44 protein-coding genes, 4 tRNA genes and 1 pseudogene (1 of these 49 running past the window's edge) are annotated in these 57,671 nt (G+C 48.7%); 32 read left to right on the forward strand and 17 right to left on the reverse strand.

All coding sequences use genetic code 11. The features are described 5' to 3' along the window. The first annotated feature begins 125 nt into the window (after positions 1-125). The 4 genes from C2M17_RS00005 (at position 126) to C2M17_RS00020 (ending at position 3,186) form a co-directional block, all read left to right on the forward strand. Complete coding sequence (locus C2M17_RS00005; RefSeq protein WP_105198851.1) at positions 126-782, forward strand: DUF4145 domain-containing protein; 657 nt, start codon at positions 126-128, stop codon at positions 780-782. Positions 783-844: 62 nt separating this feature from the next. After that, complete coding sequence (locus C2M17_RS00010; RefSeq protein WP_105198852.1) at positions 845-1,195, forward strand: hypothetical protein; 351 nt, start codon at positions 845-847, stop codon at positions 1,193-1,195. 249 nt (positions 1,196-1,444) lie between these two features. Further along, positions 1,445-2,425, forward strand: coding sequence for a hypothetical protein (locus C2M17_RS00015; protein WP_105198853.1), 981 nt, complete (start codon positions 1,445-1,447; stop codon positions 2,423-2,425). Between the two features lie 140 nt (positions 2,426-2,565). Continuing rightward, the gene (locus tag C2M17_RS00020) at positions 2,566-3,186 is read left to right on the forward strand and encodes a TetR family transcriptional regulator (protein ID WP_105198854.1); all 621 of its coding nucleotides are present in this window, start codon (positions 2,566-2,568) and stop codon (positions 3,184-3,186) included. A 187-nt stretch (positions 3,187-3,373) separates the two neighbouring features. Here the strand turns inward: C2M17_RS00020 and C2M17_RS00025 are convergent, their stop codons facing one another. The 4 genes from C2M17_RS00025 to C2M17_RS00040 all read right to left on the reverse strand — a co-directional run bounded on the left by C2M17_RS00025 (position 3,374) and on the right by C2M17_RS00040 (position 9,387). After that, entirely contained in the window at positions 3,374-6,466 is a 3,093-nt protein-coding gene (locus C2M17_RS00025; protein WP_105198855.1) for an efflux RND transporter permease subunit, read from the reverse strand. 2 nt (positions 6,467-6,468) lie between these two features. Then, entirely contained in the window at positions 6,469-7,608 is a 1,140-nt protein-coding gene (locus C2M17_RS00030) for an efflux RND transporter periplasmic adaptor subunit (RefSeq protein ID WP_105198856.1), read from the reverse strand. A gap of 212 nt (positions 7,609-7,820) precedes the next feature. Then, positions 7,821-8,885 (reverse strand): DUF3083 family protein, encoded by a 1,065-nt coding sequence (locus tag C2M17_RS00035; RefSeq protein WP_105198857.1) that lies wholly within the window; start codon positions 8,883-8,885, stop codon positions 7,821-7,823. Between the two features lie 82 nt (positions 8,886-8,967). After that, positions 8,968-9,387 carry a CBS domain-containing protein gene (locus C2M17_RS00040; RefSeq protein ID WP_105199091.1) on the reverse strand — a complete coding sequence of 140 codons (420 nt, stop codon included), beginning with the start codon at positions 9,385-9,387 and terminating at the stop codon, positions 8,968-8,970. 157 nt (positions 9,388-9,544) lie between these two features. On the opposite strand from C2M17_RS00040, the gene C2M17_RS00045 reads away from it, so the two are divergent. The 3 genes from C2M17_RS00045 to C2M17_RS00055 all read left to right on the forward strand — a co-directional run bounded on the left by C2M17_RS00045 (position 9,545) and on the right by C2M17_RS00055 (position 12,172). After that, positions 9,545-9,937: a VOC family protein gene (locus tag C2M17_RS00045; RefSeq protein ID WP_105198858.1), complete on the forward strand. Its 393-nt coding sequence runs from the start codon at positions 9,545-9,547 to the stop codon at positions 9,935-9,937. 85 nt (positions 9,938-10,022) lie between these two features. Continuing rightward, the gene (gene glnS, locus C2M17_RS00050; RefSeq protein WP_105198859.1) at positions 10,023-11,690 is read left to right on the forward strand and encodes a glutamine--tRNA ligase; all 1,668 of its coding nucleotides are present in this window, start codon (positions 10,023-10,025) and stop codon (positions 11,688-11,690) included. A gap of 116 nt (positions 11,691-11,806) precedes the next feature. Continuing rightward, a complete protein-coding gene (locus C2M17_RS00055; protein WP_105198860.1) occupies positions 11,807-12,172 on the forward strand; it encodes a VOC family protein in 366 nt (121 codons plus the stop codon). Between the two features lie 338 nt (positions 12,173-12,510). On the opposite strand, the gene C2M17_RS00060 is transcribed toward C2M17_RS00055, so the two are convergent. From C2M17_RS00060 to C2M17_RS00075, 4 genes are all read right to left on the reverse strand, one after another. Continuing rightward, a tRNA-Val gene (locus C2M17_RS00060) sits at positions 12,511-12,587 on the reverse strand. A 28-nt stretch (positions 12,588-12,615) separates the two neighbouring features. Beyond that, positions 12,616-12,692, reverse strand: a tRNA-Val gene (locus C2M17_RS00065). A 119-nt stretch (positions 12,693-12,811) separates the two neighbouring features. Then, a complete protein-coding gene (locus C2M17_RS00070; protein WP_105198861.1) occupies positions 12,812-13,840 on the reverse strand; it encodes a DUF3080 family protein in 1,029 nt (342 codons plus the stop codon). Further along, positions 13,815-15,167 (reverse strand): MATE family efflux transporter, encoded by a 1,353-nt coding sequence (locus C2M17_RS00075; RefSeq protein ID WP_105198862.1) that lies wholly within the window; start codon positions 15,165-15,167, stop codon positions 13,815-13,817. Before C2M17_RS00075 ends, C2M17_RS00070 begins: the two co-directional genes overlap by 26 nt. A gap of 70 nt (positions 15,168-15,237) precedes the next feature. Here C2M17_RS00075 and C2M17_RS00080 point away from each other — a divergent pair, with 70 nt between their 5' ends. Continuing rightward, the gene (locus C2M17_RS00080; RefSeq protein ID WP_105198863.1) at positions 15,238-15,861 is read left to right on the forward strand and encodes a riboflavin synthase subunit alpha; all 624 of its coding nucleotides are present in this window, start codon (positions 15,238-15,240) and stop codon (positions 15,859-15,861) included. Here the strand turns inward: C2M17_RS00080 and C2M17_RS00085 are convergent. The 3 genes from C2M17_RS00085 to C2M17_RS00095 all read right to left on the reverse strand — a co-directional run bounded on the left by C2M17_RS00085 (position 15,858) and on the right by C2M17_RS00095 (position 17,604). Then, positions 15,858-16,061 (reverse strand): CPXCG motif-containing cysteine-rich protein, encoded by a 204-nt coding sequence (locus C2M17_RS00085; RefSeq protein ID WP_105198864.1) that lies wholly within the window; start codon positions 16,059-16,061, stop codon positions 15,858-15,860. The two genes, C2M17_RS00080 and C2M17_RS00085, sit on opposite strands and share 4 nt — an antisense overlap. A gap of 77 nt (positions 16,062-16,138) precedes the next feature. Beyond that, the gene (locus C2M17_RS00090; RefSeq protein ID WP_105198865.1) at positions 16,139-17,020 is read right to left on the reverse strand and encodes a fructosamine kinase family protein; all 882 of its coding nucleotides are present in this window, start codon (positions 17,018-17,020) and stop codon (positions 16,139-16,141) included. Between the two features lie 221 nt (positions 17,021-17,241). After that, positions 17,242-17,604 carry a DUF3718 domain-containing protein gene (locus C2M17_RS00095; RefSeq protein WP_105198866.1) on the reverse strand — a complete coding sequence of 121 codons (363 nt, stop codon included), beginning with the start codon at positions 17,602-17,604 and terminating at the stop codon, positions 17,242-17,244. 400 nt (positions 17,605-18,004) lie between these two features. Here C2M17_RS00095 and C2M17_RS00100 point away from each other — a divergent pair, with 400 nt between their 5' ends. Next, entirely contained in the window at positions 18,005-19,390 is a 1,386-nt protein-coding gene (locus tag C2M17_RS00100; protein ID WP_105198867.1) for an amidohydrolase, read from the forward strand. Positions 19,391-19,400: 10 nt separating this feature from the next. Continuing rightward, positions 19,401-20,618, forward strand: coding sequence for an amidohydrolase family protein (locus C2M17_RS00105; RefSeq protein WP_105198868.1), 1,218 nt, complete (start codon positions 19,401-19,403; stop codon positions 20,616-20,618). A 55-nt stretch (positions 20,619-20,673) separates the two neighbouring features. On the opposite strand, the gene C2M17_RS00110 is transcribed toward C2M17_RS00105, so the two are convergent. The 5 genes from C2M17_RS00110 to C2M17_RS00130 are packed head-to-tail and all read right to left on the reverse strand — an operon-like array spanning position 20,674 to position 22,701. Then, entirely contained in the window at positions 20,674-21,003 is a 330-nt protein-coding gene (locus C2M17_RS00110; RefSeq protein WP_105189849.1) for a TusE/DsrC/DsvC family sulfur relay protein, read from the reverse strand. Between the two features lie 2 nt (positions 21,004-21,005). After that, positions 21,006-21,275 carry a DsrH/TusB family sulfur relay protein gene (locus C2M17_RS00115; RefSeq protein WP_105198869.1) on the reverse strand — a complete coding sequence of 90 codons (270 nt, stop codon included), beginning with the start codon at positions 21,273-21,275 and terminating at the stop codon, positions 21,006-21,008. Continuing rightward, positions 21,272-21,628: a sulfurtransferase complex subunit TusC gene (gene tusC / locus C2M17_RS00120; RefSeq protein ID WP_105198870.1), complete on the reverse strand. Its 357-nt coding sequence runs from the start codon at positions 21,626-21,628 to the stop codon at positions 21,272-21,274. The genes C2M17_RS00115 and tusC overlap by 4 nt, the downstream gene beginning before the upstream one ends. Then, positions 21,625-21,978: a sulfurtransferase complex subunit TusD gene (gene tusD / locus C2M17_RS00125; protein ID WP_105198871.1), complete on the reverse strand. Its 354-nt coding sequence runs from the start codon at positions 21,976-21,978 to the stop codon at positions 21,625-21,627. Before tusD ends, tusC begins: the two co-directional genes overlap by 4 nt. A gap of 57 nt (positions 21,979-22,035) precedes the next feature. Then, positions 22,036-22,701 carry a Bax inhibitor-1/YccA family protein gene (locus C2M17_RS00130; protein ID WP_105198872.1) on the reverse strand — a complete coding sequence of 222 codons (666 nt, stop codon included), beginning with the start codon at positions 22,699-22,701 and terminating at the stop codon, positions 22,036-22,038. Between the two features lie 223 nt (positions 22,702-22,924). Here C2M17_RS00130 and C2M17_RS00135 point away from each other — a divergent pair. From C2M17_RS00135 to C2M17_RS00235, 21 genes and pseudogenes are all read left to right on the forward strand, one after another. Then, positions 22,925-23,015, forward strand: a tRNA-Ser gene (locus C2M17_RS00135). Positions 23,016-23,057: 42 nt separating this feature from the next. After that, positions 23,058-23,148: transfer RNA gene (locus tag C2M17_RS00140), tRNA-Ser, on the forward strand. A 471-nt stretch (positions 23,149-23,619) separates the two neighbouring features. After that, the gene (locus C2M17_RS00145; protein WP_105198873.1) at positions 23,620-25,938 is read left to right on the forward strand and encodes a hypothetical protein; all 2,319 of its coding nucleotides are present in this window, start codon (positions 23,620-23,622) and stop codon (positions 25,936-25,938) included. Between the two features lie 299 nt (positions 25,939-26,237). Beyond that, the gene (locus tag C2M17_RS00150) at positions 26,238-26,624 is read left to right on the forward strand and encodes a hypothetical protein (RefSeq protein ID WP_105198874.1); all 387 of its coding nucleotides are present in this window, start codon (positions 26,238-26,240) and stop codon (positions 26,622-26,624) included. A gap of 142 nt (positions 26,625-26,766) precedes the next feature. Continuing rightward, complete coding sequence (locus tag C2M17_RS00155) at positions 26,767-27,228, forward strand: GAF domain-containing protein (RefSeq protein WP_105198875.1); 462 nt, start codon at positions 26,767-26,769, stop codon at positions 27,226-27,228. Beyond that, positions 27,225-27,503, forward strand: a complete 279-nt coding sequence (locus tag C2M17_RS00160; protein ID WP_105198876.1) for a hypothetical protein — start codon at positions 27,225-27,227, stop codon at positions 27,501-27,503. Before C2M17_RS00155 ends, C2M17_RS00160 begins: the two co-directional genes overlap by 4 nt. A 14-nt stretch (positions 27,504-27,517) precedes the next feature. Beyond that, complete coding sequence (gene proQ, locus C2M17_RS00165) at positions 27,518-28,162, forward strand: RNA chaperone ProQ (RefSeq protein ID WP_105198877.1); 645 nt, start codon at positions 27,518-27,520, stop codon at positions 28,160-28,162. A 14-nt stretch (positions 28,163-28,176) separates the two neighbouring features. Then, on the forward strand, positions 28,177-30,207 hold the full coding sequence (prc, locus tag C2M17_RS00170; RefSeq protein ID WP_105198878.1) for a carboxy terminal-processing peptidase: 2,031 nt from the start codon (positions 28,177-28,179) through the stop codon (positions 30,205-30,207). A 145-nt stretch (positions 30,208-30,352) separates the two neighbouring features. Then, positions 30,353-31,828: a Na+/H+ antiporter NhaC gene (gene nhaC / locus C2M17_RS00175; RefSeq protein WP_267894394.1), complete on the forward strand. Its 1,476-nt coding sequence runs from the start codon at positions 30,353-30,355 to the stop codon at positions 31,826-31,828. 72 nt (positions 31,829-31,900) lie between these two features. Further along, positions 31,901-34,518 (forward strand): annotated as a pseudogene (gene pepN / locus C2M17_RS00180) (aminopeptidase N). Between the two features lie 452 nt (positions 34,519-34,970). Continuing rightward, entirely contained in the window at positions 34,971-37,058 is a 2,088-nt protein-coding gene (locus C2M17_RS00185; protein WP_105198879.1) for a DUF1302 domain-containing protein, read from the forward strand. A 12-nt stretch (positions 37,059-37,070) separates the two neighbouring features. Then, positions 37,071-38,438 (forward strand): DUF1329 domain-containing protein, encoded by a 1,368-nt coding sequence (locus C2M17_RS00190; protein WP_105198880.1) that lies wholly within the window; start codon positions 37,071-37,073, stop codon positions 38,436-38,438. Positions 38,439-38,513: 75 nt separating this feature from the next. After that, positions 38,514-39,512 (forward strand): YCF48-related protein, encoded by a 999-nt coding sequence (locus C2M17_RS00195; protein ID WP_105198881.1) that lies wholly within the window; start codon positions 38,514-38,516, stop codon positions 39,510-39,512. Positions 39,513-39,514: 2 nt separating this feature from the next. Then, complete coding sequence (locus C2M17_RS00200; protein WP_105198882.1) at positions 39,515-41,833, forward strand: efflux RND transporter permease subunit; 2,319 nt, start codon at positions 39,515-39,517, stop codon at positions 41,831-41,833. Between the two features lie 198 nt (positions 41,834-42,031). Further along, on the forward strand, positions 42,032-46,870 hold the full coding sequence (locus C2M17_RS00205) for an NAD-glutamate dehydrogenase (RefSeq protein WP_105198883.1): 4,839 nt from the start codon (positions 42,032-42,034) through the stop codon (positions 46,868-46,870). 76 nt (positions 46,871-46,946) lie between these two features. Next, positions 46,947-47,957: a quinone-dependent dihydroorotate dehydrogenase gene (gene pyrD, locus C2M17_RS00210; protein ID WP_105198884.1), complete on the forward strand. Its 1,011-nt coding sequence runs from the start codon at positions 46,947-46,949 to the stop codon at positions 47,955-47,957. Positions 47,958-48,092: 135 nt separating this feature from the next. After that, the gene (locus C2M17_RS00215) at positions 48,093-48,620 is read left to right on the forward strand and encodes a cell division protein ZapC domain-containing protein (RefSeq protein ID WP_105198885.1); all 528 of its coding nucleotides are present in this window, start codon (positions 48,093-48,095) and stop codon (positions 48,618-48,620) included. Between the two features lie 53 nt (positions 48,621-48,673). Further along, positions 48,674-50,794 (forward strand): bifunctional 23S rRNA (guanine(2069)-N(7))-methyltransferase RlmK/23S rRNA (guanine(2445)-N(2))-methyltransferase RlmL, encoded by a 2,121-nt coding sequence (rlmKL, locus tag C2M17_RS00220; RefSeq protein WP_105198886.1) that lies wholly within the window; start codon positions 48,674-48,676, stop codon positions 50,792-50,794. Next, positions 50,787-51,035: a glutaredoxin family protein gene (locus C2M17_RS00225; protein WP_105198887.1), complete on the forward strand. Its 249-nt coding sequence runs from the start codon at positions 50,787-50,789 to the stop codon at positions 51,033-51,035. The genes rlmKL and C2M17_RS00225 overlap by 8 nt, the downstream gene beginning before the upstream one ends. Next, positions 51,022-52,932, forward strand: coding sequence for an ATP-binding cassette ATPase Uup (gene uup, locus C2M17_RS00230; RefSeq protein WP_105198888.1), 1,911 nt, complete (start codon positions 51,022-51,024; stop codon positions 52,930-52,932). The genes C2M17_RS00225 and uup overlap by 14 nt, the downstream gene beginning before the upstream one ends. A gap of 11 nt (positions 52,933-52,943) precedes the next feature. Further along, positions 52,944-54,689, forward strand: a complete 1,746-nt coding sequence (locus C2M17_RS00235; RefSeq protein ID WP_105198889.1) for a DUF3466 family protein — start codon at positions 52,944-52,946, stop codon at positions 54,687-54,689. Positions 54,690-54,775: 86 nt separating this feature from the next. On the opposite strand, the gene C2M17_RS00240 is transcribed toward C2M17_RS00235, so the two are convergent. Further along, positions 54,776-57,148 (reverse strand): TonB-dependent receptor, encoded by a 2,373-nt coding sequence (locus C2M17_RS00240; protein WP_105198890.1) that lies wholly within the window; start codon positions 57,146-57,148, stop codon positions 54,776-54,778. Positions 57,149-57,298: 150 nt separating this feature from the next. On the opposite strand from C2M17_RS00240, the gene C2M17_RS00245 reads away from it, so the two are divergent. Next, a protein-coding gene (locus C2M17_RS00245; RefSeq protein WP_105198891.1) for a YaeQ family protein crosses the window boundary here: on the forward strand, positions 57,299-57,671 show its 5' portion. The gene runs 152 nt beyond the window's last position; 373 of the gene's 525 nt are visible here — the first part of the coding sequence; the start codon lies at positions 57,299-57,301; its stop codon lies beyond the right edge, outside the window.

A 57,671-nucleotide genomic window follows, 5' to 3' on the forward strand; every position in this document is an offset into this window, starting at 1 on the left:
GTTAACTAGTCTGTTAAAAATATATCATTCAGAAAAGTGAGCGGTAGCGTAGTAGAAAAACGCGCGATTCGCTCGCTATAAACATGTTATGCCCCTTTTAGGCCAATTCCGTAAAAAGGTACTTTGTGAATAAAAAACTACAGCAAAGATTCTCTGAGCTAGAAACTCAGTTAGATGAAATTGAAAAAACCAAGAGATCTGTTAATGGCGCATACGGGGCTACTGAAACTATTGATTATGAGCTTTTTACTGGGTGGAAAGTAAAGGTCAAAAACTTATTGGTCACAGCCTGTGGCGAGAGCTCTCAGCACTTTATTGCTTTCGAGAAAGGCGAAAATCGTAGCGGCATGGAGTCAAATTACTCGATTAAGAAACGACTTGGTGCGATATTCTTGGCTGCCAAAGAAGATTTTGATGGTGGATATTTAGCCACTCTCAAGTATTTAGTTCAAGCAGAGGTTTTCGATAGTGAATTAGAGCAAGCAAAGGAGTTGCTTTCTAGTGGTTATAAGTTGGCCTCTGCTGTTATTTGTGGGGTTGTTCTAGAAACGGCTTTACGGGATCTATGCGACAGCAACTCAATTCCATGTGGCAAGCTAGACACAATGAATGCGCAACTAGCAAAAGCCGGTGCCTATAACAAGCTTCAACAAAAACGTATAACGGCGATTGCAGATATACGGAACAGCGCTGCTCACGGTAAGCCAGAGGAGTTCACCGATCTGGATGTAGAAAATATGATCCGTGATGTAGAGAGTTTTTTGCTTAGCTATTTGGCATAACAAAGCATTGCAGCGGACAAGCCGCTGAATGCGGCGTTATGTGCCAAAGGAGATTTACTGCAATGAAATGCAAATTACTTTTAGTGTTTTTTATGTTTCTCGGACTCCAAAGTTCTGTTTTCGCATCCGACGCGTCAGAACAATTAACTACTTCAGAATTAGAAAGTAAAGTAAGTAAACTTCAATCTAAAGTCTGGGAACTGGAGACAGCTCAAAACAAAGCAAAATCAGACATCTCAAAAATTCAAGAGACCTTAAGACATAGTGGTTTAGCTATAGTTTTGTTCGCTTTTTTCTGTGCATGGTGGGCAAAAACATCAGGGCGTAGCGCACTATTGTGGTTCATTTTGGGTATGTTGTTCCACGTTTTAACCGCAATTGCGCTTTTAATAAAAACTGAGCGAAGCACATAACAAACCACTCAAGGCACTCGCGCTGCTCGCAGGGACGCTAACACATGGGCAGCGCCACTTCGTGCCTAATTTTAGCCCGTGTGTTATCGCCCCGTCTTGGGCGTTATCAACGCTTGCACTTCGCTCATAGCCATCACTTAATACAAGCTTCTCTTACCGACCCACACCAGGGTGGCAATGATAGGTTGCCAAATCATCCTTTTTAACTAGGCTTTAACCTTAACGCCAAATTGAACCAAGGGGGTTTATGTGCCTGGGTTAAATATATTTAAGTCACTTTTTAGCTTTGCTCTGGTCTGTATGTTATCGGCTTGTGGAGCACCTCAAAGCGAAGTGGCGAGCAATGAGCAAGAAAAGATGACGCCACAGGCGTTGCCACAGGCTGTGCCAAGGGCTGAGTTAACACCGGTCAATAAGGTAGATGTCACCACCACAGAGTACGCCATTTTGGCGCCGGATTATTTACCCACCGGCTGGACAACCTTTGCGTTTACCAATCGCGGTGGCCAGGAGCACTTTGTGGCCATGTATCGTCTGGTGGAGGGGAAGACCATAGAGGATCAGCTCCGAGACGTAGCACCTGCGTTTGACCCCATTATGCAGGGGCTGCGCAGCGGCGAAATGACCAAAGCAGATATAGGTCCATTCTTAGAGCAAAACGTCCCGGATTGGGGCCTGCAAATGACCTGGGTAGGGGGCGCCGGGCTCTTGTCCAATGGCCACAGCGTCGAGGCGACCTTTAATATCGATAAGCCCGGCATCTATTTGCTCGAATGCTATGTGAAAGCCCCTGATGGCCAATGGCACACGATGATGGGGATGTTGCATCAGATACAGGTCCATCCCGGTCCCGCCGAGCAGGAGCTACCCGATGCCACTCATAATCTGACAGTCGCCAACACCGGCATTAGCGGACCAGAGGTGGTGAAAGCGGGTAAACACACCTTTCGTATCGATATAGGTGAAAACCCGCCGGGCTTTTTACCCTATGACCTACATCTGGCGAAGCTCGAAGAGGGTACGGATTTACAGCAGGTGTATTTTTGGATGGACTGGACTAATGTCGGTGGCTTACGCGCGCCGGCACCTGTGACCTTTTTAGGCGGCATTGAACAGATGCGTGCCGGTAACCATGGCTATGTCAGCGTCGATTTGGCACCGGGTAATTATCTGTGGGTGTCTGAGGTCAATGCGGCAAACATAAATATGCCTTTTGTGGTGATCGAGTAATAAGTTAAGTTACCTTAGCAGTTGGGGGCAAATAGCCCCTTTTTTTATATGGAAATTATGCCCTAAATCCACACTAGCTGGTCAAACTTGGTAACTAATATGTTAATATAATCAGCAACTAAAACTAATAGGCAAGCATAATGGCAAGGCGAAGTAAGGCCGATGCAGAGCAGACTCGGGCGGCCATCCTCGATGCTGCAGAACAACTATTCTTTGATCATGGCGTGTCCTGTACCACCTTGGCGCATATTGCCGCCGCGGCGGGGGTAACCCGAGGTGCCATTTACTGGCATTTTGCCAATAAGAACGATCTATTTAACGCCATGCTTGAGCGTATTCGCTTGCCCTTTAGAATGATGCTGAGTGAACTGCAGCAGGCCAATGAACAAAGCACCTTGGCACAGGTGAAAGATGTGATTTGCCGCTCTATGCTCTTGGTTGAGCAGGAGCCACAATATTATCGCGTGCTCACCGTGGTGTTCCATCGCTGTGAATATGTGGAAGAGCTTAATCCCGTGGTGGCGCAGCAAAAAGAATTAAATCAGGAAGTAATAGCGACTTTAACTTTGGCCTTTAATCGTGCCCTGGATAATGGCGAATTGAACCCTTGTATTCGCCCCGAAGATGCGGCGATATCTCTCAATGCCTTGTTTGTGGGTCTGCTCAGTCAGTATCTACAGCACCCGGGCTGTATGAACCTGACCAAGCAGGTTGAGCCCTTACTCGATACCTTATTTGTAGGCCTAAAAAAGCCGGGCTAAATTAGCCCGGCTTGCAGTGCCTGCATATACCAATTCACTTAAATAGCTAATCATTCTAGCGGGCTAAATATCATGCTTACGGCGTTGGAATTTTTCTATGTAGGATATCTACATAAGAAAAACTCCGCCTTGTTATCACATCATTTATCCAGCGCTATCTCTGATCACATACTTAACAGAATTGGTATTATTTATTGCGTACAAAGATTTTTTGTACCACCAAATAGAACACTGGGACGAGGAAGATTGCCAGGAAGGTCGCCGTTGCCATACCACCTAGTACGCCGATACCTATGGCGTTACGACTCGCCGAGCCCGCACCTGTACTGATCGCCAGTGGCAATACGCCCAGTGAGAAGGCCAGTGAGGTCATGATGATAGGGCGTAAACGCAGGCGGATAGCCTCAAGCGTTGCCTTAATAACATCCAGACCTTGTTGTTGCAGGTCTTTAGCAAACTCCACAATCAGGATGGCGTTTTTCGAGGCCAGACCCATGGTGGTCAACAGACCCACCTGGAAGTAGACGTCATTTTCCAGACCGAAGATAAAGGCCGCACCCAGGGCACCGACGATACCCAATGGCACCACCATGATCACCGAGAATGGAATCGACCAGCTCTCATACAGCGCCGCTAAGCACAGGAATACCACCAGGATCGACAGGGCGTACAAGAAGGGCGCCTGTGAGCCAGACATCTTTTCTTGATACGAGGTGCTGGTCCATTCAAAGTCGATGCCTTCCGGTAGTTGGTCTACCAATTCGGCTACTACGGCCATCGCCGTACCCGAGCTGTATCCTGGTGCCGGTTGACCTAAGATCTCCATCGCCGAGATACCGTTATAACGCTCCAAACGTTGTGGGCCATACACCCAGCGGCTGCTGGCAAAGCTGTCGAATGACACCATCTCGCCTTGATTGTTACGCACATACCAGTGGCTTAAGTCTTCCGGAGTCATACGGAACTCGGCGTCTGCCTGCACGTACACCTTCTTAACGCGGCCACGGTCAACGAAGTCATTCACATAAGTTGAACCCCAGCCGATAGACAAGGCGTTGTTGATCTCGCTAATTGGCACACCCAAAGCTTGAGCCTTAAGCTGGTCTATATCTACTTGCAGCTGCGCCGCATCTTCCATGCCGTTTGGACGAACTGCCATCAGCTCTGGACGTTGTGCGGCCATGCCGAGGAACTGGTTACGTGCCTGCAGCAGGGCTTCGTGGCCCAGACCACCGCGGTCTTGCAAGAACATGTTAAAGCCGGTGGCCTGACCTAATTCCACAATAGGTGGCAGGTTAAAGGCAAAGATCTGCGCTTCTTTAATGGTTGAGAACTTGCCCATGGCGCGGCCAATAATCGCTTGCACGCTTTGGCTTTCGTCACGCTCACTCCAGTCCTTCAAACGGGTGAAGGCAAGACCGACGTTTTGACCCTGACCGGCAAAACTAAAGCCGCTTACGGTGAATACAGACTGCACCGCTTCTTCGCTGCCATAGTGATCCGATACTTGCGTCATAATTGCTTCGGTACGTTCCTGGCTGGCACCACTGGGTAATTGCACCATGGTCAGGAAGATACCCTGATCTTCTTCTGGTAGGAAAGACGACGGCAGGCGGGCAAACATCAGCGCCATTACCGCCACGATCACACCGTATAAAGCCATAGAGCGAACAGGGCGCTTCAATAGACCGCCCACGGCCTTACCGTATTTGTCATTACCACGGTCAAAGGTGCGGTTAAACCAGCCGAAGAAGCCGCCTTTGTTATGATGATCGCCATGGATTGGCTTCAAAATAGTGGCACACAGGGCCGGCGTAAAGACGATAGCAACGAGCACCGACAGCGCCATGGCCGATACGATAGTGATAGAGAACTGCTTATAGATGGCACCGGTGGCTCCGCCGAAAAACGCCATGGGTACGAATACCGCCGACAATACCAGGCCGATACCTACCAGGGCGCCGGTGATCTGACTCATGGACTTACGCGTGGCTTCAACTGGTCCCAGGCCGTCTTCACTCATGACCCGCTCAACGTTTTCTACCACAACTATGGCATCATCCACCAAGAGGCCGATGGCCAGTACCATACCGAACATGGTCAAGGTGTTGATAGAGAAACCCATGGCCGACATGATGCCGAAGGTGCCCAGTAATACGACGGGAATGGCCAGAGTCGGGATCAGCGTGGCGCGGAAGTTCTGCATAAACAGATACATAACCACGAATACCAAGATCACGGCTTCAAACAGGGTTTGTACTACGGCGCTGATAGACACTTCAACAAAGGGCGTGGTGTCGTATGGGATGGTGATTTTAACACCAGCCGGGAAATAGGCTTCAAGCTCGGCTAAACGTGCTTTTACCGCATTGGCCGTATCCAGGGCGTTGGCACCTGTAGCCAGCTCAATGGCAAAACCGGTTGCTGGCATGCCGTTATAACGACCCATAACCGCATAGTTTTCACCGCCAAGTTCAATACGGGCAACATCGCTAAGTAATACGCGTGAGCCGTCGGCATTTACGCGCAGCAGAATTTGTCCGAACTCTTCCGGGCTGCTCAATCGGCTTTGTGCAGTAATTGCAGCGTTATATTGCTGACCTGGTAAAGCCGGTGCACCGCCTAGCTGACCTGCGGTCACCTGGTTGTTTTGCACACGAATGGCGCTGGTCACATCTGTTGGTGTTAGCTGAAACTCATTGAGTTTGTCTGCATCCAACCAGATACGCATGGCGTATTGGCTACCGAAGACCGTGAGGTTACCTACACCTGGCGTACGGCTGATCGGATCCTTTACGTTTGACACCACGTAATCGGAAAGGTCTTCACGGGTCATGGAACCGTCTTCGGAAATAAAGCCGACAACCATTAAGAAGCTGCCGCTCGATTTGGCAACTGCTACACCTTGTTGCTGCACTTCTTGTGGCAACAGTGGAATAGCGCGCTGTAGCTTGTTCTGCACCTGAACCTGGGCAATATCCGGATCTGTGCCGGTTTCAAAGGTCAGGGTCAGGGTTACATTACCCAAAGAGTCACTCTGTGCCGACATATACATCAGGTTGTCGATGCCGTTCATGGCCTGCTCAATAACCTGAGTGATGGCGTCTTCGGCGGTTTTCGCCGTCGCACCCGGGTAGCTGGCGGTAATAGTTACCGCAGGTGGTGCTACCTGAGGGTACTGCTCAACCGGCAATTGTTTAACAGACAACAAACCGGCCAGCATGATGACTATTGCTATCACCCATGCAAAGATTGGTCGGCTAATAAAGAAATTCGCCATACTTATGCCTCCGATGGGTTGTTGGTAACTTTAACCAGCGCCCCAGGACGGATTTTTTGTAAACCCGAGGTCACCACCATATCGCCTGCTTTAAGGCCCTTGTTTACCAGCCAGCTTTGATCAACCTGCTGAGCTAGTTCGACCACGCGCACCTCAATGGTGTTTTCGCTGTTCACTACCATCACGGTGGCTTCACCTTTAGGCGTGCGCACCACTGACTTTTGTGGCACTAAAAGGCCGTTGTTGGTGTTACCTAACTCAAGCTGGGCACGTACAAACATACCGGGTAGGAGTTCACCATCTGGATTTGGGAATACCGCACGCATGGTAACCATAGACGTCGACGGGTCAACGCTGACCTCGGAGAACTGCAACTCACCAGAGTGGCCATACCAAAGTTGCTCATCAAGCTTTAGCTGGACCGCCGGGGCAACACCTGTATTACTGGCATTAGTGGTAATGGCCTGGCGCAATGACGCCAGTTTGGATGCCGCCTTGGTCATGTCCACATAGATAGGGTCTAACTGGCGAATGGTTGCCAGCTCATTACCTTGGTTCGCGGTAAGCAGGGCTCCTTCGGTCACCAAAGAACGACCGATTTGACCGCTGATCGGTGCACGAATACTGGTGTAATCCAGATTGATTTGGGCGCTCAGTACCGCAGCTTTGGCGGCGGCTAAATCGGCCTGGGCACCAAGGCGCTGGGCATCAGCATCATCGAAGTCCTGTTGGCTGACCGAGTTGGTGCCGAGCAGGCTTTTAATACGCTTAGCGCGGGCAGTGGTGTTTTTTACCGCGGCTTCGGCTTTGGCCAAGCTCGCTTTAGCACTGGCAAGAGCGGCTTCAAAAGGAGCAGGGTCGATGCGATAAAGCAGATCGCCTTTTTCAACCATTTGCCCTTCTTCAAAGAGGCGGGACTGCAAAATACCACTAACCTGAGGGCGAATTTCCGCCTGGCGGAAGTCCACGGTGCGGCCCACCAACTCGGTGTGTTGCATCACAGTTTGTGGCTGCAACTGATATGCTTCAATTTCCACCGCGCTCGGTGCGCTTTGGGTCTGAGCTTGCGCGCCCGACTGTTCACAGCCGCTAAGGCCAAGTGTCGCGACTATGGTTAAGGCGACCAGGGTTTTTGCTTTCATATCCAACCTTCTAAGAACAACAAATCGAGAAATAGAGTGCAAATATACATACATGAACGTATGTAAGCAAGGTAAACTATTCCGTTTACACGTAACTCGTTGTAACCAATGGTAATAAACTTGATTTAATCAGGGAGTTTATAGTTCGGTTTGTTGTTGAAGTGGCCGTCATTCAGGGCGGAATGACGGCGCAGAAGAGGGCATTTTTTGCCTTATAGGGCGTAACTTAGGTGTTGATAGAAGCGAGTATTGATGTCTTGACGTTCGGGGTTAACGTGCAGCTCTGTACACAGGGATTTGATTACACTTTCTACCTGATTCATAAAACGGCCATAACCCATATCATGCTTGTCTTCGGTGCCGGCAACGATCACAAAGTCGATACTTTGTACCAGCTGGTTGCCATTATAGAGTACATAGTTTTGGGTATTATCCTGGCACGGCAAAAAGCTTAACTTTTCCAGCTCTTCATTATGGGCGCTGGTGTCGATATCGCGGTGACGGATAAGGGGCGTACGGCCATTGGCCACCATGGCACGACGTGGCAGTCGCTTGGCTTCGCAAGCGGTGACGAAAGCGTCGGCGATACGGGCGTAAAACTGGGCAAAGTCGGTGGTGTCGTTATCCAGTAGCTGGGTTTTGACTTGGCGAGTTAGGGGTAAGGTAAAGCGTGCATAGGTGAGATCTCTGTGCTCTGGCAGCGGACAGCCGCGTGCTTCATAACGCGAGTCCAACGCTCTGAGCTTGTAGCCGTAACTTTCTTTAAAGCCTTTGGCGCGGGCAAAAATATCATAGGTAAGGTGCTGATGATCGCGAACCTTGAAGGGTTGTGCCTGGTTTGGTAACTGCTCTTGCAATGTTGTCAGCACCTTGGCTACTCGGGAGTGGAAATCGGCGCTGTGGGCTCGAATATCCTCGCCTGTGGCTAAGAATAATAAGCGTACCTTGCGGGCTTTTTGTGTGTCATCGCCGTGCAGGGTGTGGGCTTCGTGATAGCGCGGGTTGTAGAAAAACAATTGCTGGCGTTTGGTCTCTAAGCAATAGGCTTCCTCGTGGAAGCGCACGATAGGCAGCTTGTCGTTCACTAAAACGTGCACATTGTATAGCTCGGCGTCATCGCACAGCGCAAAGAGCTGCCGTACTATGCGTTGATGGGCGCTGGCATAATCGCTAAAACAGGCATAAAAATCCTCGTCGGGCTTAAACTCGGCGAGGATATATTGGTTAGCTCGGGCGTTGGTTGGGATATAGACCCGGTGCTGATTTTGTGAAGCCATGATTGTTCCTTAGTCCTTGGTGTTTTCATTGGCTTCATTCTAGTGCTGATAAATGTCAACGATGTTGCGCTAGATTAAACTTTTATGACTTTTCCATCAGGCTAATACTGAGCCTGACGAAATCCGATGAAGTCAGTACACCCACTAACTTTTTCGCCTCTAAAACCGGCATGCAGCCATGGCGGTTATTCAAGAAAAACTTGGCAATATCAATTAGCTGATCGCTGGAATCGACGGTATCAAAGCGAGTCAGCATGATCTCACTAACAGGCGTTTGCTTTTCTTTGCGCTCCAGGGCATCGGCGCCAAATACCGAGATAATCTTCATTACCTGGGCGATGATCACTTTCTGCGTCAGCATGCCCACCAGGTGTTGCTTGTCATCTGTGACCGGGATGTGGCGAATATTGTATTGGCGCATTAGTTGATGAACATCATACAGGGCAGCATCAGCAGCTATGGTGATGGGAGAGGCGGTCATTAAATCCCTGGCGCACTGCATAGGGGCGCCCGGCTCAGATATGGTTGAATTAGACTCGGTTGAATTAGACTCGGTCGAATTAGACATACAGGTTCCTTATCTCTTTCGGATTATGTGTTTTTCACGCTACCTTTAACTATAGAAACAAGTTTAGATCTCAATCAAATAAAGGTGGTTTATGGAATTACTGGGGTTAGATCATGTAGTCATTCGTACTGCAAAGGTAGAGCAGTTACTGGCTTTTTACCAAGAGGTACTCGGCGCCATGCTTGAACGGGTACTTGAGGATGAGGGCCTGTATCAATTGCGTGCTGGTGCGGCGCTTATCGACATACTGAGTACCGAGGGCAGCCTTGATAGCGGGGCGGCGGTGGATGTACGCAGCTCACCCATAGCCCATATTTGTTTGCAGGTGAAGGCGCCGAGCGAGCAGGCGCTCATCCGTACGCTAAAACGCAAAGGGGTGATGGAGACATTAATATTTGCCACACGCTATGGCGCCACGGGTTTTGGTCGTTCTTTATACATTCATGACCCAGATGGTAACACCCTTGAATTAAAACTGGTTTGACCCTACTAAAAGCTGTATGTTAACGGCAGATTTTGTCATAATAACTTGGTTAAAAGCCACGTAGAATTCAGAGGAAAGTATCCCAATGGCGGAGATTGAAAATCGCCCAACGAACTTTATTCGTAATATTATTGATGCAGACTTGGCGTCGGGTAAACACCAAAAAACTCATACACGTTTCCCGCCTGAGCCAAATGGTTTCCTGCATATCGGCCACGCAAAATCAATTTGTTTGAACTTTGGTATCGCGCAAGATTACCAAGGTTTGTGTAATCTTCGCTTTGACGATACCAATCCGGAAAAAGAAGACATTAACTATGTTAACTCCATCAAAGAAGATGTGAGTTGGCTTGGTTTTCAGTGGGATGGCGAGATTGAATATTCATCAAACTACTTCGATAAGCTTTATGAGTATGCAGTTGAGCTGATCAACAAAGGCTTGGCGTATGTGTGCTTCTTAAGCCCAGAGCAAGCCCGTGAATACCGTGGCACCCTTACTGAACCGGGTAAAAACAGCCCATACCGCGATACCCCAGCCGCTGAAAACCTGGCGTTATTCGAGAAGATGAAAAACGGCGAGTTTAAAGAAGGTGAATGTGTACTGCGTGCCAAGATAGATATGGCCAGCTCATTTATGGTGTTGCGTGACCCTATTATCTACCGTATTCGTTTTGCTCATCACCATCAAACCGGTGACAAGTGGTGCATTTACCCTATGTACGACTTTACTCACTGTATCAGCGATGCATTAGAGGGCATTACTCACTCATTATGTACGCTGGAGTTCCAGGACAACCGTCGTCTGTATGACTGGGTGCTTGATAACATCAGCATTGATTGTCATCCACAGCAAATCGAGTTCTCACGCCTGAACCTGGAATACACCATGATGAGTAAGCGTAAGCTTAACCAATTGGTGGTTGATGGTCATGTTGATGGCTGGGACGACCCGCGTATGCCGACCATTGCTGGCTTGCGCCGTCGTGGTTATACACCAGCGTCTATTCGCGAATTCTGTAAGCGTATCGGTGTGACTAAGCAGGATAACCTGGTTGAAATGGGTATGCTTGAAGCCTGTATCCGTGATGACCTGAACGACAACGCCGCCCGTGCTATGGCGGTACTTGATCCTGTACGTATCGTTATCGAAAACTACCCGGAAGATCAGGTAGAAATGCTTGATGCACCTAATCATCCAAGCAAGGAAGAAATGGGCTCACGTCAATTGCCATTTACGCGTGAAGTATTTATCGAGCGCGACGATTTCCGTGTTGAAGCGAACAAGAAGTTCAAGCGTTTGGTACTGGGCAAAGAAGTGCGTTTACGTAATGCTTATGTGATCAAGGCCGAGCGCATCGAAGAAGATGCTGATGGCAATATCACCACCATTTACTGTACCTATGACGCAGATACTTTAGGTAAAAACCCTGAAGATGGCCGTAAAGTGAAGGGCGTTATCCATTGGGTGAGCGCAACTCATTGCATCGAAGCCGAAGTACGTCTGTATGACCGTTTGTTTAATGTGCCTAATCCAGGCTCTGCAGATGATATCGCCAGCGTGCTCAACCCTGAGTCACTGAAGATTGTCAGCAATGCCAAACTTGAGCCAAGCCTGGCGGATGCCCAGCCACTAGTAGGTTATCAGTTTGAGCGTACCGGCTACTTCTGTCGCGACAATCACTTTGAGCATTTGGTATTTAACCAAACAGTAGGTTTACGCGATTCTTGGGCCAAGATTGAGCACCAAGACTAAGCTTTCGACCTAAGCTCTCAGCGAAACGCTAAGCAAATTGAAAAACGGATACTTTTTATAAGTATCCGTTTTTTTATGCTAGCGTAAAAGGACAGACACAGAATTATGAGATCAGTATGTCCACTACAAGTCACGAAAAGTTTAATTACATTGAGTATCCGGCGCGGGATTTACGCGCGACTAAGGATTTCTTCACCCAAGTTTTTAACTGGCAATTTACCGACTATGGCCCCGAATACAGTGCCTTTAGTGGTGCCGGGCTCGACGGCGGTTTCTATGCCAGCGACCAATGTGCCAGCACGCAAAACGGCTCGGCATTGATGGTGTTTTATTCCAGCGCCCTTGAGCAAACTCAGCAAAAAATAGAAAACGCCGGCGGGGTGATATGCAAACCCATATTTTCCTTCCCAGGCGGCCGACGCTTTCATTTTATTGAGCCCAGCGGCAACGAATTTGCGGTCTGGTCTGAGCCGGAGCAGTAGCTGGTCGTTGTAGGTCGGGCTTTCAGCCGAAAAGAGAGCATAATTCTCGCAGTGTGGTCGTAAGATACAGTTGTATTTCGGGGTTTTATCCAGACAAAGAGATGGCAGCTTTTGAATGAGTGGCACGACAAAGTAGGTTCGAACTACTTGGCCTTTGGACCGGGTCATAGAGAGCAGGTAGTGCTCTAAGCAACTGAGCTAGGGTTTTTATTGAATACGAGAAATATTGTAGAGAATTGGTACGACCGAGTGGATTCGAACCACCGACCTTTGGACCGGGTCATAGAGAGTAGGTAGTGCTCGAAGCAAGTATAGATTACGGCAGTTTGCTAAGGATTTGGTACGACCGAGTGGATTCGAACCACCGACCCCTACCATGTCAAGGTAGTGCTCTAACCAACTGAGCTACGGTCGTACAGAATACGAGAAGTATTTTAGAGAATTGGTACGACCGAGTGGATTCGAACCACCGACCCCCACCATGTCAAGGTGGTGCTCTAACCAACTGAGCTACGGTCGTACAATTTAGTTTTTTTGTGCCATGAAGCTAACCCTTGGCAACGCCGTGTAATATATAGTGTGTGCAGGGGCTTAGCAAGTGCAATTGGCTAATTTCCTGATTGTTTGCTTTTTTTTTATTCATACCGGACTAATATCGCACTGGGCGTAAAACCCTTGCCACCAGCGCACATGATTACGGCTAGATGTCTTAAGTTGAGCCAATAGGTTTGCTTGCTCCTGCGTGCCAACAATTGCGCGCTTGGCCTCTATATCTTTATTGTTCCCGGTAAATTGCCACACCTGCGTCAACAATGGCGTAAATTCTTCCAAAGCACCACTGAGTTGCCCCTGATACCCCTGCAATTCCTTAATAAAAAACAGGTTGAAGATATTGTGTAATATGGTGGCCGCGTCGCTGCGGCGCTTAGGTGGGCATATCTCGGAGGTTAAAGAAACTTGCTCGAGTTGGGAGGTCAACTCATTGTTTAGGGCAATTTGTTTGCGTGCCGAGGTTAATAACTTGCGTACATAATCGTTACCATTGAGCTTGGCCAGCGCCGGGGTGAGCGTATTTACATCTATGGCATGCCAATTTTCTTCGGCTATCGCATTGGCCATATCGGCCAGTACGGTTAAGGCTTCGGCGCTTTGTGACCGTCCTGCCTGCTCGTTAAAATCAAGCTCAGCGGCGGCGAGGGTAAAGAGTCGGTTGAGCTCCGGCTCCCGGCTTAGCATTAGATTAAATGCCAGCTTGGCGTGGGCCATTTTAAAGCGTTTTTCCGCTTGTAGGGCGCTGCGCAGTTCAGCCGATAAGCCAGTACTTTGACTATGTTCGAGACAAGGGTCGACCAACTGGATAAAACGGATATGATATTTAAAGCGCTCGGAGGCACTGGCCACCTTACCAAGTTGGTTGTTATGTGCGGCAATATGGCTGGCCAGACGGCAATGGTTAATGTCTGCCAGCGCCAACAGGCTTATGCTTTGGCTTGGGGGAAGAGGCTCGCTGTCAAAGCGCTGCCAAGTTGATAGGCGAACCTGGCTCTGTTGCTCTATGGCTAGATACTTGCCAAGACGATATTGATATTCGTTATAGCGGGCGCTGGGAGGATCGCTGCATCCCCCCAGTAGTATCAGTGTGCTAAAAATTAAAAGGAGCTTGTGCAAGACGCCTCCGCAGCACGTAAATTAACAGTACTGCAGCACAGGATAGCCCAACTATGATGCCGAGCCAAAAACCTTGGGCACCCATGGCCGGGACTATCAGATCCGTACGGCCCAACACATAACCCAAAGCAAAACCCACCAACCAATAAGAGAAAAAGGTGATATAGGAGATAGGCGCTGTGTGCTTAATACCGCGTAGCATACCACTGGTTACCACCTGCAGCGCATCCGGCAACTGATAAAAACAAGCGAGAACCATAATCGCCGTGGCCAGCGCCAGTACTTCGGGGTTATCGCTATATAAGGCGCTAATATCGGCGCGCAGCACATAGGTAATTAGCGCAACGAATGCGGCAATAGCAACGGCGAGAATAAAGCTGGTGCTCATACAGCGACGCAGTGCCTGGAAGTCTTCCTGGCCATAAAGATTACCAAAACGTATGGCTACCGCCATAGACAGGCTATAGGGCAGCATAAACAACAAGGTGGTCACCGAGGCAGCTACCTGATGTCCGGCGACGACCACGGCACCCAAGGAGGCGATAAATAACGGAATACAGGCAAATAAGGTGACTTCAAAGAAAATCGCCAAGGAGATGGGCACACCTAGCTTAAATTGTTGCCACATGGCTTTTACACTTGGGCGGGCAAAGGCATTGATAAGAAATCGGCCATTAATACGTTTGCTCATCATGCTATAGATAAGTAAAGAGACACCCATGGCGGTCAATACAATTGCCGTGGCCACGCCGCAGCCGGCGCCGCCAAGTGCAGGCGCGCCAAACTTACCGTAAATAAAAATATAGTTGGCGGGGATATTGACCAACAAACCGATAATGGAAATATAAAAGGCTGGGGTAGTGTAAGCCTTGCCCTCGGCAACATTGCGAAACAGGGAATAGACGATAAAACCGGGCAGGCCAAATTGCACATAGGTAATGTAATCACCGGCCAGGGATTTAATCTCGCCGCTGGTGTCGAGCAGGGCAATAAGTTGATCCGCAGATTGCCCCAGTATAAGGCCGACTAGACACAGGATCAGGGCAAGATAACAAGCCTGTTGGAAGTGACCGGCAATGGCCTTTTCATCCTTGGCGCCAAAGCTGTGCGCCACCAGTGAGGTCAGCGCAATTAAAATTCCAAGCAGGGCGAATACCACAGGGTTCCACAAGCCGGTAGCGATAGACAAGGCCGCTAAGTCGGTAGCGCTGACCTGACCGGCCATAATGGTGTCGACCACAGACATCAACACCAGGGTCACCTGGGCAAAAAATACCGGTGCGGCAAGGCGCAGCAGGCGACTTGCTTCCCATGTACAAAACTTCATAAGTGAAAAAACATCAGATAAAATAAAGCGCTATTCTATCCTGTTGGTTTCAACTTAAAAAGGAAATACGATGTTTACCGGTATAGTGCAATGCCAAGCTCAAGTGCAAAGTAAAACCCTGACTAATGGCGTGCAGCGCTTAGTGTTGGCGGTGCCGTCTAAATACCTGCAAAACCTCGAACTCGGTGCCAGTATTGCCGTCAATGGCTGTTGTTTGACCGTGGTTGAATACCATGCCGATGCAGGTGCCCTTGGCAGCGTACAATTTGATGTTATCGATGAAACCCTGGCGCTGACCAATCTAGGTCTACTTGAATGTGGCGACAACGTAAACTTTGAGCGCTCCATGACTTTTGGCAGCGAGCTCGGTGGGCATATAGTTTCCGGGCATATTCATTGTGTTGGCAGTCTTATAGAGCGTATCGATACCCAGGATAACTGTCGCATGCACATAGCCATGGATGCCAAGTGGCGGGAATATGTCTTGTATAAGGGTTTTATCAGTGTGAATGGCGCCAGCCTAACTGTGGGGGAGTTATCAGAGCAGGGGTTCTGGTTACACCTAATTCCGGAAACCTTGGCTATCACCAATCTCGGTCAGATGGTGGCGGGGACCGAGATTAATATCGAGGTCGATCAACAAACCTACACCATAGTGCAAACGGTGCAGCGTTATTTAAAGCAACAGCACTAAAAGATTTGCTCGTCGTCTGCATCTATCCTTAACTCTACCCTGTTAAGGGCTTGGTCTATATGCATATTGACATGAATAGGATTACAGCAGGCGGCGCAATCTTCATAGTAATCCTGATCACCTGAGCTGGTGTCGACATCGACAAATGTATGGTGGCCGCAATGAGGGCAGCGCACCCTTTGTAGGCTGTAGTCTTTCATAACCACCTCGTATGACAGTCCAATGACATCACTTAAAGTATAGTTATGTTTTCCCTGCGCCTTGGAAAATTTAGACCTTAATTACCTTCGCTGATCACCTTATCTATGGTTTCTTTGGCCTGAGTCAAATAATGGCCGGCGAAGATGTTGGCATGGTTTAACACATGATAAAGGTTATAGATGCGCTCTCTTTGTTCATAGCCTTCGCTTAAGGGGTAAACGCTTTGGTAGGCATCATAGAAGGTATCGGGGAAGGCGCCGAAAAAGCGGCTCATGGCGATATCCACTTCCCGATCACCATAGTAACAAGCCGGGTCATATACGCAGGGAACGCCGCCATGAAAGCCAACATTACCGCGCCAAAAATCGCCGTGCAGGAGCGAAGGCTTGATATGGTGATGGTGTAGAGTATCTTTGACCTGGCAGACAAACTCATCAATATCGCAAAAATAAAATCCTTTTTCTGCCAATAACTGTAATTGCCAGCCTATGCGGTCTTCACTGAAAAACACATCCCATTTTTTATGCCAGCAATTAGGCTGGGCAGTGACGCCGATAAAGTTATCTCTTTCGTTGCCGAACATGCCTTGTTCATGCTTTTCGTGCAACTGCGCCAGATATTCCCCCATATGCCGCCAGCCAAGCTCTTTGGCATGATCTGTATTGGGCTCCAGATCTAACCATTCAAGTACATTAAAGCAATACTCCAAGGTGGTGCCGGTAAGCAGACAATCGGGCACCATAAACATGGACTCTTTGGTCAACAGTTCGAGATCGGCGGCTTCACACTCGAGGCGCTCGAGAGAGGCCAAAGGCGCGACCTTGACAAAAAACTGGTGCTGGCCATCGGAAATTTTAAACAAGTGATCGGCGGAAGAATTTGTGAGCTGTTGCTTGTGCACCAAGGTAAAAGGGCTGTTGAGTGTGTCGCTAAGTAACTGAGTCAAGGTATTCCACATAACCGCAAACCGCTAAATTTCAGGGGTACACCAAGTATGGCAAAGTTCTGATTCACTGCAATAATATTCATTGTCGAGTTCATTTTGCGAAGGTTAATAAGCGGTAATTTTAGCGAAATAACAAGGGAGTAAGTCTCAGTGCAAAAAACGCCCTGATTAAGTTTTCGCTTTTGAAAAAGAAGAAGCCCGCAATTGCGGGCCTCTGTAAATGCTGTGGCTATTTATTTCGAGCCAGAAACCACCAAGATGGTGTCGCCATGTACTTTGGCTATGTCGCGAATAGATGTCTCGGTCAGTGGAGTGAGACGTAGTTTTTTCAGACTACGTTCAAAACCATAAAGGCTTGCAAATTCACGGACGCTAAGGTCGTTGCATGACAAACGTTTAGTCAATCTATGACGTGGGATGTTGTGCTTATCCATCGCTTGGGCCATTTTGAAAGGATTATCCTTAGTGATTGCCATACACAGTTGCGTACCGACGGTGTTATCAGCCGCAACAAATTGTTCATTGGCCATAGCGTGTGATGAAAGCGCTCCTAAGAGTAGGACGCCAGCAGAGCCTAACAGAGTTGTGCGTTTCATGGATTTTCTCCTTATTAGTGCATTGATTGCTGTTTAAGTATGAACCGCGTTTGTTGTTATGGAATGAACAGGATAAGTCAGAATGTAAGCATCTATGTCAATTGTGAATACCTTAACCTAACTACCTATTTTTACAGATTTTCCCTATCTCATCTGTTTACATAAAAAGCAAAAAAAAATGCTTTTTTTTTGTACAGGTCGTCCTTGTACCTGTTAATTCAGGGGCTCTTGCCTATTCTTGTAACATTTGCCCACAAAATGGAACCAAGCTAAAGCTAAGATGGCCCAAGGGGCTGGCCGCTCCGGCGTTTATCTTGATTTACCGCTTATTAACCTATTTTCTTCGCAATTCGTAGCACTATTCGCTACAGTGGTGCGAAAAATAGGAGTAATAACAACAATGCTAACAAAAACACCAAGCCTCAGCGTGTTAGCCTTAGCTATCACGCTCGCCGGGTGCCAACAAAGTGAAGGCCCGCAAGGCGATAAGGTAACCATTAATAAAAACCCTTACCCCAGTACCTATCAGCCGCTACCTCGTCAATCGACGCTGATCACCAATGCCACCGTATTGACCGGTGACGGCCAGCGTATCGACGGCGGTGATGTTTATGTGGTCGACGGTAAAATCCAACAAATTGGTACCGACTTACAGGTTCAGGCCGACGTAACCCTAGACGCCCAAGGCAAATGGTTAACGCCTGGCCTTATCGATGTGCACTCACACTTAGGGGCCTATCCAAACCCGGCAGTGGCATCGCACCAGGATGGCAACGAAATGACCAGCCCGGTTACCGCAGAAGTATGGGTTGAACATTCGGTATGGCCACAAGATCCTGGCTTTAACCGTGCTCGTGAAGGTGGTATTACCACGCTACAAATTCTGCCGGGCTCAGCCAACCTGATTGGTGGCCGCGGCGTAACCTTGAAAAACGTCCCTGCCCACACTATGCAGGCGATGAAGTTTCCAGAGGCACCTTATGGTTTAAAAATGGCCTGTGGTGAAAACCCTAAGCGTGTTTACGGCAGTAAAGGTGTATTGCCATCGACTCGTATGGGTAATATGGCCGGTTATCGTAATGCCTGGATTGATGCCACAGAATACAAGCGTGCCTGGGAAAAGTACGATGCCGATTATGACGCCGGCAAGAATGTACAGGCGCCCGAGCGCGACCTGACCATGGACACCCTGCGCGGTGTACTCGATGGAGACATTTTGATCCATAACCACTGCTATAAAGCAGAAGAAATGGCCATGATGATCGACCTTTCGAAAGAGTTTGATTACCACGCCGGTACCTTCCACCACGGTATTGAAGCCTACAAGATTGCCGATTTACTTGCCGAAAACAGCAGCTGTGCAGCACTGTGGCCGGATTGGTGGGGCTTTAAAATGGAAGCCTATGACATGGTTCAGGAAAATGTTGCCATCGTTGATGCGGTGAAGAACTCCTGTGCCATAGTTCACTCCGACTCAGACACCACCATTCAGCGCCTAAACCAGGAAGCGGGTAAGGTGATGTACCGCGCCAATGAAAATGGTTTCAATATCGATGAAGCCCACGCCATCAAGTGGCTGACGTCAAATGCAGCCAAGGCCCTGGGTATCGATGATAAAACAGGTACTCTTGCCGCCGGTAAACAAGCCGACCTGGTTTTGTGGGACAACAATCCGTTTAGCGTTTATGCCAAAGCCGAGCAGGTATTTATTGATGGCGCCAAGGTGTATGACCGCCATGACGAGAAATACCAAGCCCAAAGTGATTTTATGTTAGGCCAACGCTAAGGAGAACAAGATGAAACTGTTTACAATGACATCGGTTGCCGCAGCCTTAGCGATGAGTGTATCCGCAGGCGCGCAAACATTGGCTATTACCAATGCTACCATTCATACCGCTACCGAGCAGGGCGTATTAAAAGACGCGTCTGTGCTAATTAAAGACGGTAAAATTGTTGCTGTTAATCCGGCGCAAATTGACGCCGAGGAAGTGATTGACGCACAAGGTAAAATTTTAACACCGGGCTTTATCGGCTCACTAAATCACCTGGGTTTGGTGGAAGTGGGTGCGGTGGATGGTTCACGTGATGGCAGCGATAAAAAAGCCTCAATCACCTTTGACCCAAGCCTTGCCTTTAATCCCCGTTCATCGCTGATCCCTTACGCACGTAAAGGTGGTATTACCCGCGACGTGATCGTGCCAGGCGGCAGCGAAGACATTTTCAATGGTCTTGCTTCTGTGGTATCGCTCAGTGGTGAATTCGACAGTGTGAGCCAAAAGCATGTGGCCTTGGCCATTGAGCTTGGACAAAAGAGCAAGGGCTCACGCGCCTTGTCGATGCAGACCCTGATCGAGAAACTCGATGGTCATAAGCAACGTGAAAAGAAAGACAGCGATGCGCACAACCGTGAAATTCAGGTTTTAGACGCCGTCTTTGCTAAAGACATGCCGCTGCTTATCGGCGTATCACGCGCCGCAGAAATGCTTGAGTTACTAAAGCTTAAAGCCAAGTACGACATCAATATGGTGTTTGCCGGTGCTCATGATGCGGTATTGATTGCCGAGCAGCTTGCCGCCAGCAATACGCCTGTGATCATCAGCGCCATGGACAACCTGCCAGGCAACTTTGATTCCATGCATGCGGATTTGGCTAATGCCGGTAAGCTTGAAAAAGCAGGCGTTAAGGTGATCCTGACTATCGCTGGTGACAGTGCTCATAACCTGTATCAGCTGCGTTTCGATGCCGGCAATGCGGTATCTTACGGCATGAGCCAGCAGGGCGCGTTAGCGGCCATCAGCAGCAATGTGGCCGAGGCATTCAATATTGATGCCGGTGCTATCAGCGCAGGTAAAGCGGCAGATCTGGTACTTTGGAGTGCCGATCCGTTTGAGCTGAATGCCAAGATTGAAGGTATCTGGATTGACGGTGAGAAGGTGTCGACCGAGGCCCGTCAAGACAAGCTACGAGAGCGTTATACCACGCCTTCGGACATGCCGCGTGGTTACACTAAGTAATAGCTAAAGCATAAAGAAAAGGAGCCATTGGCTCCTTTTTTACTTTAACGTGGCATTAAATGCAGCGGGCGGGTTTCGGCAGACCGGCAATTTTCGTGGCTTGTTTCGCCGGGCCCTTGGGGAACAGTTTATACAGGTATTTGCTGTTGCCCTTATCCTCGCCAAGCTTTTTGGCCATGGCCTTTACCAGCATACGTATCGCCGGGCTGGTGTCGAATTCTTCGTAAAACTCACGGACAAAGAACACCACTTCCCAATGGGCGTCACTGAGCTCGATGTTTTCCGTTGCGGCAATAATAGGGGCCAGTTCACGGCTCCACAGGCTGCTATCAAGCAAATAACCCTCTTTGTCGGTCTCAAGTTGTTGGCCGTTAAATTCAATCATGGTTACTCACTAATACATCTTTGAAATTGAAGGGTTAATGCGACCCATTCCAGGTCATCAATCAGCTGCACCTTGCTACAACGTGACTGCGTACCACGGGCATCCACATCCGTTTTCAGGGCATAAACGGGCACCTCAAACATGCTAAAGGCCGCCGGGTTGTAGCAGGCATCGCCACGCAGCAAGAGCGCATCGTTTTTGCTGAGCTTGCTTGCTAATAAAGGCAATGAGGCAAGGGGGCGGCTGAGGATAAATAAATTGTTGTGACTCATAGTACTACCACCTGAGTTGCCTTTGCTAACAGGGCTTGTTTATCCTGCGCTAGAGCGTTTTTTACATCCAGGATGAGTGCACTCTCATCCATACCTCGGTCGCTCAAAGACTCGCTGCACACATAAATGCTGTCGATATCGTAAAGCTCAAGCATCTTCAGGGCCTTGGTGAAGTCCTTCTGACCAAGTAGTTTGGGCTGCTGCTCGGCCAATAGCCCGAACACCGCATCGCCTTCAATCAGCCAGGACACTTGCTGGTCGATGGCGGCAAAGATAAGCAGCAAATCAAGCGCTTCTTTAAGGCTTTGCTGTTGATAGGGGGCCTGTTGGCTAATAACCACTATATGCTTCATTTAAATTGCACCCATCTGTCTGCCTGCGCCGCCTCCATGGCGAACTCCGCTAAACCGGAGACACTAAAGTGTTTGCATTGGTCCAAGTCGATGCCGCGCTTAGTGGCTGCGGTAACGCACAGATGTAATTCAATGCCTTGCTTGTGCAGGTCTTGCCATACCTTGGCCGGGTCAAATTCATCGCTGGCTAAATCAAAGCAAGGGGAGGCGTGATAGACCCCATCCTGATACAGGAAAATACAGCGAATTGTGTGCCCCTGCGCCAGCGCTGAAGTGGCAAAGCGTTGCAGGGCATTGAGCGTGTCGGTATCGCTCGGCGCACTGTGTAGTGAAAGTACGAAACTGGCCAAATTCAATCCAAAAAAAAAGCCCCAATGAATGGGGCTTATTCTAACAAATTCTATTTATTAGTCATCTGTTGCGCCAAGTAGGTGCAGAAGTGACGTAAACAGGTTGTATACGTTAAGGTATAGAGCAACCGTGGCGCGGATATAGTTAGTTTCGCCACCATTGATAATACGGCTGGTATCGAACAGGATCAGACCCGACATAATAAATACCACCGCCGCGTTGATCGCCATAAAGGCAATTGAGCTGCCGATAAAAATATTAACGATACTGGCAACGATCACCACCAATAGACCTACGGTTAAAAAACCGCCCATAAATGAGAAGTCTTTTTTGGTAGTAAGTGCATAAGCAGAAAGACCAAAGAAGATAAGCGCCGTTGAACCCAGGGCTTGCATGATCAAGAATGGGCCACTTGGCATTGCCGCGTAGTGGTTAAGCAGGGGACCCAGGCCAAAGCCCATAATGCCGGTAAAGGCAAATACCCACATGACACCAGAGGCTGTTTCGGCTTTCTTGTTAACTACAAAAAGCAGACCCAAACCTACCAAAGAGCAGATGATCCCCGTAAAGAACGGAGGGTTAAGCGCCATAGAAATACCCGCAGTCACAGCACTGAATGCCAACGTCATCGCGAGTAAAAAGTAAGTGTTCTTTAAAACCTTATTCGTCTCAATGGTCGACATCATCGGCTTAGCCGTGCTGTACGAGTTATTAAACGCCATTGTTAAACTCCTTCAAATTAATCAATCCTCGGATGTTACTTACATCCAAGTTCAAGATTATCAAGTCTTATAAATATGGGCAAACCTTTCACTTTCAATGGCGGATAAATAATCTCACTTGCTGCAATGTTGCGCAAAACAGTCAAAAATTAAGCGGTTAAACAAAAAAATGAAAATAACACTTCACAAACGCAATTCATTTCTCTAATATTCGCCCCGCTGCGGAGAGATGGCTGAGCGGTTGAAAGCACCGGTCTTGAAAACCGGCATAGGTTAATAGCCTATCTAGGGTTCAAATCCCTATCTCTCCGCCACTAAATTTAACTTGGATGATACCTCGTCCGGGTACCGCGTTTGGAGAGATGGCTGAGTGGTTGAAAGCACCGGTCTTGAAAACCGGCATAGGTTAATAGCCTATCTAGGGTTCAAATCCCTATCTCTCCGCCATATAAGAAAGGGCTGCTTTATCTAAGCAGCCCTTTTTTGTGCTTGTGTATAAGTCATTAGCCGCTCGCCAGCTTCATATTCGTTTCAGATTTCATCTAAAAAGTGTTTAAACTCTCGCTATTATTCCGGCCGGCGTCGGCAGTATCGGGAAATAAAAATATTCCTTCTTATCAGCAAGGCTTTCAATGTTATATGGCCATAAGCGTCAGGCTCGCCTGTATCTAGCATGACGGATAACTTTCTGGTGTTGAAACCTGCCTCTTCAAAATGAATCACTAGCTAAAACCCGTCCTACCTAGGTGATACGTTTTGCAATTATTACGCCCCATTACGGGCTGCTCAATATTTAACCAATCCTAACTATAATCTAGACGGCAGTAATGGGCTCGGTAGCATGAAGTTTAGCTCTATCGATCAGCTAAACCCTATAAACATTTCTTATGTGCATAGTTAGAAATGAGGGTAAATGTTATGAAATATTTACTAACCAAGGTTTGTTCAGGAGTCATAATCGGTCTGAGTTTAATCCCATTGGATAATCTGATGGCTGCAACTGGAATAATAACAGGAGGGGAGGGTTCTCGTTGGGTTGTGTCCGACAGGGTTATGACCAGCAACGGTAGTCCGATTGGTGGTTTCTGTATAGAGGATGGGTCTTCTGGTTCGGGGGCCAGTGTGTATGATGCGTCCATTTCAGAACAAGGAGATGCCTTTGACTATGCTTCGATGTTATGGGTCGACGGTACGCAAGTTGGTGGACATTTAACTGTTGACGGACAAATGGCAACGTTTTCACCCGTAGATATATCAGGATTAACGATTCAGGTGAGTTATTACATTATGCCTGGCAGTGCAACATTACGTAATTATGTCACTTTCACTAATCCAACCCAAACAGACAGTAGTGTTGATGTTGATTTTGAAACTAATTTTGGCTCAGATCAATTCACTGAAATTTTGGGCACGAGTAGCGGAGACGGGGTTTTCGATACCCTTGATCGCTGGGTTGTAACTGATGATGCCACGGACCCAGATTCTGACGACCCCGTGAACACCACGGTATTTTTTGGCCCCGATGACCCTGAGGTAGTTCCACACTTTGTATCTGATACAGTCTTTAGCTGCGGCGGTACAGAAGGCTTGCGGGCTAGCTATCACTTAACCGTTGAGGCGGGTGCGACAAAAGCCTTGATGTTCTTCCATCAAATGAGTACATCATCAGTTGACGCGCTGTCGGCTGCCACTTTGTTTGATACTACCCCTAAAGAAGGAGATGATTTAGCCGCAGGCTTAACGCAAGCACAGCTTGATCAAGTTGTTAACTGGCGATCATCGGTCTTGTCAATATCTAAGGAAATTATCAGCGGTCCCGATGAATCAGACAATCTAGACAATTCGACTGCAGCGGATGGCCAGATAGATCTGGTTGTGCAAGCAGGTCAAACCCAAAGTAGCGAATATGGCTTTGGTATTTCATATAACAACCCGGACAGCGTACCCGTTATTGTTAAAGATACAGTGCCTGCCCAGTGGGATGTTGAGTTAACCGATGATGACCTGGGTAAGGCCTTTATTCAATCTGCCAATAAGAAGGATGATGGCAAAAGTGCCAGTCAAATTGAATGGCTGCCAGAACCAAGTGGTGGTTTTATTTCTGCACTCGCCCAGACTCGCGGGGCTAAGAAAAATGGCAAGTACGCACCCGCCAGTTGTGGTTCGCTTATGTTGAACGCTGGAGCTCAGGTCTATAAGCTGGACTTATCCACCGGCCTGCCCCTGGAAGACGAATCAGGTGATGTATATCCTCCTATTATTGAGTCTAATACGCTGTGCTTGGCAGCCGTTATGGATGTAAATGGCGACGGTGTCATTAGGCGTGATGGTACGGGTGATGAAGATGACGATGGTCTTAGCGATTACGTTGAAGCCTGTGAGTATTATACCAACCCATGTTCTAATGACTCAGATGGCGATGGGCTAACCGATGGTGAAGAGAGTCAACTAGGAACAGATCCCCTAAATTCGGACACCGATGGTGACGGTCTGTCTGATGCAGAGGAGGTCAACTTATACGGAACGGATCCCACAAATTCAGATTCGGATGGAGACGGGCTAACCGATGCGGAAGAAATCGCGTTAGGAACGGATCCCCTAAACCCAGACACTGATGGTGATGGCGTAACAGATTACGACGAGATACAGTCAGGAACAGATCCCCTCATTCCAGATACAAATACGGATTCAGATGGAGACGGGCTAACCGATATTGACGAGAGCCAGTTAGGAACAGATCCCTTCAACCCAGACACAGATGCCGATGGTCTGTCTGATGGCGACGAGGTTAACTTATACGGAACAGATCCACTAGCCACTGACACAGATGCTGATGGTCTGTCTGATTTTGTTGAGATCTTGCTTTATGGAACAAATCCCGTAAATTCAGATACGGATGGAGACGGTTTGCCTGATGGTACCGAGATCGCCTTAGGAACCAATCCACTAGACTCGGACACAGATGGTGATGGTCTGCCTGACGCAGAGGAGGACAACTCATACGGAACAAATCCTCTGAACCCAGACTCGGATGGTGATGGTTTGTTAGATGGAGAAGAGGTTTACTTATTCGGAACAAACCCTCTAGATTCAGACACAGATGGTGACGGTCTGTCTGATCACGATGAGCTGTTCAACTTCGGCACAGATCCCATAAACCCAGACACGGATGGAGATGGCGTGGACGATGGTGTAGATCCCTGTCCAAACGATTCTACCGATCAATGCGTAGAATAAATTTTTACAGTTAAACAAAAAGTTAGGCCTGACTTGGGAATAAGTCGGGCCTGACTTCTTTTGTCTGCGTGTAACCCTAAATTTTGATTGATAAGTATAACGCCAACTTGCCTGGTGCCGATAAAGGGCTATATTCAACTGCAGCTGAGCCAGGGTCAACGAGACGAAAAGTGTCAGGATCTTGGTTTGTATTACTGTAGATGGGGGATTGCGCTTAGTGATGCGACTAAGGTCGTAATTGGCAAGGGCGGCATTCTTTGCCACTCTGCATAGATGCAAAATTTAAGAATTATCCCTCTATGAAGCAACATCTGGCGAAGGCCGTACTCTATTCATTGCTTGCCCCCGTATTGGTGGGGCTTGTGCTTGGCATTTACTATGCGTTGTCGGTGCAAGAAAATGGCTCGGCCATCTTTTTTACTGTCTTGTTATCGGCTCTGGCCAATGCCCATATTGTTGGTTTAGCCATGGCGGTGCTGGTGGTGCCCGGTTATCTCTTGATGTACAAACACAACAAGGTGCATTACAGCGGTATTTTAACCCTAGGCTTGCTCGGTGGCGCTGTGTTTAGTTATCTTTTTGGTGCTGGAGCCGGCTTTTTGCTTATAGTCAATGCGTTGATGGCCGCCCTTGGCAGTGGTTTGTTTCTATTCGGTTTGCGTCGCGGGCGAGCTAAAATCGCTTAACGGCTTTGTAACGAGTGATTTAAATTTAAGCAACCAGCGCATTTTCAAGCGCTAGCAGCACTTTTTTCATGATAAAAGGTTTCATTTGCCCGCCACAAAGAGTACCTTAAACACTGCGTATTCTATGTGAAGTAGTATTTAAATGAGCAAAGCGGAATTTTATCGTTCTGTGACAGAGCAGGCGCAAGCACTGATTTGTGACGAGCCCAACTTAATTGCCAACTTAGCCAACATCAGCGCCTTGTTATATATGTCGATGGACGATATTAACTGGGCCGGTTTTTATTTATTGGAGTCGCCTGAGCAATTAGTGCTGGGGCCATTTCAGGGAAAACCTGCATGTGTGCGTATTGAAGTGGGCAAAGGGGTATGCGGCACTGCTATAGCGGCGGATAAAACTCAGCTGGTCACAGATGTGCATCAATTCCCCGGCCATATTGCTTGTGATGCGGCATCCAATTCGGAAATTGTTCTCGTGGTTAAGAAAAACGGCGAGGCCATTGGCGTATTGGATATCGACAGCCCTACAGTAGGGCGTTTCGACGAACAGGATAAAGCGGGTCTTGAACTGCTGGTTGAATGTTTGGAGAAGCATATCGCATGAAAGATCTACTGAACGTCCAAGATTACCTATTTTCCATAGCCGATGTAGGTGATTGGGAAGGCGAAGAAGAGCTGGTATGTGAGCGCTTAAATGAGCTTATTCACCACGCTTGGGCACGACTACCCGATGATCTCGGCTGTGAACAAATTGACAGTATTATATCCGGTATTTGGGAACATCTTCGCGGTGACCTGGCATTAATCGATGCCGAGTTGGAAGAGTTGCTGGACTGGGTGGAACACTATATCGACTCGGCTCAAGATGAGCAGGTGTAACTGAAGGTTTAGAAATGGAAACCACAAACAAGCTAAAAGACATAAACGAAGTATTGGCATTCCTTTATGAGGAATTTCCAAACTGTTTTAAACAAAAAGATGGTATTAAGCCTCTTAAAGTAGGTATCTTTAAAGACATCGCCGAGCGTATTGAGGGCAACGAAAAAGTCAGCAAAACGCAGGTTCGTCAGGCGCTAAGAAAATATACCTCGCACTGGCGCTACCTCGAAGCGGTGGTGAATAACGAATTCCGCGTTGACCTTGACGGCAACCAGGCCGAAAAGGTTGAGCAAGAGCATGTGGATCATGCACAGACCGCACTAGAGCAAAGCCGTGCGAAAATGGCTAAGCGTAAGAAGCCAGCACGTGGTGCCAAAGAAGGTGACACAAAGGGTTACAAAAAACGCCCGCAGGGCAGTGGTAAACCTGCTGCAAAAGGCGCTAAAGTCAAAAAAGCCCCAGCCGCTGAGCCTCGTCGCAGCAATAAAGTTGAACCTTTACCAAGCGAACAGGTCAAGGCTAATACCAAAGTTAAAGTAAAACTAGGTCAGGCATTGGTGAACGGTACCATCACGGAAGTCAACAAAGACGAAATCCATGTTGAGCTGGTAACCGGTATGCAAGTTAAGACAAAAGCCGATAGTCTGTACCTGGTATAAAAAAGGAGTTGTGCATGAGTAAGACGTTTTCACTCATCCCCCTGGTTGCTGCCCTTATCGCGGCACCGGCCTTGGCCTCGTTGGACAAGGTCACAATCGCTGATTTACCCCTGTTGCAGCAAGAGTCGCAACACAGTACTGCCAGTAAGCGAGTGACCAACCTCTTTACCCGTGCACACTACAAGCCGATACGATTTAACGACGAACTGGCGACGCAGATGTTCGATCGTTATATCGAATCCCTGGACTTTAATCGCAGTATTTTTTTAGCGGGCGATGTTGCTCAGTTTGAGCAATACCGCGATAAGTTCGATAACGCTCTGAAGTCCGGCAAATTAGACTTTGCCTACGACTTATTTAACCTCAGCATGAAGCGTCGGTTTGAGCGTTATCAGTATTCTTTGTCCTTACTCGACAAGCCGTTCGATTTCAGCCAAGACGATAAGTATTACTTTGATCGCGAAGACGCACCTTATGCGAGCACCGAAGCCGAGCTTAATGAGCTGTGGCGTCAAAAGGTTAAGTACGATGCGTTACGCCTGAAAATGACGGGTAAGGATTGGGATGGCATCAAAGAGGTGTTGGAAAAACGCTACACCTACACCTTAAAGCGCTTAGTGCAAACTAAGAGTGAAGATGCGTTCCAGATCATTATGAATGCCTTTGCCCGCTCCATCGAAGCGCACACCTCTTACTTATCACCACGTCGTGCCGAGCAGTTCAAGATGGATATGGATCTTGAGCTTGAAGGCATAGGCGCGGTGCTCAGTTATGACGAAGATTACACAGTGATCCGTTCTTTGGTTCCAGGTGGTCCTGCCGATAAAACCGGCGCCATTAAACCGGAAGACAGGGTTATAGGTGTGGCCCAAGGCGATGATGACTTTGTCGATGTGATCGGCTGGCGCCTTGATGATGTAGTCGACCTGATCAAGGGTCCTAAGGGTACCTTAGTGCGCTTACAGTATCTAAGAGGCAAGGACGACCACGGCACGCCTAAGGTAGTAGAAATCACTCGCGACAAGGTGCGCCTAGAAGACAGAGCGGCTAAATCTCACGTTTTCGATGCCAGCTACTCACAAATGAGCAGCAAGATAGGCGTTATTGAAATCCCCGGTTTTTATAACAACCTGTCAGAAGATGTAAAAGCCGAGTTGGTGAAACTTAAAGAGCAAAAGGTAGATGGCATCATCATCGACCTTCGTCAAAACGGCGGTGGCTCTTTATATGAAGCGACCAAGCTATCCGGTTTGTTTATCGACCAAGGTCCAGTGGTGCAAATTCACACCCTTAATGGTCGTATCGAGCAGCAAAAAGACAGCGACGGCGTAACCTACTATGACGGTCCTATGACGGTACTGGTTGACCGTTACAGCGCATCGGCGTCGGAAATCTTCGCCGCAGCTATGCAGGATTATGGCCGCGCTGTGATCATCGGCGAGCAAACCTTTGGTAAGGGCACGGTGCAACAACACCGTGGTTTGGGTCGCAACTATGACCTATACGATAACCCGCTGGGTAGCGTGCAATATACCATTGCCAAGTTTTATCGCATAGATGGTGGTAGTACGCAACACAAAGGGGTGATCCCGGACATTAAATTGCCATCGCCCATTGATCCCGCACAGTGGGGTGAAAGCCAGGAAGACAATGCCCTTCCTTGGGACAGCATTATCCGCGCTAAGTACACCATGGTTGATAGCTTAGACGATACCATAGGTTACCTCAGTGCCGAGCATGACAAACGTATCGCCAAAGAGCCTGAGTTTGGCTATGTGCTACAAGACATTAGCACCTATAAGGAAGAGCAGGACCGTAAGTTTATTTCGCTCAATGAAAAAGAGCGCCTTAATGAGCGCGATGAGCGCGAGCAACTGGCACTGGCTCGTACCAATGAACGTTTAGTTCGCTTGGGTCTGGAGAAGGTAACCGATATAGACAATGCCCCAGAGGTATTGGATAATTTTGACCCCTACCTTGAAGAAGCGGCTTTAATCACCCAAGATTTTATAAAGCACGGGCGTTTGGTAAAGAATAATAAGTAAGCAAATACCAAGACAAAAGGCGCGTTAAGCGCCTTTTTTGTTATTTAAGCGCTGTTAAATCTGCGCTGCTCTGGTAATCTTTGCGCTTATAACAAAAATAACCCTTGTCGCGTTGTGCGAAAGAGGCAAGGGCAGGAGAGCGATTTTGACGACAACAAAACAAGCTAAATTTATCGATGCAATGATCCCCATTACGGTGTTGATCTGCCTATTGGGTGCAGCGGTTTATCTCTATGGTGATAACTCGTCATCGGGTCCAAACCAAATAGCCTTACTTTTTGCGACCTTTGCAGCGGCCTTGGTGGGTCTGAAAAATGGCTATACCTGGAAAACCCTTGAAGAGGCGATGATCAAGGGTATCACCATTTCCCTTGGGGCTATTTTGATCTTGCTCATGGTTGGCGCTCTTATTGGTACCTGGCTGCTGTCGGGCACAGTGCCGACTTTGATCTATTATGGCTTGCAGATTATTAACCCGCATTGGTTTTATGCCGCCAGTTGTATTATTTGTGGTGTTGTAGCCATGAGTATCGGCAGCTCCTGGACCACGGCGGCGACCATAGGTGTAGCCCTGCTGGGTGTGGCCAATGGTTTATCTCTTGACCCTGTGGTAACAGCCGGTGCGGTGATCTCAGGTGCCTATTTTGGCGATAAGCTGAGCCCGCTTTCAGAAACCACCAACCTGGCGCCAGCGGTAGCCGGTGCCGATCTCTTTGCGCATATCCATCATATGCTCTGGACCACAGTGCCCAGCTTTGTGATTGCGGTCATTATCTTTATTTTTATGGGCTTTAATGCCGAGGTTAGCAGCGACGCCACCGCTATTGATGCCATGGTGGATTTGTTGGCAGCAAACTTTAATATCAATATTTTAAACCTCATGCCTTTAGTGGTGCTGCTGGTTCTAGCCATTCGTAAAATGCCTGCGTTCCCGGCAATTTCCATTGGTGCCGTGCTCGGTGCCGTGTGGGCGCTGTTATTCCAAAGTGATTTACTGGCATCTCAGGTGGATGTCAGCCAAGGTCAGCTGATCGGCTACTTTAAGCTGGTATGGGCCACCTTCTTTGATGGTTTTGCCATTAGCACGGGTGATGCAAAAATGGATGATTTGCTATCCGGCGGCGGTATGTCGGGCATGCTCAACACCACTTGGCTTATCATGATGGCGCTTATGTTTGGTGCCATTATGGAGAAAACAGGTCTGCTTGAGGTGTTTGTACGCAGCATTTTAAAAATCGCTAAGTCTACCGGCTCTTTAGTAGCGGCGACCATTTCGACCTGTATCGGTACCAACCTGGTGGCTGCGGATCAATATATCGCCATCGTAGTGCCGGGGCGTATGTTTAAAGAAGAATATAAAAAACGCGGCTTACAACCGGTCAACCTGTCCCGTACCCTGGAAGACGGTGGCACCATTACCAGCCCCCTGATCCCTTGGAACACCTGCGGTGCTTATATGCAAAGCGTGTTGTTGATCAACCCATTTGATTATGCCTTCTATGCTTTCTTTAATTTAATCAATCCGGTACTTGCCGTGATCTACGCCTACCTGGGCATTAAAATTCTTCGTATCGAGCCCAAGCATCTGCAGCCCGAGGCAAAAGTGCAGGGACAGGCATAAGCCACACACAGCGATTAATTGCAGTACGGGCATCATTTGATGCCCGCTTTAAGTTTTAGGAGACAGTCACCCATGAGTGCGACTCAACCCCATGCCCAGTATTTACGTGATTACCAAGCGCCCGCATTTTTTATCGACGAACTTGAATTAGAGGTCCAACTCGCGCCGCTAAACACACAGGTAGTAGCCCGCTCCTTGGTGCGCGCCAACCTTGATAACCCAAGCAATGAGCTGGTACTCGATGGCATAGATTTAACTCTGCTGCAGGTGCGCATTAACGACCAGGCGCACAGCGCCTATCGCATTGAAGACGAGCAGTTGATAATAGGGCAGTTGCCTGAGCAGGCTTTTACCCTTGAGATCACCACGCAATGCGCACCCGAAACCAATACCTCGCTGGAAGGCCTGTATTTGTCAGATGGTGCCTACTGCACTCAATGTGAGGCCCAGGGTTTTCGTAAAATCACCTATTTCCTTGACCGCCCCGATGTGATGGCAAGTTACAAGGTGACTATAGTGGCCGACAAGGCGCAGTTTCCACACCTTTTATCCAATGGCAATAAAATCGACAGTGGGGACTTAGCCGACGGTAAGCATTTTGCCACCTGGCAAGACCCGTTTAAAAAGCCCAGTTACCTCTTTGCCTTGGTGGCGGGTGATTTCGATGTGCTGCGCGATACCTATACCACGGCCTCGGGCCGCGAGGTGGCGCTGGAGCTGTATGTTGATAAAGGGAACCTCTCCAAAGCGCCTCATGCCATGGCCTCCCTTAAGCGCGCTATGCAATGGGATGAGCAACGCTTCGACCTCGAATACGACCTGGATGTCTACATGATAGTGGCAGTCGATTTTTTCAATATGGGCGCCATGGAGAATAAGGGTCTGAATATCTTTAACTCCAAGTGCGTTTTGGCCAATAGTGACACCAGCAAGACAGGGATTTTCATCTTATCGAGTCCATTGTCGGGCACGAGTATTTCCACAACTGGACAGGTAACCGAGTTACCTGCCGCGACTGGTTCCAGCTGTCTTTAAAAGAAGGTTTAACGGTATTTCGCGATCAGGAATTCAGCAGTGACTTAGGCTCTCGCGCCCTTAACCGCATCGATGCCGTGAAGGTGATGCGTACTCATCAGTTTGCCGAAGATGCAGGCCCCATGGCGCACCCCATACGCCCAGAAAAAGTCATTGAAATGAATAACTTTTACACGGTAACCGTGTATGACAAGGGCGCCGAAGTGATCCGCATGCTGCATACCTTGCTTGGTGAAGCGGGCTTCCAAAAGGGCATGAAGCTGTATTTTGAGCGCCATGACGGCCAGGCGGTGACCTGTGATGACTTTGTTGCCGCCATGCATGATGCCAATGACACGGATTTATCGCAGTTTTCACTCTGGTACGGACAAGCGGGCACGCCCTTGGTTTCGGTGCGCGAAGATTACGACAGCGACGCCAAACGCTACACCCTGAGCTTAACGCAAACCCATAAGCCAACCGCGGAGCAGCCCCATAAGGACAACTTGTTAATTCCGGTGGCCATAGAGTTGTTAAATCAACAGGGGCAGCCCATGGCGCTGAAGCGTGACGGCCAAGACCTGGACAAGGTTTTACACCTGAGTGAGCAAAGTCAGGAATTTGTGTTTGAGCAGGTTGATGAGCGCCCGGTCGCCGTTCTTTTTGAAGATTTTTCGGCGCCGGTGCAGGTGCAGTTTGCCCAAGCCTTGGCGGATCAATTGCATATTGTTCGCCACGCCAGCAGTGACTTTAGCCGCTGGGATGCACAGCAAGCCGCACTCAGTCATTGCGTTAATCAGGCTGTGGCGCAAGTTAATGAGCAAGTTCAGTTGCCGGATCTGGTATTGGCAACCATGAGCGAGTTGCTAAATGGCGTTCTATCAGGTGAAGAAGCTGATCTGGCTTTGATTGCCGAGCTTTTGTACTTGCCGAGCTTTGACACTCTGAGCAGCGGATATAGCGAAATCCCGGTCAATGCGCTCAATAGCATTATTGATGCTTTTGAAACGGATATTGCCAAGCATCTGCGCCCGCAATTAGAAGCCGTCGTAGAGCAGTTTAAGGACGACAAGCAACAAACAGCTCAAAGCACTGGGGTACGCGCCTTGCTTGCTGCCGGCATGTACTACCTGGCACGCCTTGATGTCGCCACCGACTATATTGCCGAGCAAGCGACCAATGGCTCTATGACCTTGTCGCTGGCGGCGCTAAAAGCCTTGGTGTTGGCGCAGCATAAGCAAGAAAACATCTTGCTTGGAGAGTTTGCAACGCGCTGGGCCGACGATGTCCTGGTATTAGATAAATGGTTTAACTTACAGGCGATGAAGCAGGGCGAACATGCCTTGAGTGATATTAGCGCCTTGTTTGAACACCCGCACTTCTCTTGGCAAAATCCGAACCGGGTAAGAGCCTTGTTGGGGCCCCTGACCATGAGCAACCCAAGGGTGTTCCATCACCAGGATGGCCGTGGTTATGAGCTTCTTGGGGATGTGCTGGTAAAGCTTAACGATATAAACCCGCAAAATGCCTCGCGGTTAATTACTCCGCTGTTGGCCTGGCGCCGTTATGACTTGGACCGTCAAGAATTGATGCGTGCCCAGTTACAACGCCTGATGGCATTACCGAATCTGAGCAAAGATCTCTTTGAAAAGGTTGAAAAAGCCTTAAGTGAATAAGCAATATTTGCGCAGCACCTAACCTATGAGCAGTGACTTGGCCCGGTAATAGGTCAAGCACTGCCATTTAAGTGTATGACGATAATACTAGTCGCATGCGCTTTCCCGCCGCTAAAAAGTATTACCGCATATGTCCGCTCTGGGCATATTTGGTCGATCCCGCCTTACCCTGACTGGGTAAAATAAATTCGTTGTGCTGGAGCGAATATAAATACAGCAATTTTTAGATTATTTGACGGTAATGTAAATTGCATTTGTCGTTAACGTTATTGTCATGTATAAAAATAGTGGTAGGATGTCATACCATTAGCATATGAAAAGGAAATTTAACGCCAGTTACAAAGCATTCATGTAGACTGTTCGTAACTGTAGCCTATCCTTTTAAATGCACAAGACTACACTAAAAACAATAACTTGATCTAAAAATTACCCGCGCTAAGGGGGAAGCAACAATGATAAGACAGCCACTATTTGTGAAGCATCGGTTAGCGCTCAGCGTCGGCGCAGCGATGTTGGGCATGAGTAGCGCCGCACACAGTGCCAGCTTTACGGTTGGTGATTTCGATATCAATTTTGATTCGACGTTCTCATACGGCCAGAGCATTCGTACCGAAAACCGTGATTTTCAGTATATAGGTAAGAGTAACCACCCACGCTTTGACTGGAGCACTTACAACGCCGCGCTTAATCCCGTATATAGTTCTAGTGACGTGTGGAGCCAACCCGGCGCCTATTCAAACAACGGCGATGCGGGTAACCTGAATTTCGACAAGGGCGATACCTTTTCGCAATTGTTAAAGGGCACTCATGAGCTGGCTATCAATGGCGAATCTTACGGCTTGTTCTCCCGCTTTATGTATTTTTACGATTTTGCCCTGATGGATGGTGATTACGCCTATACCAATCCGGTATCCGGCGAAAGCGTAGACCCGTGCGATTACGACGAAACCAAAGAGCAGGTCTGTGCCGACTTCCGTCTTCTTGATGCCTTTGTATGGGCCGACTTCGATTTCAATGAAGGTCAAAACCCGCTATCTGTGCGTTTAGGCCAACAGGTTGTGAACTGGGGTGAAAGTACACTTATCTCTCACGGCATCAACGTGAACCCGGTTGATATCGACCGCTTAAAAGCGCCGGGCGCCGAGTTAAAAGAAGCCTTTATTCCAGTGGGCATGTTATGGGCCTCATTGGGTATTACCGAAAACCTTTTCCTAGAAGGTTTTTATCAATATCAGTGGCATGAAACACGCCTACCTGCAACCGGCAGCTATTTCTCGACCAATGATTTTGCCTCGGAAAACGGCTTTAACCAAAACGTACAGCTGGGCTTTACCTCAAACCCGGATATCGATTTGGCGTTTTTAACCGACAGCTTGAATAACCTTGCCGCCGATTGGCAAGCGGCTGCAGCGGCCCAGGGCATTGACCCGACATCCGCAGAAGGCCAGCAGTTGCTAGCAAGCATGTACCTTGCTTACCCAACTAAAGTGGCCCTGAAGGGCGAGGGTAGTCGAGGCAAAACAGAGCCTAGCGATGGCGGTCAATATGGTTTGCGCCTTGGCATGTTTATGCCTGAGCTGAACGACACCGAAGTGGCCTTGTATTACATTAATTACCACAGTCGTCGTCCGGTGATCTCGGGTCAGGTATCGGACTTTACCGCCATAGGTGAAGACTTGGCGATGATCATGAGCACAGAGATTAACAGCGACAACGTAAACGACTTGAAAGCCTTTACCAAGGCCAAGCTTGATTATCCAGAGGACATCAAGTTATACGGTTTAAGCTTTAACACCTCCATTGGTGAAACCGCGCTTGCCGGTGAATTTGCTTTCCGTGAAGACGAGCCTTTCCAGGTTGATGACGTAGAGCTATTGTACGCAGGTATGCCTGAGCAACTGGCATTGGCAGGACTTCGTCCGGAATTCGCCGGTATTTCTCAGCTCAGTCCAGGCGATGCCACTGCGGTAGTTGGCCCAGGTGGTACGGCTCAAGGCTATATTTTACGTAATACAGCACAAGTGCAATTTACTGCAACACACCTGTTTGGCCCTGCACTGGGTGCCGATAGCTGGGCTGTGGTTGGTGAAGTAGGCGGTGTACGCATTAACAATATGCCGGCCTATGACGAATTACGCTTAAACGTTTCCGGTACTGGCCGTAGCGGCATTATGCAGGGGCCTTTGGCGGATGACTATTCGGCCTTGCATATGGCTTTGTCAAATGGTCCAGAAACCAACCCATTCCCAACGGCTTCGGCCTGGGGTTATCGTCTGATCGCCAAGGGCGATTATTATGACCTGTTCTCGGGCGTTAACTTCTCGCCGCGTTTCGTATTCTCACACGATGTCAATGGTATTACTCCAGATCCCATGTTCCTGTTTATTGAAGACAGAAAATCATTGGGCATTAATATGAATTTTAACTATCAAAATACCTGGTCTTTTGATCTTGGTTATAACTCATTCTGGGGCGGCGGCGCGACCAATACATTTGCCGATCGTGATTTTGTTTCCTTTAATATCAAATATTCAATTTAAAAGGGTATCCGTATGTTGACTAAACCTACCCTCATTGCAGCAGCATTTTGTAGCATTTTCGCTACCACTGCAGTACAGGCTAAAATTTCGCCGGAGCAAGTGGAACGCCTTGGCGCGGACTTAACGCCAATTGGCGCCGTTAAGGCCGGAAACCAAGATGGTTCTATACCTGCTTGGGATGGTGGTATCACCGAAGTGCCGGCAAACTATAAGCCGGGCATGCACCATCCGGATCCGTTTGCTGCGGATCAGGTGTTGTACACCATAGACAAATCAAATCTGGAGCAGTACAAACACCTGCTTAGTGCAGGCCAGATAGCCTTGTTTGAAGCCTACCCAGATACCTTTAAGATGCCTGTGTACCCAACTCGCCGCAGTGCCTCGTATCCTCAGGCCTTCTATGATGCGACCAAGAAGTACGCCACTCAAGCCGAGTTGATTGAAGGTGGTAACGGTATTAAAAACACAGCCATTGGTATTCCATTTCCTATTCCAGCCAATGGTCTTGAAGCCATTTGGAACCACCTGCTGCGCTATCGTGGTCAGTCTATTTCGCGCTTTGGTGGTCAGGCGATGCCAACGGCTTCCGGTGCCTATAACCTGATTGGCTTTGACGAGCAGTTATTGATCAAGTACGCCGCCGACGATGCCACGCCTGAGCAGCTGGAAGAGTCAAATATCCTCTTCAAATTTAAGCAAAGCGTCACCGAGCCGGCGCGTCTTGCAGGTACCGCATTATTGGTTCATGAAACCATGGACCAAATCCTGACTCCGCGTCAGGCATGGACTTACAACACGGGTCAGCGCCGCGTACGTCGTGCACCAAACGTTGCTTATGATGCCCCGGGAACGGCGTCAGACAACCTGCGCACGACCGATGACTTCGATATGTTTAACGGCTCACCTAACCGTTACAACTGGGAGCTAAAGGGTAAGCAAGAATTATTGATCCCTTATAACAGCTACAAGCTGCACAGTGATTCATTGCAGTACGATGACATCCTCAAACCGGGTCATGTAAACCCTGAGCATCTGCGTTATGAGAAGCACCGTGTCTGGGTGGTTGAAGCAACCTTGAAAGAGGGCACGCGTCACACCTATAAGAAGCGTACCTTCTACATTGACGAAGACAGCTGGCAGATCTCTGTGGCCGACCTATACGACAACCGTGATCAACTATACCGTGTAGCTATGGCCTATGGCTTGAACTACTACGAAGTACCGGCGCAGTGGAGTACGCTTGAGGTTTATCATGACCTTAATTCTCGTCGTTACCTGGCCATTGGTCTGGATAACCAAGAAGCTATGTATGATTTCTCACAGTCATTCAATGACAATGAGTTTACATCTAACGCTCTTCGCCGCGAAGGTCGCCGTTAATCCTCGTACTTAGCCGGGCTCACCTAGTGGGCTCGGCTCCTTGATTCAATTTCTCTTTTTTGGGCGCATATTTATATGAAGTACTTGCTTAGTTGGGCAACGTTGCTTTTGTCGCTGCACGTTGTAGCTCAAACAACACCTCAGCCCGCTTACCAAGCCGAGCAGGCGACGCATACACTTTTCACCGATATTACCGCCACCGCTGAGCGTGTGATTGCCGTTGGCCAACATGGCACCATAGTGATTAGTGACGATGCTCAGCAGTGGCAACAGGCACAATCACCGGTAGACGTGTTACTGACCTCGGTGTTCTTTATTGATAACAACCAAGGCTGGGCATGCGGCCATGACGCTACCATCTTAAATACCCAAGATGGCGGGCAAAGCTGGCAAGTTCAGCAGTTTTTACCTGAGCTTGATAAGCCTTGTTTGGATATTACCTTTATGGATGCGCAACAGGGCATAGCCGTGGGTGCATACGGTATGTATTTCGTTACCGAGGACGGCGGCCAAAGTTGGCAAAAGCGCTTTCTCGATAGCTTGTTGTTTGCCGAAGACCGCGACTATTTAAATGAGCTTAAAGCCGAAGACCCAGCAGGCTATGAAAGCGAGACTGCTTCTATTTTGCCGCACTTTAACCGCATTGCGACAACCAGCAAGGGCTTGTATATAGTGGGCGAAATGGGCCTGATAGCGCACAGCAGCGACGGTGGCCAAACCTGGCAGCGTGAAGAAGAAATCTATCAAGGCTCGTTTTTTGATATTACCGAAATGGCCGATAAGCTTTATGTAGCAGGTTTACGTGGTAATGCTTTTAGTTATAGCGAAGAAGATGGTTGGCAACAGCTGATGGCGAATGAGCAGGCGACCATGAACAGCATGATGACGACTGCCGATAAGCAGCTGTATATTTTCGGCAACTCGGCGGTGATCTACCATCTGGATGATGCCAGCAGCACGCAATTGCAAAGTGAGCAACTCAGTGATGGTAAAGCCATCTTAAACGGGGTGCTGTTCAATGGACAATTGATACTGGCCACCGAAGCTGGGATCCAAAGCAAGGAGTTTAACTAATCATGCAAATTATAGTGGAAGCATTAGAGCGTAGTTTATTCCGCCATCGCATGTGGGTGATAATGGCCTTTGTGTTGGCCACATTAGCCCTGGCTTTTCAGGCTACTCAGCTTAAACTCGACGCCTCATTTAATAAAAACATCCCTCTTAACCATGAATATATGAAGGTGTACACCAAGCATGAGAAGCAATTTGGTGGCGCCAACAGCATATTAATTTCCGTTTGTGATGCCGGTGGTGACATCTTTAATGAAGAGTTCTTTACTCAGTTAAAGTCGGTACATGATCAGCTTTACTTTATTCCCGGCGTTAACCGCCCCTTGGTTAATTCGATCTTCTCGCCCAGTGCCCGCTTTGTTGAGGTGGTCGAAGATGGTTTTAGTGGCGGCCCCATTATTCCTGCAAATTTTCGTCCCGATGAGCGTGGCTTAGCCCGGGTAAAAGAAAACATAGAAAAGGCCAAGGTAGTAGGGCGCATGATAGCGTCTGATTATTCCTGTGCCATGGTCAGTGCCCAGCTGATGGAGTTCGACCCACAAACCGGTGAGAAGCTCGATACCTTGGCGATTGCCGAGCAGCTTGAAAGCAAAATCCGTGATGACCTGAGTACGGACAACGTCAGCATTCATATTATCGGCTTTGCGAAAATGGCCGGTGATATCGCCGATGGTGCCAAGGGCGTATTGCTCTTCTTTGCCCTCGCCATAGTGATCACCTTTATTATGGTGTGGCTGTTCTGTAAAAGCTTTAAGCTGACCCTGTTGCCAATTGTCTGCTCCTTTATCGCTGTGGTTTGGCAGCTTGGTCTGCTCTCAACCCTGGGCTTTGGTCTGGATCCCATGTCGATTCTGGTGCCGTTTTTGGTTTTTGCCATAGGCGTGAGTCATGGTGTGCAAATGATCAATGATATCGCCAAAAAAGTACAACTGGGCAGCAGCGCTAAAAATGCTGCGGAGTCGAGCTTTAAGGCCTTGATGATCCCAGGTGGTATCGCCTTGCTATCGGACACAGTGGGCTTTTTAACCCTGCTTGCTATCGACATCGGCATTATTCGTGAGCTGGCCATTACCGCAAGTTTAGGGGTGGCGGTGATCATCTTTACCAACCTGGTGTTGTTACCCGTGATTGCTTCTTACTTGAATGTGAGCAACCTGCACGTGCTGTCCGCGGATAACAGAAATAAAGATGCGCTGTTTAAACTCCGTGAGTTACTGGTTTGCGCCACCGATAGAAAATATGCCGCCATTATCCTTATTTGTACGGCGCTGCTTTTTGCCTTCGGTTATTGGCAATCACAAAAGATGCATATCGGCGACTTGCATGCAGGCGCGCCGGCGTTGCACGAAGATGCCCGCTATAACCAGGATACCTTCTTGATCTCCGATAGATACGAGATCTCCTCGGATATCCTTAAGGTGATAGTTGAAGCCTATCCAGCGGCTTGTACCGAGCACGATGTGATGGAGCGTATTCGCCAATTCCAGTGGCGTATTGAAAACGTCCCCGGGGTGCAAAGCAGTGTGTCTCTTGCCAGTGTGGCGCAGGCGGTCAACGCCGGTTACAACGAAGGCAATTTAAAATGGCAAACCCTGCCGCGCAATACCGCATCTCTGGTGCAGGCGTCGTCGCGGGTGGAAACAAGCTCAGGCCTGCTTAATGGCGATTGCTCTGTGATGCCGGTGATCATCTTTATGAAAGACCATAAGGCGCAAAGCATAGATCAGGTAGTGGCGACGGTGAAGGAAGTGGGCGCCGAGTTTGGCACCGACAAACTGCAATTCCGTTTGGCCTCAGGTCCTATCGGCGTGATGGCGGCCACTAATGAGTCCGTATCCGAAGCGCAAACGCCCATGATGCTGTATGTCTATGGTGCTGTGATAGCCCTATGCTTGGTCAGCTTCCGCTCGGTGCGCGCGACCATAGCCGTGGTTCTGCCTCTGTATATAGTATCGACCCTGGCGCAGGCGCTGATGGTGGCATTGGAGATTGGCCTTACTGTGTCGACCTTGCCGGTTATCGCCCTGGGTGTGGGTATAGGTGTTGATTACGGTATTTATATCCTATCCTCCAAGATGATCCAGCTTAAGCAGGGCCTTAGTGTAAGTCAGGCGTATCGTAATGCCTTGGTTGAGCGGGGCAGTGCTGTGCTATTTACAGGTATCACCTTGGCAGTGGGTGTAAGTACCTGGATTTTCTCGGCGCTGAAGTTTCAGGTCGATATGGGCATCTTGTTAACCTTTATGTTCCTGGTAAACATGATAGGTGCCTTGCTTATAATTCCAGCAATCAGCGCCTTCTTGTGGTCTGACCAGAAAAAATAATGTGAATACGTGTTAACGGAAATGGCCGGTCTCGGCCATTTCTATCTATATTTTGTGAATAATGCGTCAAAGCGCTGAAATCATTGGTCTGATTTCATCGAAAAGGCTGTTTATTAGCTGTAAAAGGGTTAGAATTCACCCCGACTCCACGCTATTCAGTCACCCGTTCACAAGGCGGTATAGATTAAGGAACACACAATGACACAAAATGACGGTCACGCTAGCGTTATTCTGAATAACGTCAGCAAGCTTATTAAGAGCAAAGTTAATCCAGACAAGGTGTCACTGGTCGACAAATTCGCCCATGCGTTATACAGCAATATGTCGGCTGAGGACCTAGTACACAGAAATGACAGTGACCTCTACGGGGCAGCGCTTAGTCTTTGGAATTCCCTAGAGGGAAACAAGGGCGACGAAGCGGTGATCCGCGTAATTAACCCTGAAGTAGCAAAACACGGTTGGCAATCCTCTCACACCATCGTTGAAATCATAGCTAAGGACATGCCATTTTTGGTGGACTCGGTGCGCATGTCACTGAATCGTGCCAATATAGCTTCACACCTGTTGCTGCATACACCGTTAAAAATTCAGCGCGATAACGATGGCGCCATCATCAATCTTTCGAACCTAAAAGCCGAGCAAGAGTCGAACTCGACGAAAACAGTGTTCTTTATCGAGATTGACCGTCAAACCGATGAAGGCGAAATCAATGCCTTTAAAGCCGAGCTTGAGTCGGTTCTAAACGATGTCTCACTGGCAGTAGAAGACTGGCAGCCAATTCGCAGCAAGTTGCTTGAAGTGATCAAAGACTTGCCTAAGCGCCCGCACAATGTTGATGCGGTTGAGCTTAATGAAACCCTGGAGTTTCTAGAGTGGCTGGCCAGCGATAACTTTACCTTTATGGGTTACCGTCAATACCTGCTGACGCCGGTGAAGGGTGACCATCAGCTTAAGGGCGTGGAAGGCTCAAGCCTAGGTCTGATGAAGAACTCAGATGAAAACCATTTACGCTTACTGTCAGACATGCCAGAAACCGCTCGCAAAGAAGCGCGCAGTAATAACCTTTTGGTATTGACTAAAACCAACTCGGTTTCCCGTGTACACCGTCCGGCGCACACCGACTATATCGGCATTAAGCGTTTCGATAAAGACGGCAACGTGGTAGGCGAAGACCGTTTTATCGGTTTGTTCTCATCGAGCTTCTACAATAACAGCGCCGCCGATGTGCCGGTGTTGAAGTCGAAGATCCGCCGTGTATTGGATATGAGTGATTTCGCTGCGGGTACACACGCCTATAAAGCGGTGTTAAACCTTCTTGAAACCTATCCTCGTGACGAACTGGTGCAAGCTCGCGAAAGCGAACTACTTGATGTAGCCATGGGCGTATTGCAAATCCAAGAACGTGATATGTGTCGCCTGTTCGTGCGCAAAGACACTTATGGTCGTTTCTTCTCGTGCATGGTGTATGTGCCACGTGAGCGTTATAACACAGCGCTGCGCCGCGAAACCCAGCAAATTCTTGCAGAAGCCTTTGGCTCGAACGACAAAGTGGCCTTTACCACTTATTTCTCAGAATCAAACCTTGCTCGTACTCACTACATAGTGCGCGTGCAAGACGACAACGTAGATTACGACGTGAAAGAAATCGAAAACAATTTAGTAGAAGCAGCCCGTACTTGGGAAGATAAACTGCAATCGGCATTACTTGGTAGCAATGGCGAAGCCCGTGGTAACGAACTTAACCGCAAATACGCTAATGCGTTTGCCAGCGCTTACAAAGATCAGGTACTGCCTAGCGCTGCCGTAGTTGATATCGAAAAGCTAGAGTTGCTTGATGACGACAACAAGCTGGAAATGCTTTTCTACCGTCCACAAGAAGAAGTAAGCTCAAACATAGTACGCCTATCTTTGTTCCACAAAGATGAGCCTATTCACCTGTCAGACGTTATGCCGATGTTGGAAAACTTCGGTCTGCGCGTTATCGGTGAAACTCCATACGCAGTGAAAACGTCTGATGGCCAGGTAAACTGGATCATGGACTTCTCTATGTTGCTGAGCAACAAAGAAGTAGCGGACTTCGACAAGGTTTCTGCACGTTTCCAAAAAGCGCTAACGGATGTTTGGAACAACCGCTTGGAAGACGATGGCTTTAACCGCCTGGTATTGGTTGGTGGCCTAGCGGGTCGTGAAGCATCAATCCTGCGCGCCTATGCTAAGTATATGCGTCAAATCGGCGTAACCTTCTCGCAAAGCTACATCGAAAGCACGTTTGCCAACTACCCGGACATCGCCACGCAAATCGTTAAACTATTTGCTAAGAAGTTCTCGGTTAAGGCTCCTGGCACGGATAAAGCCCTTGAGAAGCTGATTGCGCAAATTTACGAAGCCCTTGAAAACGTAGCTAACCTGGATGATGACCGTATCATTCGCTTGTACGTTGATATGATCAAGGCCACCTTGCGTACCAACTACTACCAAAAAGCTGAAGATGGTCTGTTTAAGTCTTACATCTCATTCAAGGTTAAGCCAAGCTTGATCCCGGATGTACCACTGCCACTTCCAGCGTTTGAAATCTTTGTTTATTCACCACGCGTTGAAGGTGTACACCTACGTGGTGGTAAGGTTGCTCGTGGTGGTCTACGTTGGTCAGACCGTCGTGAAGACTTCCGTACCGAAGTATTGGGTCTGGTTAAGGCGCAGCAGGTTAAGAACACGGTTATCGTACCTGTTGGTTCTAAAGGTGGTTTCGTTTGTAAGCAGCTACCGAGTGAGCGCGAAGCCTTCTTTACCGAAGGTCAAGAGTGCTACAAGATCTTTATCCGCGGTCTACTGGATATCACAGACAACATAGTTCATGGCGAAATTGTTGCTCCTGTCGATGTGACTCGTCATGACGAAGACGACCCGTACCTGGTTGTTGCTGCCGATAAAGGCACCGCGACCTTCTCTGATATCGCTAACGGTATCGCGCAAGAGTATGGCTTCTGGCTAGGCGATGCCTTTGCCTCGGGTGGCTCTGTTGGTTATGACCACAAGAAGATGGGTATTACCGCCAAGGGTGCTTGGGAGTCGGTGAAACGTCACTTCCGTGAAATCGGCATTGATTGTCAAAACACAGACTTTACCGCCATTGCTATCGGCGACATGGCCGGTGACGTATTCGGTAACGGTATGTTGCTATCTAAGCACACGCGCTTACAAGCGGCATTTAACCATATGCACATCTTCATCGACCCGAACCCGGACGCAGCCACGTCTTGGGAAGAGCGCAAGCGTTTATTCGACCTGCCGCGTTCAAGCTGGGAAGATTACAACAGCGAATTGATCTCTCAAGGCGGTGGTATCTTTAACCGTAGCGCCAAGTCAATCACCTTGACGCCTGAGATTAAGAAGATGATTGGCACCAAGAAGGCGGCGATGACGCCAACTGAGCTGATCAAAGCCATACTGATGATGCCTGTAGACCTGCTATGGAACGGTGGTATCGGTACTTACATCAAGTCTAAGTCTGAAACCGACACAGACGTAGGCGATCGCGCTAACGATGCGCTTCGTATCAACGGCGGCGAGCTGGGTGCGAAGATCTTCGGTGAAGGTGGTAACCTGGGTGCGACGCAATTGGGTCGTATCGAGTTTGCTGCTAAAGGCGGTCGTATCAACACCGACTTTACCGATAACGTAGGTGGTGTAGCCTGTTCGGATAACGAAGTGAATATCAAGATCTTGCTTAACTCTCTAGTGGGTGAAGGCGACTTGACTAAGAAACAGCGTGACGAATTGCTCTATGCGATGACAGACGAAGTATCAGAGTTGGTACTGAGAGACTGTTACCGTCAAACCCAGACCATTTCCGTGACTCAGTTAAAAGGCGCGTCAACGCTTAAAGAAAAGGTACGCTTTATCCACGCCCTTGAAAAAGAAGGCAAGCTGGATCGCGTTATCGAATTCCTACCAAGCGATGAAGAGCTGGCAGAGCGCGCCGCATCAGGTAAAGACCTGACTCGTCCTGAGCTGTCTGTGTTGGTGTCGTACGCGAAAATGGTACTGAAAGAAACCTTGGTAACGGACGAAGTATCGGAAAACCCATACTACCGTCAGTTGTTGGTGCAATCTTTCCCTGCGCCACTGCGCGAGCGTTTCAATGCGGCCATGGACAATCACCCGCTACGCAGAGAAATTATTGCCACCAAGTTGGCTAACAACATAGTTAACGACATGGGTCTTAACTTTATGGTGCGCATGCACGAAGAAACCGGTGCCTCGGATGCTGAAATCGCCCTGTGCTACAGCATTGCCCGCGAAATCTTCGCCTTGCCAACAACCTGGAGCGAGATCAGTGCCCTGGACAACCAGGTTGATGCAGCGGTGCAAACAGAAATGTTGTATCAGCTTCGTCGTACCGTACGTCGTGCCACGCGTTGGTTCTTACGTCACCGCAACAAGGCCTTGACCATTGAGCAGAGCATCGAGCACTTTGCACCTTGCTTTAAAGATCTAACGGACAACCTGCACAGCTACATGGTGAGCGCAGAGAGCGAGCAGATCCGCAAAAACGCGACTGCATTGGCAGACAAGGGCGTTCCGGCGCAACTGGCGATGCGTATCGTATCGCTTTCAAGCCTGTTCTCAGCCATGGATCTGGCGGAAGTGGCAACGCAAAGCAAGCGTCCTACGGCGATTGTTTCAAGCACTTACTTCAAGCTGGGTGCGCGTATGGGTCTACACTGGTTCCTTACGCAGATCACCAATCAGCCGGTACAAAACCACTGGCAAGCCCTTGCTCGTGCCTCGTACCGCGAAGAGCTGGATTGGCAGCAGCGTACCTTGACTGATGTTGTACTGCGCAGCTTCGATGACAAGGAACAGGATGTTGATGCGCAAATCGACGCCTGGATGGACGCAAACGATGCCTTATTGCATCGTTGGCAGCAGATGCTAAGCGAATTTAAGACGTCACAAAGTCATGATTTTGCGAAGTTCTCTGTAGCTCTGCGTGAGTTGATGTTACTTGCACATAACTGTGATCAACGTAACTAAGCTCTCTGTTAATAAGCAGTAAAACTCTGTAGAATACCCCGGCCTTTGGCTGGGGTATTTTTTTCTAGGGGGATCCATGTTTTACGAATTAGCACGCCGTTTTATGTTCACCAAGGACGCGGAATGGGCGCATGACTTTGCGCTAAACAACCTACGTCGCTTTGCCAACACACCATTGTCTATGGCCTGGTCGCAAAATGTGGCCGATAAGCCAACGGAATTTCTAGGCCTGGAATTTAAAAACCCAGTGGGTTTGGCCGCCGGTCTGGATAAAAACGCCGAATGTATCGACGCCTTTGCGCAAATGGGTTTTGGTTTTATCGAAGTAGGCACGGTGACGCCACGACCACAAGCCGGTAACGATAAGCCGCGTATTTTCCGCCTACCAGAGCAGCATGCGGTGATCAACCGTATGGGCTTTAACAACAAGGGCGTAGATAACCTGGTTGCCAACGTTAAGGCGTCAAACTATCGCGGCATCCTGGGTATTAATATCGGCAAGAACAAGGACACGCCAAACGAGCAGGGCAAGGATGACTACATCCACTGTATGCGTAAGGTGTTCGAGCACGCCTCGTATATCACGGTGAATATTTCTTCGCCGAACACGCCGGGTCTGCGTGATCTGCAGTACGGCGAGGCGCTGGATGATCTTTTATCCAGCCTGAAAAACGAACAGTTGGATCTTATTGCCAAGCACAATAAACAAGTGCCCATGCTGGTAAAGGTAGCCCCTGATCTTGATCAGGTGCAGGTAGAGCAGGTTACCCATTCTTTGTTAAACAACAAGATAGATGGCGTGATTGCGACCAACACCACCTTAGATCGCACCGCAGTGCAGGGCCTACAGTATGCGGATGAAGCCGGTGGCTTGTCTGGTCGTCCTGTGCGTGCCAAGTCTTTAGAGGTGATCAAGGAGATCAAGCGTATTTCCAATGGTCAGTTGCCTATTATCGGCGTCGGCGGTATCGACAGCGCTGAAGCGGCTAAAGAGAAACTCAATGGCGGAGCAGATTTGGTGCAGATTTACACCGGATTTATCTACGAAGGCCCGGCGCTGGTTAAACGGATCTTAAGCGGCTTATAAGGATCCGCTATTAATACGGACGATCCCTCGTAAAATATTATTAGAATTAATTTTACAGGGGATCGCCAAGCGCTATAATCCAAAGTTATAAGCATTGATTTTATTGACTTTAATTTATATTAAATCGAGGAAGGGATGTTACAGGCACAACAAGATTGGCAATGGCAAGTATGCGAAGAGCGCAATACACTGTTACTCGACATGGGTGACATGCAGTTTTGCACGCCGTATAAAAGCCGCCAGTTGATTGATGAAGCCTTTACCCAGCCCAAGTTTAATCTGCGTGATGCCGAGTTCTATCAGCAGGTTTGTCAGTACTTAAGCGGGTTTTCGCTGTGGAATGATGCCCATATCTGTCAGATTGCGCTTAACGCCACCGCGGTCAAACACTACCTTAAGCCCATGCTGGCGAAAAGCTGGTTCTTCGCCCCCTATACTGGCAACCAAGCCAATCACGAAGCCGTGGTACAGCTGACTTCTTCCCAGCAAAGTGGACAATTCCTGATTGTTGACTGCGCCGAGCAAGCAAGTGTGTGTCTATGCCTTGAGTCTAGCTTTGCCCTTGATGAAAATTTACAGCTGCAACAGTTTGCTGTGATCAAGGTGCTAAACGACCGTATCACACCGATTTTCTCCGCCCAAGGACAACAAAAAAGCGCCTAAGACAAAGGGGCTGTGATACAATCTCGGGGAATTTACGAGATAGGAAAGTCACCTTGCAATTTGTCGCTTCTACATCCATTGGCATAGAACAACTGCTACAACAAGAACTCACCGAACTAGGTGCTGAAGTTACCAAACAGCGCGTTGGTGCCGTCGAGTTCAGCGCCGATAGTTTAACCGCACAAAAGGTGTGCTTGTGCACCCGCTTGGCCACCCGTGTCATGTTGGTGTTGCAACAAGGCAGCGACATCGAAGACAAAACCTCCCTGTATAATTTTGCCCGCTTTCAGCCATGGCAAGAGTTTTTCGGTCCGGATCAATCCTTTGCGGTGGAATTTAGCGGCACCAATCGGCAGCTGAAAAACACCCAGTTCGGCGCCTTGGTGATCAAGGATGCCATTTGTGACTATTTCTATGACTTGTACGAGCGTCGTCCCAGCGTCAGCAAAGAAACGCCGGACGTACGTATGGTTGCCAAACTTAACCGCGATAAACTGACCCTGTATATCGACTATTCCGGCCCACGCCTGTCGCAACGCGGTTATCGTAGCGCCCAGGGTAAGGCACCATTAAAAGAACACCTAGCTGCAGCGCTGGTGATGCGTAGCGGTTGGCTTGATGACACCAGCAAGCCTTTATTCGACCCAACCTGTGGCTCCGGCACCTTGCTTATCGAAGCGGCGCTGATGGCCCAAAACAAGGCACCCGGACTATCACGCGAAGGCTTTGCCTTTGAGCGCCTGCCCAGCTTCCGTATTGCCAAATTTAAAGAGCTAAAGCAAAGCATTAAAGATCAGGTTAACGATGACGTAAAACCTTGGCTTATCGGTCGCGATATCAACCCTCAGGTAATTAAAAAGGCGCAAGAGAATGCAGCCAACGCCGGCGTGAGTGAATGCATCGACTTTGCCGTTGGTGATCTTGCCGATATGAAGGCGCCAGCGAAACGCCCTGGTGTGCTGCTGGCGAACTTGCCTTATGGTGAGCGCCTTGGCTCTATGGCGGAAATTGTCGCCCTGTATCGCCAAATGGGTCACCAGTTGAAGCAGCACTTTTGCCACTGGCGTGCAGCACTTTTGATCAGCGAGCCAGAAATGCTCAAGCTGTTTAAACTGGTAAAACACAAGCAATACAAGTTTAAAAACGGCCCGCTCGATACCTTGTTGGCCCTGTACGATATTACCGAGCAGCAGACACAAGGACAGAGCGAAAGCAAAACGCCTTTGCATTTTGAAGAGTCCGTGGCCTTTGCCAATCGCCTGAAGAAGAACCGTCAGGCTTTGAAAAAGTGGCTTAAAAGCGATGAGATCAGCGCCTATCGCCTTTACGATGCGGATATTCCGGAATACAACGTTGCCGTTGATGTTTACCAAAACAGCGCTGTGATTTACGAATACGCAGCGCCAAAGAATATTGACCCCAATGTTGCGCAAAAGCGCCTGCAGGACGTGCTTATGCTCACCTGTGAGACCTTGGAGATCGCGCCAGGACAGGTTGCTCTCAAGGAGCGCCGTAAGCAAAAGGGTGATAGCCAGTATCAAACTCAGGGCTCTCAGGGTAAAACCATGGTGGTCACCGAGTACGGTGCTAAATTTGAGGTGAACCTGTTTGATTACCTCGACACCGGCATCTTCCTGGATCACCGTTTGGCTCGTAAACGAGTGCGTGATCTGAGCCAGGGTAAACGTGTACTTAATCTTTTCGCCTATACCGGTACCGCATCGGTGCAGGCGGCGCTTGGCGGTGCCAAGTCGGTAACCACGGTGGATATGTCAAAAACTTATTTGCAGTGGGCGCAGCGCAACTTTGCCCTCAACAACCTGAAAAGCCCGCGTTACCGTTTTGAGCAGGGCGATTGTATCGAGTGGCTTAAGCGTACCCGCGGCGAGTATGATCTGATCTTCTTAGATCCGCCGACCTTCTCTAACTCGAAACGCATGCGCGACAGCTTTGATGTGCAGCGTGATCATGTGACCCTTATCAAGGATGCGTCCAAGCTACTGGCCAAGCAGGGCACCTTGTTATTTTCAAACAACAAGCGCGGCTTTAAGATGGATGTGGATGCCTTGGCATTACAAGGCTTGCAGTGTGAAAACATTACCGAGCAGACTCAGTCGCCGGACTTCGCCCGCAACAAGCATATCCACAATGCCTGGTTGATCCGCCATGGCTAAGGTGGTGCTCTATCATACCGATGGCTGTCATCTGTGTGAGCAGGCGCAGGCATTATTGCAACAGCATCCGGATATCGAAGCCATTGAGTTGCGCGATATTATCGACCAGCCGCAGTGGCTCGAAGCGTATCAGATACGCATTCCGGTGCTGGCTTTGGCACATAACCCACAGGCCGAGCTGGGGTGGCCTTTTGACCAGCAGGCAATCAGCGAATTGATTAAGCAGTATGGACCTAATTAGAATAACAAACGGGCAACTAGCCTATGGTACGCATCCCTTACTTGACGGCGCCAATGCCGTTATCGAACAAGGCGAGCGAGTATGTGTGGTGGGCCGCAACGGCGCCGGTAAGTCGACGTTTTTAAAGGTACTAAGCGGTGATGTTTTACTCGATGATGGTGATATAAACCAGATTGGCGAACTAAAAATTGCCCGCTTAGAGCAAGATCCCCCACGCGACAGCGACGGTACAGTCTTTGATTATGTGGCCGATGGCTTACCTGCCTTGGCGCGTTTGCTAAAAGAATTCCATAACCTCAATGCCGCCTTGGCGGTTAATGCCGACGATGATAAGGCACTGGAGCGCTTAGCGAACATTTCTGCGGAAATAGAAGCCAAAGACGGCTGGCGTTTTGAGTCTAAAATCAAGCTGGTACTGGGGCAATTACAACTGGATGCCGATGCCTTGTTAGCCACCTTATCCGGTGGTTGGTTGCGCAAGGTGGCCCTGGCCAAGGCGTTAGTAGGCGAGCCTGATTTACTGCTTCTTGATGAGCCTACCAACCACCTGGATGTGGCCTCGGTGCAATGGTTAGAGCAATTCTTAAAAGAGTTTAAAGGCGCCATCGTCTTTATTTCCCACGACCGTGCCTTTATTCGCGCCCTGGCGACACGTATTCTCGATTTAGACCGCGGCCTGCTTGTCTCTTATCCCGGCGATTATGCCACCTACTTAGAGCGTAAGGCTCACGATTTAAAAGTAGAAGAGCAGCAAAACGCCGAGTTTGATAAAAAGCTCGCCGAAGAAGAAGCCTGGATCCGCCAGGGTATTAAAGCGCGTCGTACCCGTAATGAAGGACGTGTGCGGGCGCTGAAATCTTTGCGTCAGGAGCGTAAACAGCGTATCGAGCAAGTAGGCAAGGTGGACTTAAACATAGAAACCGCCGCTCGGTCGGGCAAACTGGTGGCCGAGGCACAGCACTTATGCCATGCCTTTGGTGATAAGGTCATAGTCGATGACTTTTCGACCTTGCTTATGCGCGGCGACCGCGTTGGTTTGGTTGGCCCTAATGGTGTCGGTAAAACCACCTTGTTAAAGTTGTTGTTTGGCCAACTGCAGCCAAACAGCGGCAAGCTCAAGCAAGGGGTGAATCTGGAAATCGCCTATTTCGATCAGTATCGTGCCAAGCTAGATGAAGAAGCCAGCGTTCAGGATAACGTCGCAGATGGAAAGCAGGAAGTGCAAATTGGTGGTCGCAGCCGCCATGTACTGGGTTACTTGCAAGACTTCCTGTTTCCGCCAAAACGCGCTCGTACGCCGGTTAAGGCGCTCTCCGGCGGTGAGAAAAACCGCTTATTATTAGCCAAGATCTTCTTAAAGCCTTCCAATGTACTTGTGCTTGACGAACCGACCAATGATCTGGATATTGAAACCCTTGAGCTGCTTGAAGAAATCGTGAACCAGTATCAGGGCACAGTCTTGATAGTCAGCCACGACCGGGAGTTTATCGATAACACCTGTTCGAGCGTCTGGGGTTTTGATGGTGAAGGTAAAATCACCGAGGTAGTGGGTGGTTACAGCGATTATGAAGCCTATAGGCAGCAGATTTTAGCGGCCGAGGAAGCAGCTAAAAAACAAGCACAAAAAGCGACCCTTGATACGCCCAAGGCAGTGAAGCAAAAATCTGCGAATAAATTGTCTTATAAGCATAAACGCGAGTTAGAACAACTGCCTAATCAGGTAGAAGAACTGGAAGAAGCTATTGACAGCCTGCAGCAAGAGGTCAATAGTAGTGACTTTTTTAAGCAAGACAATGAAATAACCAACGCCAAGTTGAACCTATTGGCAGAGCTTGAGTCGAAGCTTGAAGCTGCGTTCGCCCGTTGGGAAGAACTCGAAGAATTACAAAATCAGTAGTAGGGAAGAAGATGAAAAAATCCTTGGTTGCATTGAGCATATTTGCGGGCCTTAGCGCCAGCGCGCAAGCCGCGGTATATCAACTAGAAGAACTTAGTACCTTAGACACTGCAAAACACCACTTTATCACCGACGCCAACAATAACGGTGAAGTAATAGGCCAGGTCCGCGGCATTTATAACCTGCCTATCGACGTTAGCTATATCGATTTTACCGAGAGCATCATTACTCGTGCGTACGATGACTGGGAATATCGTCATTTTGAACAAATCAATAAAGAAATTACCTTTACCCTGGACGATATTGCCGGCGGAAATTTAAATGCCGATGCCTTAACCTTTATGTTGGGCTTCTTGTCATCAAATAATGGCAATGAAAACTGGCAGAAGGTCGCCGATGTGGCTGCGGTAAACTTTACTCCGAGCCCTGCGGTTGAGCAGGTATTACTCGATCAAACATCTACTGATTATGATGGCTACACCCGTAGCGTCAGTAACTTATATAACGCCATCAGCGAAGATGGTGTGCGCGTGGGCAGCGGCTCGGCGCCTTATAAGAAAATAGAATTTACTCCCAGTGGTGAAAATGAAGCTGAAACCTACTTTGTTCGTGACTATCGCTCGCGTGGCGTAGTGGTTTCACCAACGGGTGTGGTAAGTACATTAGAGCCAGTCTCTGCTCTGTATGGTGGCACCAGCATGGCTTCCGATATAGTGCAGCGCCCCGATGGCGGCTACTATGTGGTTGGTAGCGCATCCATCGGCGTTCCCGTTGACCGCCAGGAAGATTATGACGAACGTTGTGACGGTGAAGATGAGCCGGTTGCAGTGTGTGTATGGCGCTTAGAAAATAACGCCTCAAGTAACGCATTAAATGATCTGTATGATCGCCGTGCAATATTGTGGACTTTGGACGCTGATCTAAATACGGTTGAAACCAAGGATCTTGGCCTCGGTTTGGTACCTGACGAAGACGATGGCAATTCATTCCTTTCGATGGCTTTGGCGGTAAACAGTCAAGGCCTAGCGGTTGGCTATTCTCATGTGCGTCAATTCGATAGTGAAAGTAGAATCTTAACCATGCCAGTGTTGTTTCAAAATGGTCAAGTTATAGAGCTATTGAATCAAGAAGATGATTGGCGTGCCGGTAAGGCGGTGGCGATCAATGAAGAAGGAATCATCACTGGATACGGCTCGAAACGCATAGATGGACGAACCACTACGAAATTTTTCTACCATGATCTCAACACGGGTCAAACCGTGTTCCCAAGTGACTACTTTGTCAGCTCAAGCTCTGTGGCCCGCGATGTTAACATCCACGGCGTGATCATAGGTGAGGGTGAGGTTGATGTAGTGAATTCATCAAGCCGTCGCCGCGAAGGCTTTATTTACAACATTGGCGATGACACGGTAGCTAATATTAATGACTTGCTTCCTTGTTATGATATCGATGGTGAAAGTAATTACCCTTACAACTTTGCCGAAGCAACAGCCATTGACGATGATGGCGTTATCTATGGTGTTGCTACTAAGAGCAAAGAAAAGCTCAATGCCCGTGGTGAAGTCGAAGTGGACGACAGCGGCAAAGTTCTTTTTGAAAGTGTGGCAATGCCGGTTAAATTAAGCCGCATAGCAGGTGGTGAGATTGAAGAGTGTCCACCGGAAGCGGCCGGCAGCTATGAGCGCCAAAGTGGCTCATTAGGTTGGCTGGCACTATTGGCCTTACCTTTATTGGCGTTGAGACGTCGTTTTAAATAATTGTCTTAGTACATAAAAAAAGCCCGGTTTTACCGGGCTTTTTATTACATGTTTTAAACCACCTGCGATGCAGTTGGCATTTATATTTAGAAATAGGCTCTGACACCTAAACGCAAGTTACGTCCAGGTAAAGGGGCCTGATCCTTGATAAAGGATGTATGAACAAAGCCAAGTTCATCCCCTAGGTTTTGCGCTTGCAGATAGGCAACGCCATCGAATTGACCCAGGCTAAAGTGATAGTTCACCTTAAAATCTACCAGGGTGTAGGAATCAGTCTTGGTTTCGAACGCACTGAAATCATCCTGCTCAAGGTAATGGGTGGCAACCAAAGCAAAATCCCAATCTTTATAGAGATAATTTAACTGGGAGCCGATTTTTGCCGCCGGGATGCGTGGCAGATGCTCGCCATCTTTGAGTTTTGCCCTAACAGAATCGGCGAAGCCTTTGATTTGCCAGCTTGATGACAAGGCGTAGTGTGCATCTAGCTCAAATCCGTAGAGCTCGGCGTCGCCACTGCGATATTGATAAACGGCGAGGGCGTCGTCATCGGCAAGTATGGCATCTGTAAAACCAGCATCATGGTCGAATACCAGTCCGGTATTCTCCTGATAGTAGAAATCGTCCACGTCGTTATAGAAGGCGCTGAAGTTAAAACCAAAATCGCCCACATATTTACGCCAGCTGAAATCGATATTAGTCGCGGTTTCCTGAGCGATGTCTTCGCCTTCAAAATGCGCTTCACCGTCTTCAATATGATAGGCCAGGCCCAGCTCATAGGTGCCGGTAGCAATATGGGTGCCGTTAGCAAGCAACTCGCCGGTTAACGGCGCTCGCTCGGAGCGCGATACACTTAAGGCCAAGGCATAGCCGTCCTGGTAATTCCAAATGCCGCCAAGTGAGAGGCTTAAGTTGGTATCGCTGTACTCATAAGCAGTCGTTGACTCTTCATGACCCGCTTCTTCGTGGTCGTGATGGCCGACTTCATCGCTTATCTCGCTGTCTAGTTGATAGTCTTCGACACGGGCACCTAACTCTAGGGTCCAACGCTCAAATTCCCGCTCTTCCAATAAATACAGGGCATGCACCTTGGTTTTGGTCGACGGGGTGAAAGCTTCTTCGCCGGCTGCGCTATAGTCGGAATCACTGTAATGATAACCTAGGGTGCCATGCCAGTTTCCGAGACGGTGTTTGGCGTTTAAACGGGCCTCGCGGCTGGTATTGCTAAACAGGGTGCCTAGGGTCTCGCCTTCGATTTCACCATGTTCATAGTCGCTGTATCCGGCGCGCAGCGTCAGGGCTTCAACAAAGCTGTCATGGAAAGAGTAGCTTGCGAGCGCCTGCCAGCGATCTTGCTGCATTCGTGCAAATACGCCTTCTTCGCCTTCATGCTCCGCTTCATTATGGCCATCAAGCTCATCCTCATGTCCGTGCTCATCTTCATGGCCATGATCATGGGCGTGAGCGGGAATGCCATAGTCAGTTTCTATGGTGCCGTAGGAAAGACCCAGGGTCCAATGCTCGCTGACATAGCTGCTGCCGATATTTACCGTAGCACTGTCGATAAAGGTGTTGGCAACGCGGTCATGGGGCTCTAGTTCGCCATCTTCTTCAAGGGTAAAGGTGGGTGTTTCATAGTCATGGCCAACGCGATCGCTGCCATCAACATGGAAATTAAAGCCATCATACCCTGAGGTAAATTTGCCCGCATAGGTATTGGTGTTGGAAACCGTATCATGGCTGTATTCGGCGGCTCCTTGATAGCCTTCGATACGATCCGTTGGAATACGGTTATCGACCACATTAACCACGCCGCCAATGGCGCCGGAGCCATAAAGCAGGGTTGCTGGGCCGCGTAATACTTCTATTTGTTCGGCAACGATGGACTCGGTGGCCACCGCATGATCCGGGCCGACGCGTGAGGCATCGCCGCTGTCCAGGCCGTTTTGGGTGATTTTAACGCGCGGGCCGTCTAAGCCACGGATCACTGGGCTTGAAGATACCGGACCGAAATAACTGGCATTAATGCCAGGTAGGCCTTTTAATGTTTCGCCTAAGGTTGGCTGGGCTCTGTCGCGCAATTCATCGCCACTGAGTACGGAAACCGGCGAGACCATGTCGAGGTTGTTTTTATCTAACCCTGATGCGTAGATCACCACGGTTTCAATCGCCGAGGCGCTGAGCATGATATCCAGTTGTTGTGCTTGTGCACTTACTTCCAAGCGCTTATCTATGTAGTTTTCTTTGCTGAAATGCAGCTGGCCAGCCTGATCTAGTTCAAGGGTGAAATAACCTTGCTGATCGCTTCGCACACTATGTTGCTTGCCATGGTAGTGGATCACTACGTCACTTAAGGGTTGTTGTTGCTCATCGACGACGCGGCCAGTAACCGTGCCGGCGAAGGCGTTTGCCGAGCCGAGTAGGGCGGCGACGGCACAGGATATTGCGGCTGGTTTAAACATAAAGAAAATCCGTTAACTAACAATGGTGATACTATAACATTATAAAATCATACAGCACAATAATGTTATAGTATAACTTAAATAAAATTTGCATGAGCGAGAGTACACTATACTTATTGCTATCGAGTAGCCAGCGTAGACATCTTTGCCATGAGCGACAGAGGAAGGGTCTTTAAAGCACATTTTGCTATTGTGGACAATGTCCATCATTGTCAGCTAAACGAACACTTTACTACCTCACGCAGAGATGAAGAGCTGCTTGATCATTTTATTCTACGTCTAATCGGTTTTTGTCTGTTTGCTTATCGCCATGATCTGGTCTTGTGTGAGAGCAAACAAAAGCCGCAAATCGATATTGTTGCCTACGATCTCCATGACGATTATGAACTGGTTATAGAAGTATTTAATGACAATTGCGATGAATTAACCAAGATTTATAATCGCGCCCAGTCTTTGTATGTGATCACCACCATCCCCATTAATGACGAGCTCACTAGTTGGCAGTTAGCCCATAATCGTGCCG

It is taken from the genome of Pseudoalteromonas sp. T1lg10, assembly GCF_002964545.1.
Taxonomy (GTDB): domain Bacteria; phylum Pseudomonadota; class Gammaproteobacteria; order Enterobacterales; family Alteromonadaceae; genus Pseudoalteromonas.

Bases quoted from the DNA above. Each gene is read 5' to 3' on its own strand.
- proQ (WP_105198877.1), top strand. From the start codon at position 27,518: ATGGAAACCACAAACAAGCTAAAAGACATAAACGAAGTATTGGCATTC.
- C2M17_RS00020 (WP_105198854.1), top strand. From the start codon at position 2,566: ATGGCAAGGCGAAGTAAGGCCGATGCAGAGCAGACTCGGGCGGCCATC.
- C2M17_RS00205 (WP_105198883.1), top strand. From the start codon at position 42,032: ATGACACAAAATGACGGTCACGCTAGCGTTATTCTGAATAACGTCAGC.
- C2M17_RS00225 (WP_105198887.1), top strand. From the start codon at position 50,787: ATGGCTAAGGTGGTGCTCTATCATACCGATGGCTGTCATCTGTGTGAG.
- C2M17_RS00030 (WP_105198856.1), bottom strand. From the start codon at position 7,608: ATGAAAGCAAAAACCCTGGTCGCCTTAACCATAGTCGCGACACTTGGC.
- C2M17_RS00080 (WP_105198863.1), top strand. From the start codon at position 15,238: ATGTTTACCGGTATAGTGCAATGCCAAGCTCAAGTGCAAAGTAAAACC.
- C2M17_RS00025 (WP_105198855.1), bottom strand. From the start codon at position 6,466: ATGGCGAATTTCTTTATTAGCCGACCAATCTTTGCATGGGTGATAGCA.
- C2M17_RS00100 (WP_105198867.1), top strand. From the start codon at position 18,005: ATGCTAACAAAAACACCAAGCCTCAGCGTGTTAGCCTTAGCTATCACG.
- prc (WP_105198878.1), top strand. From the start codon at position 28,177: ATGAGTAAGACGTTTTCACTCATCCCCCTGGTTGCTGCCCTTATCGCG.
- C2M17_RS00115 (WP_105198869.1), bottom strand. From the start codon at position 21,275: ATGAGTCACAACAATTTATTTATCCTCAGCCGCCCCCTTGCCTCATTG.
- C2M17_RS00110 (WP_105189849.1), bottom strand. From the start codon at position 21,003: ATGATTGAATTTAACGGCCAACAACTTGAGACCGACAAAGAGGGTTAT.
- C2M17_RS00240 (WP_105198890.1), bottom strand. From the start codon at position 57,148: ATGTTTAAACCAGCCGCAATATCCTGTGCCGTCGCCGCCCTACTCGGC.
- C2M17_RS00150 (WP_105198874.1), top strand. From the start codon at position 26,238: ATGAAGCAACATCTGGCGAAGGCCGTACTCTATTCATTGCTTGCCCCC.
- C2M17_RS00090 (WP_105198865.1), bottom strand. From the start codon at position 17,020: ATGTGGAATACCTTGACTCAGTTACTTAGCGACACACTCAACAGCCCT.
- C2M17_RS00055 (WP_105198860.1), top strand. From the start codon at position 11,807: ATGTCCACTACAAGTCACGAAAAGTTTAATTACATTGAGTATCCGGCG.
- C2M17_RS00045 (WP_105198858.1), top strand. From the start codon at position 9,545: ATGGAATTACTGGGGTTAGATCATGTAGTCATTCGTACTGCAAAGGTA.
- C2M17_RS00105 (WP_105198868.1), top strand. From the start codon at position 19,401: ATGAAACTGTTTACAATGACATCGGTTGCCGCAGCCTTAGCGATGAGT.
- pyrD (WP_105198884.1), top strand. From the start codon at position 46,947: ATGTTTTACGAATTAGCACGCCGTTTTATGTTCACCAAGGACGCGGAA.
- glnS (WP_105198859.1), top strand. From the start codon at position 10,023: ATGGCGGAGATTGAAAATCGCCCAACGAACTTTATTCGTAATATTATT.
- C2M17_RS00075 (WP_105198862.1), bottom strand. From the start codon at position 15,167: ATGAAGTTTTGTACATGGGAAGCAAGTCGCCTGCTGCGCCTTGCCGCA.
- C2M17_RS00035 (WP_105198857.1), bottom strand. From the start codon at position 8,885: ATGGCTTCACAAAATCAGCACCGGGTCTATATCCCAACCAACGCCCGA.
- C2M17_RS00235 (WP_105198889.1), top strand. From the start codon at position 52,944: ATGAAAAAATCCTTGGTTGCATTGAGCATATTTGCGGGCCTTAGCGCC.
- C2M17_RS00215 (WP_105198885.1), top strand. From the start codon at position 48,093: ATGTTACAGGCACAACAAGATTGGCAATGGCAAGTATGCGAAGAGCGC.
- C2M17_RS00040 (WP_105199091.1), bottom strand. From the start codon at position 9,387: ATGCAGTGCGCCAGGGATTTAATGACCGCCTCTCCCATCACCATAGCT.
- C2M17_RS00130 (WP_105198872.1), bottom strand. From the start codon at position 22,701: ATGGCGTTTAATAACTCGTACAGCACGGCTAAGCCGATGATGTCGACC.
- C2M17_RS00095 (WP_105198866.1), bottom strand. From the start codon at position 17,604: ATGAAACGCACAACTCTGTTAGGCTCTGCTGGCGTCCTACTCTTAGGA.
- C2M17_RS00010 (WP_105198852.1), top strand. From the start codon at position 845: ATGAAATGCAAATTACTTTTAGTGTTTTTTATGTTTCTCGGACTCCAA.
- C2M17_RS00190 (WP_105198880.1), top strand. From the start codon at position 37,071: ATGTTGACTAAACCTACCCTCATTGCAGCAGCATTTTGTAGCATTTTC.
- C2M17_RS00155 (WP_105198875.1), top strand. From the start codon at position 26,767: ATGAGCAAAGCGGAATTTTATCGTTCTGTGACAGAGCAGGCGCAAGCA.
- C2M17_RS00085 (WP_105198864.1), bottom strand. From the start codon at position 16,061: ATGAAAGACTACAGCCTACAAAGGGTGCGCTGCCCTCATTGCGGCCAC.
- uup (WP_105198888.1), top strand. From the start codon at position 51,022: ATGGACCTAATTAGAATAACAAACGGGCAACTAGCCTATGGTACGCAT.
- C2M17_RS00195 (WP_105198881.1), top strand. From the start codon at position 38,514: ATGAAGTACTTGCTTAGTTGGGCAACGTTGCTTTTGTCGCTGCACGTT.
- C2M17_RS00160 (WP_105198876.1), top strand. From the start codon at position 27,225: ATGAAAGATCTACTGAACGTCCAAGATTACCTATTTTCCATAGCCGAT.
- tusC (WP_105198870.1), bottom strand. From the start codon at position 21,628: ATGAAGCATATAGTGGTTATTAGCCAACAGGCCCCCTATCAACAGCAA.
- C2M17_RS00145 (WP_105198873.1), top strand. From the start codon at position 23,620: ATGAAATATTTACTAACCAAGGTTTGTTCAGGAGTCATAATCGGTCTG.
- C2M17_RS00185 (WP_105198879.1), top strand. From the start codon at position 34,971: ATGATAAGACAGCCACTATTTGTGAAGCATCGGTTAGCGCTCAGCGTC.
- C2M17_RS00200 (WP_105198882.1), top strand. From the start codon at position 39,515: ATGCAAATTATAGTGGAAGCATTAGAGCGTAGTTTATTCCGCCATCGC.